This is a genomic window from Lacrimispora sp. (assembly GCF_031982545.1).
Classification (GTDB): Bacteria; Bacillota; Clostridia; order Lachnospirales; family Lachnospiraceae; genus Lacrimispora.
In genome coordinates this window covers 173014-230684 of sequence record NZ_DALYXB010000008.1, presented here as the reverse complement: position 1 = coordinate 230684, position 57671 = coordinate 173014, and the positions used below count along the sequence as shown (strand labels likewise).

Genomic DNA, 57671 nt, shown 5'->3' with positions numbered 1-57671 from the left:
GCTCCCTGCCATTCTCCCGTACCACCTTTACATATCCCCCGAATTTAACTTCCGTGGCATATTCTGCCCTGCGGATCTCAAAGGGATATCCGTTTTTCAGCCAGTCATCCGGAATTTCCACCTGGTAACCGTTCTCGATTTTCTGTTTGAACATGCCGTAACGATATCGGATTCCACAGCCGTAAGCCGGATATCCCAGTGTTGCCAGTGAATCAAGAAAGCATGCCGCAAGGCGGCCAAGCCCTCCGTTTCCAAGAGCCGGATCCGGCTCCTGGTCTTCAATTGCATTTAAGTCAAACCCAAGTTCCTCTAACACTTCCTTCACATCCGGCTGTGCCATGAAACTTATGATGCTGTTGCCAAGAGCACGACCCATTAAAAACTCCATGGATAAGTAATACAGGGTTTTTACATCCTGCTTTTCGTACTCTTTGTGGGTTGCGATCCATTCATCTATGATCACATCTTTTACTGCATAGGCGACTGCCTGGTACATCTGCTCTTTGGTTGCCTCATCTACTGTTTTACGAAACACATTCTTCATATTAAACAAGACACTTTTTTTAAAGGTTTCCTTATCAAATCCCATGCTCATTCCACAAGACCTCCTGACTGTTTACTGGATCTTCTCCACGCCTAAGGTTACATTCTCGCCGTTAATATTCCAATCCTTCACATAACCGGCAGCTTCATTTAATATGATATCGTCTGCAAGGACCTCGTTCTTAACATCGTTTTCATGAGCCTTTAAAATACTCTCGATTTTTTCATTGTCTTTGCTGTATACCCGGATGTGATCTACCACCTCAAAACCAGCTTCTTTCCGCATCGTCTGGATTTTGCTGATCAACTCACGTACAAATCCTTCTGCTAAAAGCTCCGGAGTTAAATTGGTATCCAGTACAACCGTAATACCGTTGTCTCCCTCTGATACATATCCTTCCATCTGGGCGGTATCAATGAGTAAATCTTCTTTTGTAAGCACTACTTCCGTTCCATCAAAATCAAAGGTTAGAGCACCTTTTTCATTGAGGGTATCCATAGCCTCATTGCCGTTTATCTCCGTAAGCGCATTTTTAATGCCGCCTAACTGCTTGCCGTACTTTGGACCAACGGTCTTTAACTGTGGTTTAAAGCTGTAAGAAGTAAAGTCTCTCACATCCTCTTTAAATACAACTGTTTTCACATTCAGCTCTTCTTCGATGATCTCCTGATAGAAGACAGGAAGTGTATGAGGAGCCTTTACAAACATCTGGCCGATTGGCTGGCGGTTTTTGATATTGGCTGTATTTCTGGCTGCACGGCCTAATACTACAATTTTTAAAACCTCATCCATATTATCTTCCAGCTGTTTGTCGATGAAGTTTTCACTGGCTGCCGGATAATCGCATAAGTGAATGCTTTCCGGAGCAGAACTGTCCACACTGCAAACCAGATTCTGATAAATCTGTTCTGTCATAAATGGAATAAGGGGAGCAGCAATCTTGCTCACATCAACCAGGGCGGTATAAAGGGTCATATAGGCATTGATCTTATCCTGCTCCATCCCCTTTGCCCAGAAACGTTCTCTGCTTCTGCGTACATACCAGTTACTCATATCATCCACAAATTCCTGCAGTGCTCTTGCTGATTCCGGAATCTGGTAATTACCAAGGTAAGAATCTACCTGTCTGATTAAAGTATTTAACTTGGATAACAGCCATTTATCCATAACCGGCAGCTTCTCATAATCCAGTTTGTATTTGGTAGGGTCAAATTCATCAATATTCCCGTAGAGCACAAAGAATGCATAGGTGTTCCACAAAGTTCCCATGAATTTACGCTGTCCTTCCATAACTGCTTTTCCATGGAACCGGTTTGGAAGCCACGGTGCACTGTTTACATAGAAATACCAGCGGATTGCATCGGCACCATAGGTCTCCAGTGCTTCAAAGGGATCTACCGCATTGCCCTTGGATTTACTCATCTTCTGGCCGTTTTCATCCTGAACATGGCCAAGTACGATTACATTCTTATAGGGTGCCTGATTGAAAATCAGGGTTGAGATGGCAAGAAGAGAGTAAAACCATCCTCTTGTCTGATCCACTGCTTCTGAAATGAAGTCTGCAGGAAATTGTTTCTCAAATAAATCCTGATTCTCAAATGGATAATGATGCTGTGCAAATGGCATGGAGCCGGAATCAAACCAGCAGTCAATTACCTCTGGCACACGCTTCATCTGTTTGCCGCACTCAGGACAGGTAATGGTAACCCCATCGATATAAGGACGGTGAAGCTCGATCTCATCCGGGCAGTTGTCAGACATGCTCTTTAATTCTTCGATGCTGCCGATGGAATGCTGATGTCCGCACTCACATTCCCATATATTTAAAGGAGTTCCCCAATAACGGTTTCTGCTGACACCCCAGTCCTGAACATTCTCCAGCCAGTCACCGAAACGGCCTTTACCAATGCTCTCAGGGATCCAGTTAATAGTATTGTTATTGCGGATTAAGTCGTCTTTTACCGCTGTCATCTTAATAAACCAGGATTCTCTTGCATAGTAGATGAGAGGAGTGTCACATCTCCAGCAGTGTGGGTAGCTATGCTCAAATACCGGAGCGGCAAACAAGAGACCTCTCTCTTCTAAGTCTGTTAAAATAAGCGGATCTGCTTTCTTACAGAACGTGCCAGCCCATTTGGTTTCTTCTGTCATCTCTCCAGCACCATTTACCAGCTGCACAAAAGGAAGATCGTATTTTCTTCCAACCTTGGAATCGTCCTCACCGAAAGCAGGTGCAATATGAACCACACCGGTACCATCTGTTAAAGTAACGTAATTATCACAGGTAACATAAAACGCCTTTTTGTTTGGTTTTACAAAATCAAAGAGAGGCTCATATTCTTTAAATTCCAGATCTTTCCCAGCAAATTTCTCTAATACCTGAAACTCTTCTCCCAATACCTTTTCACAGAGTGCCTCTGCCATATAATAGGTATAGTCGCCGCTTTGTACCTTTACATAGGTCTCAGACGGATTCACACAAAGTCCCACGTTGGAAGGCAGGGTCCATGGAGTCGTGGTCCATGCAAGGATAAATGCATCCTCATTTTTCACCTTAAATCTTACAATCGCAGAGCGCTCTTTTACATCTTTATAGCCCTGGGCAACCTCATGGCTGGACAAAGGAGTTCCGCAGCGGGGGCAATAGGGAACGATTTTAAAGCCCTTGTATAAAAGCCCTTTTTCCCAGATCTGCTTTAAAGCCCACCATTCGGATTCAATAAAATTATTGTCATAGGTAACATAGGGATCGTCCATATCTGCCCAGAAACCCACAGTCTTTGAAAAATCTTCCCACATTCCTTTGTACTGCCATACACTTTCCTTGCAGTATTTGATAAATGGTTCCAGACCGTATTCTTCAATCTGTTCCTTACCGTCAAGTCCCAGCTTCTTCTCAACCTCAAGCTCTACCGGCAGTCCGTGAGTATCCCAGCCAGCCTTACGGGGAACATCATATCCTTTCATGGTCCGGTATCTGGGAATCATATCCTTAATAACCCGGGTTAAAACGTGACCGATGTGGGGTTTTCCATTGGCAGTCGGCGGTCCGTCATAGAAGGTATAAGTTTCCGCATCCTTCCGGTTATCCATACTCTTCTGGAACACGTCATGTTCTTCCCAAAATTTTTCAATTTCCTTTTCTCTCTCCACAAAGTTTAAATCTGTAGGGACTTTTCTGTACATCTTTATAACCTCCATTAAAATTTTTAATCAAAAAAGCCCCCATCCTGTAATCAGGACGAAGGCTGCATTCATTCTTCGTTATACCACCTAATACCGCATACTGACATATGCTATTCTTTAACGCAGAAACTACGTCCTGACCTACTATATTCAGCCGGCAACTCCGGAGTGATGTTCGAATCCATAATACTCTCACCAGGTTTCCACCCTCCCCGGCTCTCTGTAGATTTCACACGGTTCTACTGTCTCCATCAAAGTCTTTCTTCTTATTATAAAGATGTTCACACCTTATATGTCTACTAATTATAGGGATCAAAAAAAGAAATGTCAAGGTTATTTTTGTATTCAGCTGCTGCAGCCTGACAAAAAGGAGGGTATCCCCTCCCTTTTGCATCCTGCATTATGAAAGTACCAGTAAAAATGCCGCTGCAGTGATACCGCAGATGAAAAGATTTCCTATGTAGCAAAAATGAAACAAAGTCAGTACCAGGCAGCCTGCATTGGCCAGGATCAGAATAAATCTTGCTTTTCTTCTGTAGTGTACCACTTCTCTCTCATCCAGCCTTTTATTCTCATTATCTGCCGGACTCTTAAAAAACAGAACCGCATCAGACAAGGCCAGTGCGCCCCACCAGAGATCCTGGTGGATTTGAGCGTTTGACAGGAAAAGAATGATGGCTATATAGCAACAGGAAAATATGTAACACCCCATTTTAGTCTTCGCATGATAACCGCCTGCATTTCTTCTAAGCGGTATAAGGACACAGCCAATGACAATTAATTGCGGCACCATCTGAAAACAGGCAGCAATGCATAAATAGGAAATACAGTGGATCAGTTTTAAAACCAGACACTCTATTCCAAACTGATATAGATCTGCCTCTTTTTCGTTGATAATTTCATAGGATACCAGTTTTTCTACAAATGTTTCTTCCCATCTTATCATCTGGATTTTCACCCTAGAATTTTCTTAATTTTTTCGCGTTATCCGGTAATTTAGGCTGGTAGCCGATAAAAAAGCAGGAACTGTTAACCTCTGTTTTTGCTGAATTTAAAATGGCTTTTGATGCAATTTTAAATGATAGTTTTTTCAATTGAGATTTCATAGGAATGCCTTCTTTCTATTTTTAATTTTTATTACTATATGACTTATTTTCCTGTATTATACGGTTAACTGAACCATTACAGGATTTTATACATGAATCACCTTTAAATCCGGTGATACGTTAAGGTGGGCTTCTGTTGCATTCTGGACATCTTCTACAGTCAGACCAGGAGCAATTTCCTTTAACACAAGCCCCTTGTCCGGAACCACATCAATCACAGCCATATCCGTGACAATGGTCTTTACCACATTTACTGCCGTCAGCGGAAGCTTGCATTTTTTCAGTATTTTCGGAGCTCCCTCTTTGCTAACATGTTCCATGGCTAAAATCACCTTTTTCGCTCCAACCACCAGGTCCATAGCGCCTCCCATTCCAGGTACTTTTTTGCCTGGAATCATCCAATTCGCCACATTACCTTCTTCATCAACCTCCAGTGCCCCCAGGACTGTAACATCTACGTGACCTCCCCGGATAATGCAAAATGAAAACGAACTGTCAAAATAGCTGGCGCCCTTTACGGTTGTTACGTAGTTTCCTCCTGCGTCGATGCAGTCCAGAGTTTCCTCCTTCTGATCTGCATTGGGTCCCACACCCAATATTCCATTTTCGGCCTGCAGCATAATATGTATATTGTCTGGTATGTAGTTTGCGACCATTGTAGGCATTCCCACTCCAAGATTAACAACATCTCCGTCTTTTAGTTCCTTTGCAATTCTTCTTACAATCGATTCTCTTTTATTCATCATTTACTGGCCCACCTTTACAATATTATCTATAAAAATTCCGGGAACCGTTACATCATTGGGATCAATTTCCCCTGCTTTTACGTATTCATCCACCTCTGCGACCACATAATCCGCGGCGGTAGCCATAACAACATTAAAGTTGCGGGAGGAGCCGTTGATAATCAGATTTCCTGTCTCATCTGCCTTTTGGGCTTTAATAAATGCCACATTTGCCTTGAGCGGCATTTCAAGCAGATAATTTTTCTCTCCGATCTCTATTTTCCTCTTTCCTTCTTCTACAACTGTACCCAGTCCGACTGGTGTCAAAACTCCACCCAGACCTGCGCCGCCTGCACGTATTTTTTCAGCAAGGGTCCCCTGGGGAAACAGCTGAACTTTGGCTTCTCCAGTCATAAGAAGTCTTCCGGTTTCTGGATTTGATCCAATGTAGGAGGCAAAGATCCGCTTCACTCTTCCACTTTTTATCAGTTGATAGATGGAAAGCTCCGTTGTACCGGTATCATTGGATATAATGGCCAGATCACTGGCTGTGCTGGTATTTAAAAGTGCATTTACCAGATTTTCAGGATGACCTCCTGCCAGAAATCCACCGATCATAATAGCATCTCCATCTTTGACTTTTTTCACCGCTTCCCCGGCTGATATTAATTTGTTCATATAGAATGGCCTCCTTTTTATTCACTTAGGTAATCATGAATCACGCGTCCATAAGGTAAGGTTAAATCCGAGATGATATGTGTACCGCCCATGCAGGCTTTTACAGGCAGATCTGCCACAGGCGCATTCACATGGGGAACTAAATGAAGTCTTGCAGGCCCGGACCATGCCTCCTTTACCTGAATATCTTCCAGATTGTAAGCCACCAGCTGGGCAATCTTCGGACTTCCATCTGCATCCGGAATCAGTTTTAAATTAACCTGCATTTTCCCCAGGTTCGCTGCAACTGTTTTTTTATCAGGAGTATGATATTTAAAAGGCATGGTTCCCATTGCCACAAGAATATTATTGTAAATCAAGGTACCGGTTAATGTCTCGGTATCTTCAACTCTAAGGTGGGGCTGTCCCCACTTCTTTGGAAATCCCCATATTTCACGTCCTGCAAGAATGGCAGGACCGTTATTTAAATACATTTGTGCAGTAAAATTACAGGCTTCTCCATGGAATGTACATGGAATTACAATCCCGCTTTCTTCGTAGGTTCCAAGACCTGAGGAATCGGGCATTTTGATCCATTCATACAAAACAAGATTGCTTCCATCCGGTTCCAGTGGTTCCGGAACCGCCTCTTTAATCAGATCCGGATCTGATTCATAGCTGACTGTAAAATATTCCCTGTTTATAAAACGGCACGGAGGGCGCCCATAGCTGGCGCTTGCTGCAGGCATGGACTGCAGGGAGATAATCGTTTCTGATTTCATAAACATGTTCCTTTCTATGTAAAAGTTGTTTATAAGTTAGCATTTTCAACCAGCATGGCAATTCCCATCCCTCCGCCGATGCATAATGATGCCACACCGTAACGGGCGGATCTGCGCACCATCTCATGCACCAGAGTAACCAGTATCCGGGCACCGCTTGCACCAAGAGGGTGTCCGATTGCAACTGCCCCGCCGTTAACATTCACCTTTGACTTGTCAACACCAAGTTCCTTTGTTACTGCCACTGACTGTGCCGCAAATGCCTCATTTAACTCCAGTAAATCGATATCATGAATGGTTAATCCCTGTTTTTTCAAAAGTGTAGATACTGCCTTTACCGGACCGATGCCCATATATGCAGGATCAACGCCTACCAGCGAATAACCTTTGATATAAGCCATTGGTTTTAAATCGTACTCTCTGCATTTATCTTCCGATGCCACAAGCATGGCTGCTGCACCATCACTGATTGGGGAAGCATTTCCGGCTGTGACTGTTCCGTCTGTTTTAAATACAGTTCTTAATCCGGAGAGCTTTTCTAATGTGGTATCTGCTTTGATATGTTCATCTTCTGAGAAGCAGATTTCTTCTTTCTTCTTTTTAACCGTTATTGGGACAATCTGATTATCAAAGATCTTTGCTCTTCTTGCTTCTGCTGCCTTCATATGGCTGCCATAAGAAAACTCATCCTGCTCTTTCCTGGTTACCTTATATTTTTCTGCTACATTTTCTGCCGTAATTCCCATATGATAATGATTTATGGCACAGGTAAGAGCATCAGTAACCAGGCTGTCTACCAGTTCTCCATTCCCCATTCGATAACCGTTTCTTGCTTTTTTCAAAAGATAAGGTGCATTTGACATACTTTCCATTCCACCGGCTAAAATAATGCTGTTTTGTTCCGCCAGTATTGAATCATAAGCCAGCGCAACCGTATGCAGCCCGGAGCCGCAGACCGTATTTACGGTGGATGCAGGAATCTCAACCGGAATACCTGCATTTACAGCAGCCTGCCTGGCTGGGCTTTGACCAATTCCCGCCTGAAGCACGTTTCCAAGATATACTGCATCAATAAGTGAACTCTCTAATTTACTTTGTTCCAGGCAGGACTGAATGACCGCGGTTCCCAGTTCTGATGCAGTTAAGGTTGAAAGAGTACCGTTAAAAGAACCAACAGCAGTTCTTACGGGACTTATTAAAGCTATTTTTTTCATTTTATTTGCTCCTTTCTATTCTCATTTCTTGTTTACAGCCACATTCTCCTACTTCTTATTGTGGTTTTCAACAAAAGTCGTACAACTTACAGTTTTTACGTATAACCTACAATTTTTTGAATGTTTCAATCATGAAACATCTGGTATAAATAAAGATCAGAAAACAAAAAGAAAGCACTTCGAACTTTTTTATACCAGTCCGTGTGCTCTCTTTTCAGCAAATGATATATCTTAATTAAATATTATTTTACAGGAAAATACCCTGTTTTCTTCTTCCAGAACCATACTTCCATTGTACTTTTTAATTATATTTTCCACATTCAAAAGACCAATTCCATGATTTTTTCCTTTCTTTGAAACTGGCTTGCCACGATGCCATCTTTCTATGGGAGCTGTGCTGTTGATAATATTTATAACCGTGAAATCATTATATTTATCAAGCTTAACTTTGACAAATCTGTCCTGTGGCACCTGGTCGCATGCATCGATGGCATTGTCCAGCAGATTTCCAAAAATTGTTGTTACTTCAATTGGCTCCATAAAGGAAAGATCAACAATGCCTATTTCCAGATTGAACTTTATTTTATGATAGATGGCAATTCGCTTCTTATCATTTAATATTACATTCAAAATAGGATTATTGGTATAATCCTCCAAAGACAGTGGAATCAGTAATCTTCCTATTTCTTTGGCATAAGTAAGCGCTGCTTTATGATCATTTGTCTGATACATCTCCTCGATCAAATTTAGTCGCTTATATACATCATGTAGTATGATAATGGACTCATTATACTTTTCTTTCTGATCTTCATAAAATTCATACTGAAGCAAAGACTGCTGCTCCAACAATTTTAATTTTACTTTTAGCTGGTTGTTTTCTTCTACAAATCTTGCCAGATATAAAAAATACAGATCTGCAAATAAGATGCACCCCATATTAATGAGTATCAGTATATATTCAGTTATATTTGTAATTTTCGGGATTACCACGATGATTACGGCTATATTGGTCATACTGAACAATATAATGATTACTTGTATCAGACATTGGGTAATTGTATACTTTACAGCATACTCTTCCCGCCAGAGTCTGGTGATAATCAGATAATAAACAATGAGGACAACTAACTTGGAAAAAGTAAGTTCCATACTTTTGATCATTACAGGCTGTATCCCGTGGATCTGAAGTTTCAGAAGTATGTATTCCAGCATTACCACGCCAACCGTTTCGCAGACAGTTAATATCAAAATTAAAACTGGCACTTCAAAGATCCGGTATATTAATTTCTTATTGTCATTGTGATAAAAAATATTATTTATAAAACTAAACAGCACAATCCAGATTACTATATTAAGGACTGGCTTCCCCAATTCATTTGTCATTACAACTATAAAAAAAGCGGCTGTTTTTAATAATATGTTAAAAAACCGGTTATTTATTTTCCGTTCATTTCTTTCTTCTATAAATTGAAATAGAATAATAATATTAATCATACATGAAATGAAGGTTCCGAATGTAAGAATCATATAATTTTCCATCTTTTCTCCTATACATTACTCTGTATGAAATTATTTAGTTTTTTCCTGAAATCCGCTGATTTTTTTTGGGAAACAGGAAGTTTATCATTATTATTTAACAGAACCTCGTAACCTTTTATATTTTTTATATGTCTTAGATTTACCAGAATGCTTTGATGACAGGCTTCGAAATTGTACTTTTGCATTCTTTCTGTTAAATTCTTCATTTTATCTACAAAAAAATATTCTTCATTTTCAAGTTTTATTTTTATTTTTCTATTTATATATTCAAAGTAAAAAATATCTTTGACTTCAAAACTTTTTATTCTGCTTTCTAATTCATCAGCCTCATTCACTTCTAAAACTTCAAAATTTACAATTTCTAATTTACCGGATTCTTCCTGAATGTATTGTATAATCTCCTGAAGCTGACGTTCCACATTGTTCTTTGTAACGGGTTTTTCCAAAAAGGCAAACGCATGGACATAATTGACAGCCTGTCTGCAAAATTGTTTATAACTAGTGGTATAGATGACTTTAACATTCCGGTTCATTTCCCATATTGTTTTACCAATCTGAATCCCATTCATTCCAGTTAAGGCAATATCAAGAAATATCAGATCAAACTTTCCACGAAAATCAAGCAGCTCTTCTCCTGACTTAAAAGTTATAATCTGAAATGGAACTGATACGGATTTCATATAACCTTTCACATATTTTGCTATTCTGACTGAATCACTTTTATTATCATCACAAATGGCAATAAGAAGCATTAATACCCTCCTCTTCTGATATTTTATATGGTAGTAATAAAACGCTTACATTCTATATCCTTTTTATGTACATTTCAACCTAACCGCCAAAATTGTACATTTTGAGTGCTAATATTTACATATTTGCTTCTAAATTGTGATGACGTCTTTGAAATAAAATCAGAGCGGGTACCGAATTCTTTCCTCAATTCGATACCCGCTCTACACGTTTTCATCCATCAGTTAATTAATGCCTCTCTTTAGATTTTTGATAATGCTTTTCTGGATGATTCTCTATATGAACTTGTTTTCGCTTCCCTTACTGATCCCTTATGCAATCTCAATTATTCTGCTTCTTATTTTCATTCTTCTATCTTGTCAGGGAACCATTGGGTTTGGATCGCTGGAAATAACCAGCGAAATTACTTAAATATAGTTCTGACCAATCATAGGCACGTCAATGAATTGCCGGACCCTTCTGCCATCTTCCATGTCAGCTTAACTGCTGGAATCCACTGGCTTTTATAAAGTGGGGAAACGTCTTGTCTTTTGCCTGAGCTCTTTGTCAGTCAACAGGCGTTACAACTGTTTTTGGTGGAATCGACCTCCTTTGGCTCTGTCTTATGAATTATTTTTAAAAAAAGGGTGTAACTGTTAATCTTTTGTAGATGATATTATTATAATGCATAGCGCATTATTTTGCAAGTTATTTTGCAATATTTTAATCATTTATTTTTCTATTTACTAATTGTATGTGTTTATTCTGATAATTTATTCTATTTAGACACTTTAATTGTTTATTTGCAATTCCGTGAGATTGTTATGTTTTTATCAATGTAATTGTTTTTTTGTAAACATATGGTATAATGTGCGAAAAGGATTTGTAAAAAGGAGAAAAACTATGAGCCAGCGCAATTTAACTTTATTAACAGATCTCTATGAGTTAACCATGATGCAGGGTTACTTCAAAGAGAAAGATGCCAACGAGACCGTAATATTCGATGCCTTTTACCGCAGCAACCCAGGCGGAAACGGGTACGCGATCTGCGCTGGTCTGGAACAGGTGATTGAATACATGAAAGAACTGGAATTTAACAGTGAGGATGTGGACTATTTAAGATCCACCGGACTGTTTGAGGAAGACTTTTTAGAATACCTGCTTCATTTTAGATTTTCCGGAGATATTTACGCCATACCGGAAGGAACCGTCATTTTTCCCAGAGAACCTCTGGTAAAAGTAATCGCTCCCATTATGGAAGCCCAGCTGGTGGAGACGGCGCTGCTCACCATTATTAATCATCAAAGTCTGATTGCTACAAAGACCGCCCGAGTCGTATTTGCAGCGGAAGGTGACGGAGTAATGGAATTTGGTCTGCGCCGTGCCCAGGGACCTGATGCCGGTATCTACGGTGCCCGCGCTGCCATGATTGGAGGCTGTGTAGGAACCTCCAATGTCCTGGCGGGAAAGATGTTTAACGTCCCGGTCAAGGGGACTCATGCACACAGCTGGATCATGAGCTTTCCTGACGAGTTTTCTGCATTTCGCAGTTATGCAAAGCTTTATCCAAAAGCATGCATTCTGCTGGTAGACACATACGATACGCTGAAATCCGGTATTCCCAATGCAATTAAAGTTTTCAAGGAGATGAAAGAAGCGAATATTCCACTGACCAGTTATGGAATCCGGTTAGACAGCGGAGACCTTGCCTATCTTTCCAAAAAAGCCAAGAAAATGCTAACGGAAGCAGGATTTCCTGATGCCATTATTTCTGCCTCCAATGACCTTGATGAGACTCTGATCAACAGCTTAAAGATCCAGGGCGCAACCATAAACTCCTGGGGAGTGGGTACTAATTTAATTACCTCCAAGGATTGTCCTTCATTTGGAGGCGTGTATAAACTGGCAGCTGTTATGGACCGGAAGACTGGAGAATTTAGTCCCAAGATTAAGCTTTCAGAAAATGCAGAAAAGATCACCAATCCTGGCAATAAAGAAATCAAACGAATTTACAGCAGGGAAACCGGCAAAATTATTGCTGATTTAATATGTCTGGAAGGCGAAGTATATGACGAAAACCATTCACTCCTTCTCTTTGATCCGATTGAGACATGGAAAAAGACACACCTCGCCCCAAATACTTATACCATGAGGGATTTACTGATTCCTGTGTTCCAGAAAGGCAGATGCGTCTATGAGTCTCCTGCCGTGATGGATATCCAGGCTTATTGTAAAAAAGAGCTTGATACCCTATGGGATGAGTCAAGGCGTCTTGTAAATCCTCATGAGGTTCACGTTGATCTGTCTAAGCCGCTTTGGAACATGAAAAACCAGCTGCTGGACAACTATCATTTTCAGGAATCCTGATTCTATTAAGACACAAAAAACGGCAGTCCTTTTGCAGGCTGCCGTTTTCCTGTTATTGTTCACATTCTGGTCACAATATTGTTACATGCCGGACAAACTCTCTTCATATTTTACTCATATACTTAAATCATCAGAAAAAGATGTTGCCAACATACTTTGAGATAAGAATTTTTTTCATAATTGCCGGTATTCCTCGTAGGGGATACCGGCTCCTCCCTTTTTAGGGGTTTTTTTTACATCTGCTTCTTTACGATAGAATAATCATCACCATATTTAAAGTGAGGGCAGCTTTGATGGGATTCACTTAAAAAACGCATCATCTCATCCTCATCTAAATTAATCCCACACTCATAATATTCATAGTCTTCGTTGTAATGATAATACATACAATATTCACAACTGCTTTTCTTTGCCATTATTATTCTCCTTTATCTGTCATTTCCCCGTTTCCATATCAGTTTCGGAATCCGTTTTAACAGTTTTAATACCGTTTCATCCAATAACCAGGCTATTACCAGAGAAATGAAAAATGTCAGTGCCGTCAGGCAGATAATTTTAGGAACATAAAAATGTCTGATCCATGTTTTCTCTATGATTGCAGCGGAGAACTGTCCCAACACCAGATAATGGATTAAATACATACCGTAGCTGTGTCTGCTGATCAATCCGCATGGGTTTGTAAATACAGGAATTGATACCGTTCCGTATCGTTCAAAAAACAAAAAGACAGCTGATGCCATGGCTATCATAGTGGGTGCCAGATCATGAATACCAGGCGTAAATGCTGGTGTAAAAAACTTCTGAATCATGGTCAGCGCAAATCCTGCAAGACCTGCTGCCAGGAAAGGGAAATAGCTGGTGTTTTGATATAAACGCCTTAATGCATAGCCAAGCACAAAGTAAATCAGCCAGCCTTTAAAGATCATATATTGAAAAAACTCTCCTGGTAAAAAACCAAGCGGCTGCAGATAAACAAACAAAGTCTGAATAATAAGAATCATGACCAGAAAAATCCTCAGCTCTTGATCTGTCATAGCCTTTAGCATTCGTGATAAAAAGGGCGCACACAAATACAACCCCAGAATCACATACATAAACCACATATGGGGGGCCATAGGCGTGGTTTCTGTCAGCCACCCAAAAAGCCATGCTTTGATATGTGGGAAGAACCCAAGCTTCTCCTGCCCCAGATATACATTGTAATAATAGTAATAAATTCCGGTATAGATACCAAATGGGATCACAATGGTACAAAACCGGTTTTTATAAAATGCCAAGATGTTCTCTGTACCATGATCAAGAATAAACAAACCACTGAGCATAAAATAGATTCCTACAAAAGACAAAAGCACAGGCATAAGCACTGCACTAAAAAGCTGCTGCGTATCATTGGCTGCCTGGGCAGGAATGGAATGCACCATAATAATTGCGATAACTGCAATTACCCGCAGATAATCATACTGAATTTCCCGATTTTTCCGTTCCATATGTCATCTTAAGCCTCCTTTTTTTCTATTGCAAAGTATAACATAAGAAATCCGCTTTTGACAAATTTTTTATTTTTTCAAAAAAACAGTAGACAAATGGAAATACCTGTGATAATATAATGGAGCTGTCAGAGATGACAGAGAAACGGCCTATTGGTCAAGCGGTTAAGACACCGCCCTCTCACGGCGGAAACCCGGGTTCGATTCCCGGATAGGTCATAATTTGGATACTGTATAATCCTTATATTTACTGGGATTGTGCAGTATTTTTTATTTTAATTAGTAATACAGCTTCTTCTTTTATTTCTCTATTGACTTATACTAGTAAATGTGTTATGTTAAAACAGTATTTTAATAAAGTCTTGATTTCGCATGTATACGTAAGTCATAATTCTATTGATGATTTACTTATATATGCGATTTTTAGTTTTAGCTAATATAATTATAATTTAAGGAGGTATCTTTAATGAATAAAGGTACAGTAAAATGGTTTAATGCACAAAAGGGATTTGGCTTTATCAGCGACGGACGTGGCACAGAATACTTCGTTCATTTCTCAGGTCTTGCTATGGACGGATATAAATCGTTAGATGAAGGGCAGTCTGTAACATTTGATATAACAGAAGGAACTCGTGGCCCACAGGCTGTTAATGTTCGTCTTGCTTAAACTAAGCGATAAAAAAGACTGCTTATAAGGTGATGTGACCCCAACAAGTTAGACTTTATAGCGAAGTAGTTTTAGACTGCTTCGCTATTTTTTATGCAGCCAGGAGGCTGAGTCTGTATTCTACAGGACTCATCCATCCCAGTTTTTCTTTAATTCGTTTCTCATTGTAGTATTTTATGTATTTCTCAATAGCTGACTTAAGCTCTTCATAACTATAATAAACTACACCATAATACATTTCTTGCTTTATAAATCCAAAAAAGTTTTCCATTACCGAATTATCGTGACAATTTCCTTTTCTGGACATGCTTTGAAATATCTTGTTTTCCTTAAGCGTACGAACATACGATTTCATTTGATAAGCCCAGCCTTGATCTGAGTGGAATGTACGTCTATATTTACAATCCTCTGTTTTTTCTATTGTTTTGTTTAAGGCATCCATTATACTTTCTGCAGATGGTTTCTGTGATATGCCATAACTGATTATTTCTCTATTACACATATCCATAAATGGATCCAGGTAAAGCTTCCTGATATTCATTCTTCCTTTTTCATCTATTTCATAATACTTAAATTCAGAGGTGTCGGTCGTAATCTTCTGGTGTGGAATGTGAGTTTCAAATCGTCTGTGAATTCTATTCGGAGCAACCTTTCCTACTTTTCCTTTATAAGAACTGTATTTGCGGCTTTTCCGCGTGAACGATATCACCTGAAGACCAAGCTTTTGAATAATCAGTTGCACACGTTTCTTGTTTACAATTAGTCCTTGTTTTCTTAACTCTCCATAAATGCGACGATAGCCAAAATCTTTGTTATTCTTTCGTATTTCAAGGATCTTTTGCTCGAATTCTTTATTTTGGTTTTTTCTATCAAAACGTTTCTGCCAATACATATATGTTGCTTTAGGAAAACCTGTGATTGCGAGAATGTCTTTTAGTTTGAATGATCCTCGGAGGCTGTGGATGATTCTCGCTTTTTGTTCTGAGGTGTTCCCTCTAAACGCAGCCTCCTCAGTTCTTTTAAATACGCATTCTCTATTTTTAGTTTTAGTAATTCATCCTCGAGTTGCTTGATATACTCATTATTATCTTTTAATGAATCTGGCACATCCCAGGCTATCTCTTTAGGTTTATCCATTTTTCTTCGCCGTCCTTTACGCTTTGGTCTCAAAGCATCAGGACCAGCAATTCTGAAATCATTAACCCACTTGGTAATTAACGGTGGATTATTCATTCCAACTGTAAGAGCGAGCTCCTGATAAGAAACCTCTGTTAATAGATATAACTCTACCACATGAAGCTTAAATTCGAAAGAGTACGTTTCATTTTGACGAGAACGTCTCAGTCCTTCGTCACCGAATTCTTTATATGCAGCAACCCATTTTCGTATCATTATCCGCGAAACACTATATTTCTTGGACAAAAAAGCATAACCACCTTCACCAGACTCATAAGCCAATACCATTCTTTTCTTTAAATCAAAACTGTGTTTTGCCATGAAAAAACTGACCTCCCATAAATTAGATTTTTCGGTCTAACTTATGGGGGTCAGTTCAGAATGTGTCATACCCATGTCTTTTTTATTATGCAAGTGCCTTTCCAAGCTCAACACACTGGGCAGCTCCAGTTTCATCAGGCTCATTGTTACAGATCACGCTGTCATGAACTATTACGGCGCCCAGCGATTTTACGGAATCTTCCCAGCTACGCATCCACTCGCCATCTCCCCAGCCATAGGAACCGAACAAAGCGATCTTCTTTCCACTCAGTTTCGATTCACAGCTTTTAAACATCGGTTCAAACTCGCCATCTTCCAGTTCTTCGCTTCCCATGGAAGGACAGCCAAAGGAAACGGCATCGTAATCATCCATCTGATCTGCTCCGAAATCAGACGCTGTGAACAAAGAAGCGTCCGCACCAGCTGCTTTTGCTCCTTCCAGTACTTTATTTGCCATAGCTTCCGTATTACCGGTTCCGCTCCAATATACAACCGCGACTTTACTCATCTTATCCTACCTCTTTCTTTCCTTTTTATATGCTTAAGCAGCTACTGTAAGCTGCCAGACTGATCTTCCATTTCTCCAGAGCCGGGAATAAATAGTTCTGCATTTTTGATATCTGGCAAAGATTTTCACCGCTTCACATTCATTGCAATATACTTTCCAACATCCTAAGCACTTACAGTTCTTTCCTGAATTTTTAATAAAACCAATTACGTCTCCCAGGGGATATCCAAGAAATAATCCAATCTCATGAGGAAAGCCCCCCTCTTCTTTCAGTCGGATTTTTAATCTGTCCAGGGCTTGATCCACATCCATCGCATCGTAACCGTAATTTTTTAAAAATCTGCTTACTCCCGGCCTGTTTAAATCCTTCATTAAATGAGACTTGCGATATACATAAATCAGAGCCTTATTCCCGCGTCTGTATAATTCAATCAATGATATCCCTTTTTCTCCCAGCTGCAGGTTCAAATATTCCAGCTGGCAGCACAGTTCTTCTTCTGAAGTAAAAGAATGATTAAACAGATTTGCGGTTTTCAAAGAAGCCAGGGTTGGGGAACAATATTCAATTAAGTGCCTTTCCAGTAACATATTTATACCTCCATCATGAAATTTGTTTCCCACTTATCATTCAAAAACTGTAACAGCCTGTTCGTATGGGTTGTTGTTTGGTTAGCTTTAACTAACACTATATAAATACCATATTTTTCACTGCCAGGCAATACTGTTTTTGCTTAATGGGAATTTTTCTACTATATGATAGTATCTGCAGAGAGGTTTCTGTTACTGTACCAAATTCTGTCATAATTTCTTCATTGTTTTCATACTATTTTTAGATCCTGGTCAAAATTCCTTCACATTTTCCATGTATGATAATATCATAAACATGAAAGATCCCACAAAGTGGTCAGAGTGCTTTCATACATATGTTTTCTAAGTCGGCAGAGTCGCTCTGAAAAGCTTCTTTGCCGGCTCAACCTAAAAAATGTTAATAAATTTGTCAATATTGCATTCCTGAATCCAGGGATTTCATATATATATAAATGAAGAGGAAGCTGCAGCCATTATCGGTTTGCAGCTTCCTCTTTCTTATGAAATCACAGAATGGGACGGCAATTTCACCGTTTTATAATTAGTACATACTATATATAAGAAATACGTATTTCTAATACTAAAATAGGGGGTCATTATTATGGCTGCTAATAAAAGTTATAAGCCTGTCGCCAATACTCTTGCGGCAAGTGCTGCTATTGGGGGATTAGCTCATTCTGTAAGAGTCCTTACTACAAGCTGGGGACTGATACTATTAAATGGTGTTGCATTTTATAGCAATCAGACGTTAAAAAGCGGTGCTGTCGCTGTATGGGTAAGCAATGCTCCAACAACTGGACAGCCTACTAATTTAACATTTACCGATGCAAACGGAAATTACGGTGTTACGACAAAAGCTGGTGTAAGCCTTGTAGTTAAATTCTACAATAACTAATATTGCAGAGGGTGTTCTTCTTGGACACCCTCTTTAAAGGAAGCGATCACATGTTATCTGAATTAAGTTTCACAGGCTGCCAATTAATTTGTGAAGGAATTGTAACTGCTGATATAACCCTGTCCTGTAATTCCTTTTTCTTTATCACAGGAACTGTATACAGTCCCAGCGGAGAACCTTTACCCCACGCTGCCATAGAAGTCCGCCTCCTGGATATATCTGATCCCAATCAGTTTATCCGAGTTGGCGTCACCTTTTCCCTTACAGATGGAACCTTTGGGGTCTCGCTTCCCCAGATCCATGGCAAACAATATCAGCTATTGGCATATTCGGCTGTGTAAATAAAACTATCGGACCAACTTTCTTATGGAGGCAACTATGAAAAAAATCAAAACTTCTGATGGATATGAGGTATACCGCATAAAACACAATAAAACCTACGAATATCTTGCAGACTGTACTCATTACAAGGAAGAGATCCTTAAGCTCTTAGATATTATAGAGGAATTAAAATTTGACTCTTTAGTATTTCTGTTTGGCTTTGATACAGGAGCTTATTTAGATCAATTAAAAAAATGCGTTTGCAGCCATAATAAAGTTTTTATTTTTGAGCCAAACCGGTCTGTTTTTAATCATTCTTCAAAAGAATTAGGCAGTAACATACAGATTCTCTATTATGATGATGAGCTGGTAAAGAAAATATTTGAAAATACAATTAATTTTAAAAATATAAATAATATCTATTTTCATGCATTTGGTAATTATAAAAGAATCTATCAAAGAGAATACGATCGGCTAATTAAACACCTGGACTGGACTATTATGAATACTGCTTCACAGGTATATCTTGCGAAACGTTTTAAAAAGGTATTTATCCAAAATATGATTGCTAACATGAAAATCACATCAAATTCTACCATTATTAACCATTATGAATTATCCAACCAGGATGTTCCCGCAATCGTAGTCTCTGGTGGAGCATCGTTGGATGAAAATATAAAGGATATGGTTAAGCAGAAAGAGAAACTTAAAAATTACTTTATTATCACTGGGAGCAGAACTGTAAAGGCACTGGTAGACAATGGAATTATCCCTGATATGATTGTGACGGTTGATCCGATAAATGCAAATTATGAGATGATGAAAGAATATATGGATTTAGATGTTCCACTGGTTTTTTATGAATACAGCAATCGATATTTATTAAATCATTACAAAGGGGAAAAGGTAATGACTTCCACCCTGTTTTCTCGTACCATAAAAGGATTTGGGCACATAAAATCAGTCTACTGCGGCGGGTCTGTATCACATGCATGCATTGATGTTGCAAATATGCTGGGTTGCTCTCCAATTTTATTTGTGGGGCAGGATTTTGCTTATACAAATAAAAAACATCACGCTGACAGCGCACTATTCCCCTACGACAGCAGTGCCAATTATGAATCTCATTTATTTATAAAAGACATTTACGGTAACCTGACGGGTACCTCTGTTACCTTAAATTCCTTCAGAAAAAATTTGGAGTATTATATCAGCTGTTTTAATAATCAACCTCGCATTAAATTTATTAACTGCTCCTATGGGGCTGAGATCAATGGTGCTCCACATAAGGAGCTTAGTGAAATACTTGCAAATGAATCCTTTGCGGGTAAGAAAAAAGACTGCCTTCCACACTATGAACTGAATCTTAATATAAAGGAAACTATTGATTCCATAATGAAATACCTGAATGAGTTTCTTACGAAGACTAATCAGGGACTGGAGTTATGCCAGATTATAAAAACTGAAAATAAGGTGAAATCTCTGGTAGATGTTCAAGATGACGACATCGATCTCCAAAGAATACTATATATCATACAAATCGTTAATAGTTTTGAAAATCACCCCTATAGCATGTATATAGAGGGATATATTACGGACTTTCTCTATGAAATGAAAGAAAGTAACAGTCACATGCTGGCGAAAGATTATGAGAGACTGACTTCTGACCTTCAATATCAGGCTCAATTTTTCCAGGAATACTTTCAACAACTAAAGAAAATACTGGAGGAATCAATCGATATCATTCGCTGTACGGTATCAGAATTCTATGAATGGCATATAGTTTAGTAAATCCTATAATATTAAGAGGGCGATAAGATGGAGAGCGAAACTAATTTTGATACAATCAAAGATAAGTACAAGGAGCTCAAAGTATCTAAAATTATTGTAAATGGAGAAGAGCACCAGGGAAATGTCATTAATGCTGAGGCCACCAAAGACACTCAGCAGTTAAACGTAAACGTTTATACACAAAACGAGTAAAGAAGAACAGAAAGGGGGCGAAACGAAACCATGGACTGTCATAAAAATTTCTCTTTCACCATAAGAGGTTCCAGGCTTCTGCCCTGCAGAGAAAATCATTTTAATTTTCATCTCGGCCGAATCAACTTTCAAATCATCAAAGGAACCGTATACTCCCTCAATCAGACCCCTAGTGCCGGAGCTGCCGTACAGATCACCCAGGTCAATATGGTGAATCACACTTCAACAGTGCTTGGTTATGCTATTACAGATGAAGCAGGGCGTTATGTCTTTTCCCTTGAAGCCTGGCCTGATATGAAATATGAAATTTCGGTCTTCGCCCCGTTAGTCACTTTCAAGAAGGGAGATATTAATGAGCTGTTATACGGAACTCTTAATAATACCGAAGAATTTTAGCAACAGATATGTTGCTTCAGCAGTCATTACCATGGAATACTCACCTGAAGTACTGCTGACCGGAACCATTTTTAATGACCACTGCGAAGCTCTTGAGGGCGCTGTGGTACGGATTACTGCTGCAGCGCCGACGAAAAAAAAGGATCTTGGTTATGTAATGACCAATCAATTCGGAGAGTTTGCCATTGTAGTAGAAAAGAATCCGCAAATCAACTACCAGTTCGATATCTATGAACCGGTCCTTACCAGTTAATTAAGGGGGAATGCCATGGCACGTGGATTAATCAGGGGGATGGTCCGCTACAAAAATCGTGTACCAGTGAGAGGGGCCATCATTATTTTGGAACGAATGGTAAGTGTATTTAATGAACAACTGAAAGAAGAAGACTGGGAAGGCGTCTATCTGGGTTATACTCAGACTAACATGCATGGGGAGTTTTGCTTTTCTGTCCCGGACAATACTGTTACATACCGGGTAAAAGTATTTGACAATCATCATGAGTGAGGAGGAACATCATGAAAAAGGTGCTGGTCACGGGAGCAGACGGCTTTATTGGCAGTCATCTGACAGAGGAGCTTGTCAATCGGGGATATCAGGTAAAAGCATTTGTCTACTATAACTCCTTTGGTACCTACGGCTGGCTTGATACTCTTCCCACACATATAAAGGATGAAATTGAAATACATAGCGGAGACATCCGGGATCCCAATGGAGTAAGGACTGCTGTGACCGGTGTGGATTCCATCTTTCACCTGGCAGCGTTGATTGCCATTCCATACAGCTATGAGTCTCCTGATTCTTATGTGGACACCAATGTAAAAGGAACCTTAAATATCCTTCAGGCTGCAAGAGCCCTGGAAACTGGCAAAGTATTAATTACATCCACTTCAGAAGTCTACGGCAGTGCCGACTATGTTCCCATTGATGAATCTCATCCGTTTAAAGCCCAGTCCCCTTATTCTGCTACGAAGATTGGCGGGGACCGGCTGGCGGAATCATTTTACAGGAGTTTTTCTCTTCCTGTTGCAATTGTGCGGCCGTTTAATACGTATGGCCCAAGACAGTCAGCAAGGGCAGTCATTCCCACAATCATCAGTCAGCTTCTGGCCGGAAAGGAAGACATTCATCTGGGAAGTCTTACCCCTACCAGAGATTTTAATTATGTGAAAGATACCGTCAGCGGCTTTATTGAAATCGAATCATCGGAACATACCGTAGGAGAAGAAATCAATATAGCCAGCGGAATAGAAATTTCTATTGGGGAACTTGCCATGGAACTGATCCGTCAGATTAATCCAAAGGCAGAGATCATTTGTGAAAATGAAAGACTGCGCCCGGAAAAAAGCGAAGTGACCAGACTTCTTGGATCAAATAAAAAGCTGAAAGCCCTGACGAACTGGAAACAGCAATATTCCTTATCTCAGGGTCTGGAAGAAACCATACACTGGATGGAAAACAATTTAAACCATTACCGGACAGACCGGTATAACATTTAATAGAAACTACAGGAGGCATCCCATGATTCCCCTATCTGTGCCAGTAATCAAAGGCAATGAAAAAAAATATGTAGACGAGGCGATTTCAAATGGCTGGGTCTCTGCTTCGGGCAGCTACGTAACCAGATTTGAACATGAAATGGCTGATTATTTAAAGGTGAAACAAACAGCTGCGGTCCAAAGCGGCACAGCTGCTCTCCATCTGTCTTACCTTCTCTCCGGGGTAAAACCAGGTCAGGAAGTGATCGTGCCTGCACTGACTTTTATTGCCGCGGTGAATCCTGTAAAATATCTGGGTGCAGAACCAGTCTTTATGGATTGTGATGATACACTGAATATGGATTGCCAGAAACTGGAAGATTTTTTAAAAAAGGAATGCACAAAAACCACTTTGGGTCTTAGAAATAACAAATCCAAACGGATTATCACTGCACTCACAGTGGTTCATATCTTTGGAAATATGGCAGATATGGAAACCCTCGTCCGTCTGGCTGATGAGTATGGCTTAAAGTTGATTGAAGATGCCACGGAAGCACTTGGAACCAGATATACAGACGGGATATATGAGGGGAAATTTGCAGGCACCATGGGTGATTTCGGTGCCTATTCCTTTAACGGCAATAAAATCATCACAACCGGCGGCGGTGGAATGGTGACTGCAAAAAAAGCGGCTGACATAGAACGATGTACTTATCTGGCGGCTCAGGCAAAGGATGATTCTCTCTTTTATGTCCACAATCACATTGGATACAATTACCGAATGTCCAATTTGCAGGCAGCCCTTGGAGTTGGGCAGTTAGAATGTCTGGAAGATTATATCCACATTAAGGTAGAAAATTATAATTATTACAGGGATGGGCTGAAGAATTTTGAGGATTTCCTGCTGATGCCATTTAACGAAAAAGCCAGAAATAATCACTGGTTTTACTCTCTTCTATTAAAAAACAGGGTCTTAAAAAGAGATCCTCTTATGAGACAGCTGAAAGAAGCAGGAATTGAAACCAGACCCATCTGGAAACTGAATCACACCCAGACCATGTATCAGAGCTGCCAGGCCTATTATATTGAAAAAGCGCCTTTCTATCAAAGCAGAATCATAAATCTGCCCTGCAGTGTGAATGTAACCGAAGCAGACATGGACTTTGTTATAGAAGCTTTAAAGAAAAGCTGACAAGAAGGAGGGATTGGTATGGACGTGGAAAAATTCTTTGTTACACCGGACATTCCAATCAGAGATGCGATCCGGCAGCTGGATGAAACTGCAATGAAAATGCTGCTGGTTGTAAACGATAATAAACTGACAGGAGTTATAACAGACGGAGATATCCGGCGGTGGATTCTGCAAAATAAGGATTTGTCTATGCCGGTGCATCATATTATGAACCCCTCCCCCATTGTTATAAAAGAAGAGGAACTTTCTGAAGCACTAAATATCATGAAGGAAAAACGAATCGAAGGACTCCCTGTGGTAAATGACAGAGGCCAGGTTCTTGATCTTGTCTTCTGGAATGAACTGAAATCTGAAAAAAAGCAGCCGGTACGGAAAAAGAAAACTCCGGTTGTAATCATGGCAGGAGGGAAAGGTTCCAGGCTTTACCCCTATACTAAGATCATCCCCAAACCATTAATTCCCATTGGAGATACCCCCATCGTGGAACGAATCATGAATCAGATGATCGCCTATGGTTTCACAGAGTTTTATTTAACAGTCAATTATAGAAAAGAGCTGATTAAGGCATATTTTAACGGAGACCGGCGCTATCATCTTCACTTTGTGGAGGAAAAGGAAGCTCTGGGAACAGCAGGCTCCCTGACTCTTGTAAAAGATCAGATTGCAGGAAGTTTTTTTGTCAGCAACTGCGATATCCTGGTTGATGTCAATTATGCAAAGCTACTTCTTTATCATAAAAAGAGCCGGAATCAGATTACGGTTGTGACAGCCATGAAAAATTATGAGATCCCTTATGGGGTGATTTCCTTAGATGAAAACGGCTGTATTCAATCCATGAGCGAAAAGCCAAAGTATGAATTTCTTGTCAGCACAGGGCTTTATGTACTGGAAAAGCATATTTTAAAATATATTCCCGGGGATACGCCATTTGACATGCCGGATTTAATCCGCCTGTGCATGAAGAATCACGAAAAAGTGGGCGCCTACCCGGTTATGGACAGCACATGGCTTGACATGGGGGAATTCAGTGAAATGAAAAAGATGGCTGAGAGAATGAAACTATGAAAAAAAAGCTTATCCTCCTTGGCGGAGGCGGTCACGGGGAAAGTGTGATTGATACCATTCGTTCAAAAAAAGAATTCCAGATCGAAGGAATTTTAGACAGCAGTAAAAGCCGTGGAATAACAGTTTCCGGCATTATGGTTCTTGGTTCTGATGAACTGCTTGCAGATATTTACCGCAGAGGAATCCGCTATGCGGCTATTGCAATTGGAAGTATTGGAAAACCCCAGGTTAGAATCCGGCTTTTTGAAGAGTGTAAAGCCATTGGCTATCAGCTGCCATGTATCATTGATAAAAGCGCAATATTACCCCAAGATTTTCATATGGGGGAAGGGGTCTTTATCGGAAAGGGAGCAATCATAGGTGCAGGTGTCAGACTGGGAAATGGATGTATTATTAACAGCGGCGCAATTCTGGAACATGGCTGTGCGGTTGGCAGTTTTGCTCATGCGGCACCTGGCTGTACGCTTTGCGGGAAGGTAAAAATAGGGGATAACAGCCATATTGGCGCGGGAAGTACTGTGATCCAGAATATATCCATTGGTAGTAATTCCATGATTGGGGCGGGAAGCCTGGTTTTGTCTGACATTTCTTCAAACAAGCTGGCTTACGGCAGTCCTGCAAGGGAGGTTGATCGTTTTGAGTAAGATTATGATAATAGCTGAAGCTGGAGTCAATCATAATGGGGATTTAGGCATCGCCAGGCAGTTAATTGATGCCGCATGGGCGGCAGGTGCAGACGCGGTCAAATTCCAGACCTTTCGTGCAGAGCTTTTGGTTACTCCCAAAGCGAAGAAAGCAGAATATCAGTTTCATAATACAGGAACGGATGACTCTCAATTTGAAATGTTAAAGGATCTGGAATTATCCTGGGAGGATTTTAAGATTCTCTCTGACTACTGCGCCTTCCGTGGAATCCGTTTTCTTTCCTCTCCTTTTGATGAGGATAGTATGGAATATTTGGACAGCATGGGAATGGATATTATTAAAATTCCATCCGGGGAAATCACCAACTACTGCTATTTAAAAAAAGCAGCAGCATTAAAAAAACCAGTGATCCTTTCTACAGGAATGTCCACACCCGCAGAAATACAGGATGCTTTAAACCTTCTTGACCAGGGCAGACAGGATATCACACTGCTCCACTGTTCCAGCATTTACCCAACGCCCATGGAGGATGTAAATTTAAATGCAATGATTACCATGAGAGATACTTTTCATAAAAAAACAGGATATTCTGATCACACTGCCGGCATTGAAGTAGCGGTGGCTGCAGCTGCTCTTGGAGCCTGTGTCATTGAAAAGCATATGACTCTTGATAAAACCATGCCGGGACCGGATCACAGGATGAGTCTGGAGCCGGATGAGTTCAAGCACATGGTTGACAGTGTTCGGAATATTGAAAAAGCAATGGGGAACGGAGTAAAAGCACCCGCAGGAGAAGAACTTCAGAACCGGGATCACGTAAGAAAGTTTCTGGTGGCTGCAAAGGATATTCAGAAGGGAGAACCGTTTACCATAGAAAATCTCTGTGCAAAACGCTGCTCTGCCGGAATATCTCCCATGAAGTTTCCCCAGATGCTTGGCACCTTTGCAGACAGAGACTATGGAAAGGATGATAAAATAGGGGAATGATCAGACTATGTGTGGTAACAGGCAGCCGGGCGGAATACGGTCTGCTGATTCCATTAATCCGGAGCATTATGGAAGACCCTGACTTTAAACTACAGCTGCTGGTTACAGGGACCCATCTGGATACCCGATTTGGGCTTGATTATCAGGAAATAAAACAGGATGGAATTGTAATTGATGAAATGGTGGAAATGAACCTGGCAAGCGATTCTTCCTATGGTGTCTGTAAATCCATGGGCCTGGAGCTGATTGGTATCTCCGGTGCCTATGAACGGCTAAAACCCGATATGATACTGCTACTTGGAGACCGGTATGAGATTTTTACAGCAGCAAGTGCCGCCGTCATCTGCAAAATTCCAATCGCCCATATACATGGAGGAGAACTGACACAGGGAGCCTACGACGACTGTATGCGTCACGGAATCACAAAGATGGGTTATCTTCATTTTACCAGCACGGAAGAATACAGAAAACGGGTGATCCAGCTGGGCGAATCTCCTGACCGAGTTTTTTATGTGGGTGCACTGGGCATAGAACGTCTTAAAGGACTTACTCTTCTGTCAAAAGAGGAGCTGGAAAAATCATTCCATATCGCTTTGCCTTCTCCTCTTTCCCTGGTCACATACCATCCCGCCACTCTGGATTCTCTCAGTGTGGAAAATCAGTTTCAGCCGCTTTTAGATGCTCTGGATTCCTTTCCAGGGCTATTTACGGTGTTTACAGGCAGCAACTCTGATACCGGAGGAAATCAGATTAATCAGATGGCAATTTCCTATACCAGACAGCATCCGGAGCGGGCGGTGTACATTTCTTCGTTGGGTTCCCTTCGTTATTTAAGCCTGATGAGAGTATGCAGACTTGTAATCGGCAACTCGTCCAGCGGAATCCTGGAAACTCCCGCTTTCAAAGTTCCCACAGTGGATATCGGACTCCGGCAGAAAGGCAGAATAAAGCCAGATTCTGTCATCAGCTGCGGTACATCTGCCGACAGCATTCGTAATGCAATCTCTCAGGCAATGGATCTGGATTTAAAACACCTTACTTTTGAAAATCTCTATGATTGTCCGGGTACCAGTAAAAAAATTCTCATGAGTATCAAAGAGGCGTTTCGCACCGGGATTCATTTGGAAAAAGAATTTTATGATATTGATTGGAGACTGTAATGATTCAGAATAAAAGAGTTCTTGCAATGATACCGGCCAGAAGCGGCTCAAAGGGCATCAGGGATAAAAATATCAGAGAAATGAATGGGAAGCCATTAATGGGATATACCATTGATGCCTGCATAAAAGCAGGATTTTTTGACGATATCCTTGTATCTACCGATTCAAAGCTTTATCAACAGACAGCGGTAGAACTTGGTGCATCAGCTCCATTTTTACGACCGTCTCACCTCTCTGGTGATGAAGCAGCCTCTGGTGATGTGATCCTCCACGCAATAAATGAAATGAAAAAGCTTGGGAAGGAGTATGACTATTTTATGCTGCTTCAACCTACCTCTCCCCTCAGAAACGAAGAACATATTCTGGAAAGTATGAATTTGCTGTTTGAAAAGCAGGCCGATTCCGTAATCGGTGTCTGTCCTTATGATTGTAAATGCTATCTGTCAGTGGGAATTACTGAAACTGGTGAAATAAAAACGCCAGACTCCTTAAAACAACAAATAAGGAGACAGGATGTAAAATCCGGCTTCCGGATCAACGGCGCCATCTATCTTACATCTGTCCCCAATTTTCTTAACTATGGTAATTTCTACAGTGGAAAAACCTATCCCTATTTTATGAATCCTTTGGAGTCTGTCGACATCGATGACAATGATCAGTTCTATCTGGCAAAGCTCATACTGCGTGACAGGGCTGGTACGTCATGAGGGCTGGTACGTCATAAGGCCCAGAGCCAGAAGAGCGCTTTTCTCCAACTGATCTGCTGTCGTGTATTCGCTTGTGGTATGCACCTCATTCATACCGCAGGCGACCACAATACCCTTGATTCCGTTGCGTACAAAATGGTTGTTATCACTGCCGCCCAGTGTCTTGTGGGTGACTGCCTCTACGCCGATGTCATCACAAACCCTTTTAAAACGCCTTACCACTTCATCATCCTCATGGATTTCATAGGCCTCGATCTGCTTTTCAAAGGAAAATTCTATGCTTCCCCCGCGGCAGCCCGCAGCTTCTTCAAAGACTTTTTTCAGCTTTTCCCATTCTTCCATAGCACGGCCATCCTTCAGGCTGCGGATCTCACCAATCAAACTACATTCATCAGCAACAATATTTCCCTGCTTTCCTCCGCTTATCTTTCCGATGTTAACCGTAGTCTCTTCGTCAGCCCACCCCTGCCTGATACGGGATATGGCGGTTGCTGCAATCTCTATCGCATTGATTCCAAGCTGTGGGCAGAAACCGGCGTGGGCATTTTTTCCCTTTACTTTGATTTCAAAAGACAAAAGGGTGGGCGCTGCCAACGCTGCATTGCCAATTTCACCGCTTAAGTCAAACACATATGCCTGTTTGGAATGGATGGTCGAATAGTCCGCAAGCTGGCTGCCTTTTCCGTAATTTTCTTCTGCTACAGGGAACAAAACTTCAATATCCGGATGGGGAATATCTTGTTCCTTCATGCTGCGGACTGCCTCCAGGATTGCTGCAATACCGGACAGATCATCTGCTCCCAGCACAGTCTCACCTACAGAAGTGATCACTCCGTTCCCATCTTCTGTCGCATGCTTTCCAACTCCCGGTCTCACCGTATCCATATGAGCGGATAAAAGGACTGGCTCTCCAGCCGTATTTCCTTTTAAAAAGCCGTACAGATTACCGGTGGGAATTGCATCTCCATAATCTGCAATCCGCTCCTTCAGGCGAAAACCAGCATCGTCTTCTGTTACGGCAAAACCCAGCTGCTGCATCTCCTCTTTTAAGTAATCCGCAATTTCTCTCTCATGATACGTCTCTGAATCAAATTCCACCATTCGTTTAAACTGGCTGACCAGCCTGCTTCTGTTAATCATTCAATCACCTGCCTGGAGTTATTTAGTCACTGATTCCTGTCTTTTAAACTTTTCTTCTGGAGTTTTACTTAACTGTTTTCTGTTTTGCGGGGCTGACCAGATGCCTTCGTAATCAATCTGATCCACAAAGCGGGAATTAAAATCCTGGAAAAGGGATTTGTTATCTGATCTCGATGCTGCAATATCGCGGAAATAGGTATTATTCCCAAATGCAGGGATCACATATAAATCTCTTAAGTATCCCCATATGTTTTCATAGTCCACCACTCTGCGTTTGATGGGACCAAGGTTTCTGTAATAATGGGTATCAAACCTTGCCAGCGTTACAAAAAGCCTGATGTCACTGTCCGTTACATAATCTCCGAATAAAAACCGGCTGGCAGACAGCCGTTCCTCAATCTGATCCAGGGCACGGTAAAAATCGTCAAAAGCCTCTTCATAAGCTGTGATCGACTGTGCAAACATCATGCGGTAAGTGGCATTATTGACATTTGGAAACAGCCAGTCATTATAGGCATCGATCTCACTTCTTAATTCAACTGGATAAAGATCCGGTGCGTCAACCGCCTGAAACGGACGGAATGCTGTTTCGAAATAATTCGTCAGCCTGTGATAATCATTATTTACTACCTTTTTTGTAGTAATATCTACCAGCGCTGGAACGGTACAGCGCCCTTTGTAATCAGGATCTGCATTGTAATAAAACTCGCTTAAAAACTGTGCTTTTAAAACAGGATCTTTTCTGTCCTCATTATACACGAATTCCCATCCATATGCACTATTTTCTTTGCTGTGTCCCACAAGATTAATTCCAATCGCTTCTTCCAGTCCCAGCAGTTCTCTTACGATAGATGCCCGGTTAGACCAGTGGCAGCCTTTTGCCCAAAACAGCCGGTACCGTCCCTTCTCTGCCTTTAATTCTCCTTCTGCCTCTCCAAATGGTGTTGTAAAGTGATTGGGCTGGCGTATAAATGCTCCTCTTTCATCAATTTCATTCTCAATCTCTTTTGGCCGTGGCCTTGGTGCTGTGCTGCTCCCTGCATGAAACTGGATTTTGTCTATGCCATGAGGGGTATTCCATGAAGTAAGATCCGGCCCCTTTGGTACAATCTTATATGGATTGCCAGCCACCGCACATAAATGATAATGTTTTTTAATTGCTTCAAAATCAGTAGTCTCCTTAAATTCAGGCAGTGAATACAGATCTCTGACATAACCCCAAAGATTTTTAAAATCAGTAATTCGGCTGCGGTTTAATTGAAAGCCATTATAGTAAGCACTATCAAAGCGGGCCAGCGTTACGTAAAGGCGCACATCGGATTCTGTAATGGTGTCTCCAAAAAGATAACGGCTTTTACCAAGTCTCTCTTCCAGCCAGTCCAGGCGGGAAAATACCAGATTATAAGCCTCGTTATAAGCTTCCTGACTTCTTGCAAAACCTGCTTTATAGACTCCGTTATTTATCTCATGATATAAAATTTCATTCAATTCATCGATTTCCCTGCGCAGATTTTCCGGATATAAATCAGGTGCACCTGGCTTATGATACTTCTTCCATTCCACTTCCCAGTATTTTGTCAGATTATAGTAGTCGTTATTTACCACCTGTCCGGTTGTTAAATCAACGACTGCAGGTACGGTAAATCTTCCGCTGTAATTTTCGTCTGCTTTTAAATATGCCTCGCTTAAATACTGGATCCCCAGCACCGGATCTTTACCGCCCTCGTCTAACGTAAACGCCCAGTCCGTTCTCCCCACATCCGGCCTGACCGGATCAAGAGTTCCAAGGCTTATCACATCTTCCAGTCCAAGAAGCTTTCTTACGATGACAGACCGATGTGCCCACGGGCAGGCAGGAGACCAGATCAGACGGTAGCGTCCCGCTTCTACCGGAAGATTTCCCTCCTCTGTACCAAAAGGAGTTGTAAAACGGTTTTTCTGGCGTTTAAATGTTCCATCCTGCTGGACTTCTTCTTTAATAAACTTTTCTGACATTCCGATTCCCTCTTTCTTTATGATCTACTTATGTTTCATATCTTCTCTGCCATACTCATCTGCAAACCGGAATGTCTGAGGCAGCATAAATCCCTGATTTTCCATCCAGTTTAAAGAATCTTCTGTTCCGCTGAAGATGCACATTGCAGTCTTATTTCTTCTGAATCCCATTTTTTCATAAAGAGCCACTGTTCTTGGATGGGTATAGAGAATAATATTCTGACCCCTGACCTGATCAAGCAGCTTTGCAATCAGGGTTCTTCCTATTCCCTGTCCCTGGAACTCATCATCAAGTGCGATATTATAAACAGCTGCCTGACAGACACCGTCAGACAGCGCTCTTCCCACGCCTATTATCTTTTCTTCGTGATAGACGAAGACAACTGCATAGCTGTTTGTGAAAATAGTCTCCTGTTCCTTTGCGGTATGATCCGATAAACCAGAACGGCGCAAAACATCGGCTACCTCCTGCCAGTTAATATTTTCTTTTGTTGTTTTAAATGTAATCTCAGACATACTGCCCGCCTCCTTAAATTGCATATTCCGTGTTTTCAAGCATATGGATTTTCACCAGAAACTCTTTTAACCGCTCATTGTCCGGATTGTCAAAAATCTGCCTTGGTGTGCCGTCTGCAACAATCTTACCGTTTTCTAAAAAGATAATCCGGTTAGCCACATTCTTTACAAAATTCATTTCATGAGTTACTAAAAGTATGGTATTGCCTTCGGTAGCAGCCTTTTTAATTGTCACCAGAACTTCACTGACCAGTTCCGGATCTAATGCCGATGTAGGTTCATCCATCAAAAGCAGTTTAGGCTCCATGGCGAGAGCTCTTGCAATTGCTACCCGTTGCTGCTGACCGCCTGATAAATGCCTGGGGTAATGGGAAAGCCGGTCACCCATTCCTACCTTTTCAAGCTGTTTCTCAGCAATGCTCTTTGCCTCGCTCTTCTTTATCTTTTTCACCACAGTTAAGCCTTCCATCACATTTTCCAGTGCAGTCCGGTTTTTAAAAAGGTTGAACTGCTGGAACACCATTTCTGTATAACGCCTTAACTCCAGCTTTTCTTTTGCAGACCGGGTAGTTAAATTAATTTCTTTATTATTGATCCGTATCGTTCCCTCCTCCGGCTTCTCCAGCAGATTAATGGAGCGCAGAAGCGTGGATTTTCCAGTTCCGGAAGGCCCGATAATTGCCACAACGTCACCTTCTTCAATATCCAGGTCCACATGATCTAAGACAACATTGCTGCCATACTTTTTGCACAGTCCGCGAATTTCAACCACACTCATCTCCTATGCCTCCTTTTTCTCTGCAATCTGTTCCGGAACACTCATCTTCTTTTCTATGTAAGTAAAGAGGCGTTCAATAAAAATGGTAATAACCCAGTAAATGATAGCGAGGGAACAGTATACTTCAAAATAACGATAGCTGTTTCCTGCCAGAATTTTGCCTTGTGCCGTGATTTCCACCACCGAACAGGTAAAGGCCAGCGAAGTGCCCTTTACAAGTCCGATAAGGGAGTTTCCAAGAGAAGGGATTGCCACCGTCACAGCCTGGGGAAGCAGAACCCGGCAGAAAATCTGCAGCCCATTCATTCCTAATGATTTGGCTGCCTCCACCTGACCTTTTTCTACAGACTGTATGGCGGCCCGAATGGTCTCTGAATCAAATGCTGACTGGTTTAACCCAAGTGCTACAATTGCAAAAATAATTGGCGGGATCCCATTCACGTTATAGGAAGTTCCATTATAGAAATTGTAGTATTTTAAGAAAATGGGAATTCCAAAGTACGTTAAGTACAGCTGAACGATAATAGGAGTTCCCCTGACCACTGAAACAAACAGGGTACAAAGCTGCTGTAATACCGGGATACGATGTATCTTTACAATTGCAAGGAAGAGTCCTGCCACCCAGCCAATGATTAACGCAATCAGCGTCAGCTGTATGGTTACCGGTAAATATTTTAATAATAAAGGGATCTCTGTAAATACCAGCTGCCAATCAAATATTTTGCTCATCTTGTGCCTCCAGCCATTGGTTTTTATTTATAAGAAGGAGAATAATCGGAACCAAACCATTTTAAGTTGATTTCCTTAGAGGTTCCGTCTTCAATCACTTCTTTTAATGCCTGATTAAGATCCTCAACCAGCTTTTCATTTCCCTTGCTTACAATTAAGTAGCTGTAAGGCTCTTCCATTAAATCCTTTGCTACATCACTGCTGATGGATACTCCTGCCACATTAAAATTAAATTCTTTCTCGTAATATTCAAACATTGGTTTATCCATTAATACGAAATCATATTTTCCGGCTTCCACATCCTGAATCTGAAGGACCAGATCCTCTTCGCTATACTCGATGTTAATCGCTTTCTGAGGGTTTGCTGCATTGTAGTTCTCCAAAGCAGTTGTAATGTTAATTCCGGATTGTGATATGGTTTTTAATCCGGAAAGATCTTCCCAGGTGTTAATACTCTCCGCCTTTTTATTATCTTTTGCAAAAACTGCAACGTACTCGTTGGCAAAAATGGGATCTGTAAATAAATATTTTTCCTTTCTCTTTTCATTTTTTGCAAAATTATTCACTCCGATCTGATAACGGTCTGAATCAAGTCCTGCAAAAATCGATGGAAAATCCGTTACTTCTATTTCCAGTTTATACTGGGGAAGACGTTCAAAAACAGCTTTAATCAATTCAATGTTATGACCAGTCAGCTGATTACTACTGTCTACAAAGGTGAATGGTTTAGGGGATCCGCCTGTTGCTGCATAAATTGTGACAGGTTCTGACGTTGCAGTGGTTTCACTGCCTGACTGAGCTGCTGCAGAGCTGGTTTCCTCTTTCTTTGTTTCTTCTGACACTTTTGCCGTAGTGGTTTCAGCTGGTTTTTGCGGATTACTGCTGCATCCGGACAACGCTCCTAATATGGTGACTGCTCCCAATACTCCAACTATTGCCTTTTTTAATCGATCTCTTTTCATAATTTTTTCTCCTCTTTTTTAATTCGATTATTTACTTTCCTTCAAATTTTTCTTTCCTGTTATGAGGTTCATCCCAGATCGACAGATCCGGACCTAAGGGAAGAATACCATATGGGTTATGTGCATGATTTCCAAGCAAGTATCCTTTTTTAATGGAATCAAAATCTGTGGCTTCCTTAAATGCAGGTATGGAATATAAATCCTTTGCATAATTCCACAGATTTTCAAATTCTGATAACCGGTTTCTGTTGGTCTTAAATGCAAAATAGTATGCTGTGTCAAATCTGGCAAGTGTTACAAAAAGGCGGATATCGGAATCGGTAATCTGATTTCCAAATAAATATCTGCTTTTTGAGAGCCGCTCTTCCAGCCAGTCAAGTCTCTGGAACAAAACATCGTACGCCTTTTCGTACTCTGCCTGGGACTTAGCGAACCCGGCTTTGTATACTCCGTTATTAATTTCGTGGAATAGAATTACATTCAGTTCATCTATTTCTTTTCTTAAATGTTCAGGATAAAGATCTGGCGCGTTCTGCTTATGAAGCGGTTTCCACTCAGTCTCCCAGTAATTAGTCAGATGGTGATAATCGTTGTTTACAACCTTCCGTGTTTTTAAATCTACAACCGCAGGAACAGTTGCTCTTCCTTCGTAGCCCGGATCGGTTGCTGCATAGATCTCAGGCAGATAACGAATTTTAAGGACTGGATCCACATTTCCCTCATCTAACGAAAATTCCCAGCCGTTCTCTGTCCTGACCGGACTGACCGTTCCAACACTGATTACATCTTCCAGACCCAAAAGTTTCAGTGCAATGATCTGTCTTGTAGCCCAGGGACAAAGGGGTGTCCAGATCAGCCGGTATCTACCGGCCTCAACCGGAAGTTCACCCTCACCACTGCCAAAAGGTGTGATAAAATAATTATCCTGTCTTACAAAAGCGCCTGTTTCCGATACTTCATGTGCATCCTCACTGGTTGCTACCTTACCGAATTTATCTTCTATCGCCATACTTTTTTCCCTGCTTTCCATTTTATTCTTGCTTTCGTGTTATTATCATACCACATACGTATGTTAATAGGTAATATGTATAAAAAACAACTGGCAATAAGATTATCTTATAACCAGCCGTTTTTTTAACATAGTAAATTATTATATTTTATGCGAATAATGGTGTTGATAAATACCGGTCACCAGAATCAGGAAGTAATACAACAATAGTCTTTCCCTTGTTTTCAGGTCTTTCCGCAACAAGCTTTGCTGCCTTTAATGCTGCTCCGGAGGAAATACCAACCAGAATTCCTTCTGTGACTGCAAATGATTTGCCTTCTTTAAATGCATCTTCATTTTCAACAGTAATTACTTCATCATAGATAGCGGTATTTAATACCTCTGGTACAAATCCGGCACCAATTCCCTGAATCTTATGAGGTCCTGGTTTGCCTCCGCTAAGCACAGGGCTGCTTGCCGGTTCCACTGCCACGATCTGCACATTTGGATTCTTTTCCTTTAAATATGCACCAACACCGGTTACCGTTCCGCCTGTACCTACACCTGCAATAAAGATATCAACGGTTCCGTCAGTCTGTTCCCAGATCTCCGGTCCAGTTGTCTCTTTATGCACTTTTGGGTTGGCAGGATTTACGAACTGTCCTAATATAACGGAACCTTCAATGGTATCCTTTAATTCATCTGCTTTTTCTATGGCACCTCTCATACCCTTTGCACCTTCCGTGAGAACCAGCTCTGCGCCATAGGCCTTTAAGAGATTTCTTCGTTCCACGCTCATGGTATCAGGAAGAGTCAGGACTGTTTTGTATCCCTTTGCCGCTGCTACAGCTGCAAGACCAATTCCTGTATTACCGGAAGTTGGTTCAATAATAGTAGCCCCCGGCTTTAAAATTCCTTTTTCCTCTGCATCTTCAATCATGGCTAAAGCGATACGATCCTTTACGGATCCGGCCGGATTTAGATATTCCAGCTTTGCCAGAAGCGTAACACCTTCTACACCCTCTGCTGTACCGTAACGGCTGATTTTCAGTATCGGTGTTCCTCCAATAAGTTCTACTGCGCTTTCTTTAATTGATCCCATATCCTTATCCTCCATATTATCATTTTATTGTTTCATTATTATTGTTTTTAAATTATAAAGAAGCAGCTGCTCCTAAGGCACCTGCTTTCATCTTTTATGGGGTAAATGAATATCCCCATATCTGATGCTGCCAGGCATTAGGAAGAGCAATCCAATGAAACTGTTTTTTTTCTATAACAAACAGCCTGGCAACAACATATATACTGATTCCACTTACGGTTTTTCTGATCTCTGTTATTTTTCATATGGAACTGCCGCCTTTCTACCTACAACATTAATATGTTTATATGTTATAATTATATTAATGCAGAAAGCGAAATGTGTCAATACCTTTTTTCAAAGATTCTATAAATTTTTAACCGCCGTTTTTAATTTATCCAATGCTTCCGTGATTATAGCTCGGGGACATGCTATGTTGATCCGTTCAAAGCCTTCTCCTATGGAACCAAACATGGCGCCGCTGTCCAGCCACAAACCTGCCTTTTTTACAATCAGCTCTTCCCGTTCCTGTTCAATTAACCCTAATGCCCTGAAATCCAGCCATATGAGATAAGTTCCATCCGGTTCAATCAGCTTAATATCCGGTAAATTGTCTTCTAAATAAGTACGTACAAGGCGGATATTTTCTTTTAAATACTCCATCAGCTGGTCATGCCAGTCTTCTCCATACCGGTATGCGGCCTCACAGGCGGTTAACCCTAATGCATTTAACTGGCTGTAACCGGCAGCTGCAATTTCTTTTTTGAATTTATGCTTTAGATCCGGATTGGAAATAAAAATATTGGAAATCTGCAGTCCTGCCACATTAAACGTCTTACTAGGGGCAGTGCAGGTAATGGTTCGGTTCTTAAGCTTCTCATTTATCGCCGCAAACACCTGATGCTCACCCTTAAACACAAAGTCCTGATGAATCTCATCGCTGACAACAATGATATCAAGTCGCTCACAGATCTCACCAAGCTGAGTCAGTTCTTCTCTTGTCCATACTCTTCCCACCGGATTATGGGGACTGCAAAGGAAATACAGTTTTACCTGATTTTCAACCGCCTTTTTTTCAAAATCTTCAAGATCCATATGATAGATTCCATCTTCACCCAGATATAAGGTATTATCAACGATCTTTCTGCCGTTGTCTTCTATCACTTCACTAAAGGGATAATAAACAGGCTGCTGAATCATGACACCGTCTCCCGGCTTTGTGTATGCTTTTACTGCCATTGCAAGCGCGAAAACCACACCTGGAGTTTTCACCAGCCAGTTTCTCTCAACGTTCCAGCCATGACGGCGCTTCATCCAGTCCTGCACTGCCTCGAAGTACTCCTCTTTCCCCTCACTGTAACCGAAAATCCCATGCTCCACACGTGCTTTTAATGCATCAAGCACAGGCTGGGGTGCTTTAAAATCCATATCTGCCACCCAGAGCGGCAGGATTCCTTCCGGTTTTCCTCTCTGTACTGCAAAATCATATTTGATGCAGCTTGTATTTTTTCTGTCTATCTGTTCATCAAAATCAATTCGTTCTTTACTCATGAAATACCCGCTCCAATTCATTTATTAAATCCTGTACATCCTCAATTCCCACCGAAAGTCTTAAGATCCGGTCTGTGATTCCATTGGCAGCCAGTACATCTGCCGGCACATCTGCATGTGTCTGAGTGATGGGATAAGTGATCAGAGTTTCCACACCTCCAAGACTCTCTGCAAACCGGATCAGACGCACGCTCTTTAGTATACTATGGGCAAGCTCCTTTGATTCCACCTCAAAGGTCACCATACAGCCAAAACCTCTCGCCTGTTTTTTACAGACTTCGTGTCCGGGATGATCTGTAAGTCCAGGATAATAGATCTTCTTTACTTTTTTCTCATTTTTAAGCCAGTCCACCAGATTTTTGGCATTCTTCTCTGCCTGGTTCATACGAATGGCCAGTGTCTTGATCCCCCGCAGTATAAGCCAGCTGTCAAAGGGAGCCAGACCGGAGCCCACTGTCTTTATGATGAAACGAAGTCTTTCTGCAATTTCAGCAGATGAAGTGACAAGAAATCCGGCTATGGTATCGTTATGACCTCCCAGGTACTTGGTTCCGCTGTGCACCACCAGGTCTGCACCCAGTTTTAACGGGTTCTGGAAGTAGGGAGACATAAATGTATTATCCACAATCAGAAGAATTCCATGCTTTTTGGTGATTTTAGCAAGCTCTTCAATATCGGTTACATTCATCATGGGGTTGGTAGGGGTTTCAATAAAAACAGCCTTTGTGTTTACACCAATCAGTTCTTCCACTTTCCCGTAAGAGGAACCGGAGCAGTCTACGGAATCAATTAAGATACCGTTTTTCTTGCTGATGTTGTCAAACAGCCGGATACTGCCTCCGTACAAATCGCAGTCTGTAATAATGTGGTCACCCGGTGCAAACAGTTCCATAAGTGCTGTAATAGCCGCCATTCCGCTGGAAAAAGCCAGAGCATCCACGCCGCCTTCTAAAGAGGCTACTATATTTTCCAAATGCTCTCTGGTGGGGTTTTGCAGACGGCTGTAATCGTATCCGGTCCCTTCTCCTACTCCTTTATGGGCAAATGTTGCAGTCTGATAAATGGGGAAGCTGATAGCTCCTGATTGATCCACCGTAATTTCCGCTCCGTCACCATATAAACATTTTGTTGAAATTCCATATTCCATGTTGTGTCACCGCTTTCTATTCATTATCGTGATTCTTATATAACAGTATATCAGCCCAACGGACAATAGCGGTATGATTGAAAAACAATAGCCTGCTATTTATTATTTCTATAACAACAGGAAACTGATTTTTAATTCTTACAGAACCTGTTTCTCAAATTTTTTCAATTCCGCTATATATTTTTCTCCCAGAATACTGAGGGGCATTTTTTTCTTTTTAATGTAACCAATCCGCATCCGGTCGCTGGTATTAAGAGGAATGGCACGGTATTCATCTCCATTTAAATCCTCGCATATAATACCGGAACAAAGGGTATAGCCGTTTAATCCCACCATTAAATTGAGCAGTGTGGCTCTGTCATCTGCCTTAATGATCTGCTTATATTCATAGGTACTGAATACTTCTTCTGCAAGATAAAACGCATTGTTCGTTCCCTGTTCAAAAGAAAGACAGGGATAATTTTTTAAATCCTCAAATTCAATCAGTTCCTTTCTGGCCAGAGGGTTTCCTTTCCAGAGATATACATAGATCTTGCACTGGAACAGCTCTGTAAATTCAAGATCACTGTCATGAATCAGCTTTTCCATTGACTTCTGATTAAATTCATTGAGATAAAGAATGCCCAGTTCACTCTTCTGATTCTTTACATACTCAATTACATCGTATGTTCTGGTTTCGTGAACCGCAAATTCATAATCATCCATACCAAATTCTTTCGCCATATGAATAAATGCCTGCACTGCAAAGGTATAATGCTGCATGGACACACTGAATTTTTTCTTGAATTTTTCTTTTTTCACAAACCGTTCTTCCATCTGACGGTACTGCTCCAGCATCTGCCTTGCGTATCCTAAAAATTCCTCTCCCTCCGGTGTGATTACAATGCCCCGGTTGGACCGCAAAAACAGCTGAAGACCAATTTCTTCTTCTAAATCCCTTATTGTACTGGATAAGCTGGGCTGGGTAATAAATAACTCGGCCGCCGCTTTATTCATAGATTTCTGGTTTGCGATGCAAATGGCATAACGAAGCTGCTGTAATGTCATAAGTCCTCCTTTTATTCTGCCTGCACAAAAGCTGCCATAGAAGCTATGGCAGCCTGCATATAATCTGATTCAGTTATTTAACCGCCTGAAATGCTTCTTCCAGATCTTCAATAATATCAGATGCATGTTCTGTTCCAATAGAAAGACGGATGGTGTTGGGCTTAATTCCGGAATTTTCAAGTTCCTCTTCTGTCATCTGTGAATGAGTGGTTGATGCAGGATGAATCACCAGAGACTTCACATCTGCAACATTGGCAAGAAGAGAGAATAATTCCAGCTGGTCAATAAAATCCTTTGCTTTTCTTGCATCTCCCTTAATTTCGAAGGTGAAGATAGAACCACCTCCATTGGGGAAATATTTGGCATATAATTCCTTCTGACTCTCATCATCGGAAATAGATGGATGATGAACTTTTTCAACCAGGGGGTGATTTTTCAAATATTCCACAACTTTCAGCGCATTCTCCACATGGCGCTCGACTCTTAAGGATAAGGTCTCAAGTCCCTGTAAAAAGATGAATGCATGAATTGGGGATAAGCAGGCTCCTGTATCACGGAGTAAAATCGCCCGGATCTTTGTCACATAAGCAGCAGGACCAGCTGCCTTTGTAAAGCTGACTCCATGGTAACTTGGGTTTGGATCTGTGAGTGAAGGGAATTTTCCAGATGCCTCCCAGTCAAATTTACCACCGTCAACAATTACACCTCCGATGCTGGTTCCATGTCCGCCAATGAATTTCGTAGCAGAATGTACCACGATATCAGCACCGAATTCGATGGGTCTTACCAGATAAGGGGTTGCAAATGTATTGTCTACAACAAGCGGAATTTTATGTGCGTGTGCAATCTTTGCAAACTGTTCAATATCAACCACATCAGAATTAGGATTTCCCAGGGTTTCAATAAAAATCAGCTTGGTATTTTCCTGAATGGCATTCTCCACTTCTTCATAATTAAATGGATCCACAAAGGTAGTGGTAATACCATAATCAGGAAGTGTGTGCTCCAGCAGGTTGTAAGTGCCACCATAGATATTCTTTGCTGCGACTACGTGATCTCCGTTCTTTGCAAGGTTCTCGATGGAATAAGTTACTGCTGCCGCTCCGGAAGCCGTAGCCAGCGCTGCCACACCGCCCTCTAATGCCGCAATTCTCCGTTCAAACACATCCTGAGTCGGATTGGTCAGTCTGCCATAAATATTCCCTGCATCTGTTAAATTAAACCTTGCAGCAGCATGATCGCTGTTATGGAACACATAGGAAGAACTCTGATAAATGGGTACTGCTCTGGCATCTGTCACGGAATCTGCCTGTTCCTGACCAACGTGTAACTGCAATGTCTCAAATTTAAGATTTCTTTCTCCTCTGGTCTTCTTGCTCATATTCGTATCCTCCTGTGGGGTAAAATGCTGTTTCGCATGTTCTTGTTAAGTGGTATTATACTGGATTTTTTTATCCTGTGTTAATATTTATAACTATTATCTGGTTATAGGTAAAATCTATAACCAGATTCTCAATGATAAGATTAGTCCTGCTGAGCCAGAAGTTTCTCCAGTTCCTCATTCAGTTTTTCCTTCATAAGGAAGAGGATTTCATCTCCCGGCAGATACTTATCATTATAAAGTTCCTCCACCGGCAGCTTCCAGACAGGCCCAGGGGACGGTGTATCACCAATGGTTCTGGGATAAAAATGCCAGTGCATATGTGTGAAATTACCGCTTCCCAATAATTCATAATTCAGTTTATCCGGTCCAAAAGCCCGATAAACTGCCTCTGCAGTCAAAGCCATCTCCTGCAAAAACCGGTTTCTAAATTCCTTTTCCAGAAAATGAAGCTCCGACGCATGTTCCTTACATAAAAAAACAGTATAACCCTGGAATCTCTGGTGATCCCCCAGCACCACATATCCTGTCTCCAATTCCTTTACAATATACGGATTTCTGCCTTCTTTAATAAGCTGTATCCGGTCACACACTCCGCACATAGCTGCACCTCTCCTTTTTCCACTTTTTCTGCTTCTCATCTTTTGTTATTATACAACAGATTTTCCACCAGCACACTATTTTTTTATTCCTTGCTTATCCATCATATCTCATTGGCTTTGGAATATATATATACAAAAATGCAAAAGGAAAAATCTGCCCATGAACGAACATTATCCATTTGTGAATCCACCGCTTCCCTATGCATACGACTCACTTGAACCTTATATCGACACTCAGACCATGTATATTCACCACGACAGGCAGCTTCAGAGATATGTAGTGGAACTAAACACCATCCTGCGGGATTACCCGGAATTGCAGAATCTTTCTTTGGAAGAGCTTCTTACAAATACGGAGAGCCTTCCGGAAGAAATCCGTCAGTCTATTATCAACTACGGCGGCGGCGTTTACAATCATATTATCTACTTTAATGGCATGATTAATTCCCAGGAGCGTTCACAGGCCGAAACACTATATCCCATTATATTAAGAGATTTCGGAACAATAGAGAATTTTTTTAATGAATATAAAAGAAATGCACTGTCTGTTTTCGGTTCGGGGTATGCATGGCTGGTTGTTGACCAGAATGGAACACTATCAATTGTAACGACTCCTAACCAGAATACTCCAATCTCATTTGGATTTTGTGTGATCTCCGGCATGGATGTCTGGGAGCATGCTTATTTTCTGCAGCGTTTTAATGACCGGGCCGCATACATCGAAGACTGGTTCCATGTGGTTAACTGGCAAGAGGCTGATGCACGGTATAAACGGTGTATGGGGATTGACGAGGAGCAATAAGTACAAAAGGGAGAACCAGGTATTAACTTGATTACTCCCTTTTAATGCGCCACTTGCAAAATCGTGTTTCCAGATTTATAATCATGCTATTACTTATTGTACAAGCGTGTGTATTATCCACACATGATAGAAAGGATGTATTTATGAAAAACTCTTTTAAAATTCTGTTTCACCCTCTAAGTCCATTTACCGCTTTCTTGCTTGGTATAATTATTGGGTTTATGATATCTCCAATAAAAAAAGGTATATACTTTGGTAATCGAGACATTACTTATTAAACAAGTAGAAAAGAAATAATACGTAATTTCGCGCTTAATCTATTATTAGGTCTAGTACTCGGTCTGTTAAACGGACACAGTACCATACCAGACTTACACTCATTGGTGTGCGGGCTGCCGGATACGCAAAAAAAACGCCCTCTATTTATTAGAGAGCGTTCTAATCCTATGTTTATATAATTCTATTTTTCTGCTTTTTCATCTTTTACGAAATACATTTTAGTGCCTTCCAACTCGAAAAGCAGTTTTGAATCTGTGATTGGACATTCAATGGTCTCTCCATCAGACTTTATAGTAATAACATTGTCCTTTTCTGACCAGGTACCCTCTCCATTTTCAGTTCCAAAATTAAGTGTCACTTTTTTTGCGTCAAATTTAATGGTGGCAGCATCCATAGCACTGGCTAAGAGTTCCCCTTCAAGTACGATCCCCTCAGCTTCCACTGAATTTAAAGTCCAGGTAGTTCCTACGTAGACAGAATCATTTTTTGCTCCGCAGCCTACCAGCATAGCCCCAAGCATCATTAAAATTGCAAGTAAAATTGATAACCTCTTCTTCATAAACTTCCACTCCCTCTTTTGTAATTTAATTGATTCACTCAGTACTACTTTTATATTTATACCGAGTTCTGGTAAAGTTTATTATAATATATAATTTCAGTCAATAGTTTTGTCGCAAAATGCATGCTTATGGTGTAAAAATCAAAAAAACATTTGCAATTCAACATAATTATGGTATATTTGTTACATCAGAATTAGAAAAATTGAGGAATATCATGAAACTTGTAATTTTAGATTCAATTACCACTGACAGAAATCATTTGATCGTTTTTTTAGAAAGATATTTCCAGAAGCGACTAATTGATTTCTCATTACATGAGTATTCATTACATAAAAATATGTTTGAACATGAAAATTTCCAATGCGAAAAACTTCCATGTTGTTTCATAAACTTATCAGAAACTGAACAAAATGGTTTGGAGATAGGTCTTAAAATTCGTGAAATGAATCGGGATAGTATTATATTCTTTACTTCCAACAGTCCCCAGTATGCAGCAGAAGCTTATCGAATGCAAGCGGATGGATATTTTCTTAAGCCTATTCAAACTAGTGAATTGGAAGCATCTCTTGATAAAAGTTTAAAGAATATAGATTTTATTTACAAGAAAATACAAATACGTTCAGAATATATGACAATGAATATACCTCTTAAGGATATCATTTATATTGAGGTGTTTAATAAAACCTGTATTATTTATACAAAGCAAAAAACAATTACCAGCTCAATATCATTAAGTGAATTGGAAGATAGATTAAAAAAAGAAGGATTCCTCCGGTGTCATAAAAGCTATCTGGTTAATATGAATTTTATCGAAGAATATAACAATCTGGGTTTCTTTCTTACAAATAAACAATTCATTCCGATATCAAAACGGGAACGTTTAAAACATCGTGAAACCCATCTAAATTGGTTAATGAAATCGATAGCTGATTAATGACTGTAGCTCCTTTATGTTATTGTAAAAATTTCCCATGTACTTTATACTATATATAGGTTCAATCAGAGCCAAATACATTCAAAGGGGAAATGTTAGTATGTCAGAGACTAAATGTAGCAATTACAATTTATGCAAACAATATGGTACTTATGGTGAGAGTTGTGAAGAGGATCTTTATTCAGCCATCTACACCGATTGCGATAATAGTGAGAAGCAGATAATAAAAATTCTGGCAAGTATTGATCAGAAACTTTCAAAACTTCTGGATAGATAGATGTAAAAAGAGGAGCCGCACAATGCGAACTCCTCTTTTCTATATCAAATGGTATTTTCCCTTGAAAAATCAAGGTTTTATCATTAGAATTTACCTGCGTTAGCACTTTCCTCAATACCAACAGCTACTGCCACGGTGGCTCCAACCATAGGGTTGTTACCCAAATGTGACTTGGTAATGAGCATTTCACTTCTACGCACTTGCACGCATCTGTAAGCCTGATAAAATAAGGAAATACTTTATGATAACTCATTTGATTACACTTAGTAACATCACTTTGTCTACCTGAAAATCTGTTTAGGGTAGACAAATAGTAGACATATAAGAATTATTATGGTTGACACAACGCAACAACTTGCATTAAAGTTAGCAATAGCTTGGAACTTATAATATATTTATACTTATTTGATTATATATTATTTCTAATTTCTATGTTAACTTTTTTTCTATTGGTAACAACTTCCAATTTATTTAGATTTTTTTCAGCTAAATTGGCTACTTGAGCATCTAATTCTTTTGTTGTATATTGATCGGCATACACCATTTCACCGGTCTCATTAATAAGAACATTTCTAATAACTTCATGCGTACTTTGAGGCATATCAAGCATATTATCCTCAATATCAGCGTTATTAACTTTATGGTCTCTGTATGCTAAATAGCTAATAAAACCTAACATAACACCTGTCACAAGTAAAACCAATAATACCGGGCTGTTTTTAGATATATTTTTAAGTTGAATTCTGCTTTCCGATTCTTCACCATTCTTATACATTTGGTCTGAGTTGATAATTTCAAATGTATGATTTTTTTCAATATATATACCAAGTATTGGCCTATCAAATCGATTGAATGATAGTGCAAACCTTTTTATAGAATCATCTGCTAATTTTTGAAAATTTAAATAATTCTTATTTAACCCTTTGGTTTTTTCTGAGTCAATCTTTTCTAATAACTTATTCATCTTTTTATTATCTGGACTTAAAAATCTTTCATATATATCCATTACCTGCTGTTTTGCACTTCTTGCCAAACAATCAAATGCTTTTTCAATTCCTCCTTTAAATAATTCGTTATAGCTTTTCAATAAGTATGTTCCTCTAAGCCTACAATTAAGATCTTTATTTAACAATGAATTGATCTTTTTATAATATGAGAACAAACAGTTTATTTTTATAATTTCATCATTATATTCCATTGTAATAAAACGTCCAATATTCGCTACTTTTGTAATTGCGCTTGGAGTGTTTTCCAGAACATTACCTTTTTCAAAGTAAGTTTTATAGTTAGTGGTTATTAAAAATGACTTATCTGTAATAAAAATATTCTTTTTTTCAACTCCATCATTAATTAAATCGTTTATCTTTTTTAATATATCAAATTTATTATTAACCATTGTTAAAGTATCTATTGTATGAGTTATCTGCCAGTTTGACATATTATTTGTTTCCACACTTCGTATTCTGAGCTCAGATATATTCCTATTACACATAAATTTTATCCCCCTCTACCTCTGCTTATGATTATTCTCAATATCTTTTAACTTAATTTCAGTAGCCCATTGACCTGCCATTGTAAAAAATAAAGCTAATAGTAATAAAACATTAGTATCGAATTGATTCATGATTAACTTTACCAGATTAGTATCTTTTAAATTAGGAATCAATACAACAACAGATATAGCAAATGTATCAAGAACAAACCTTATTAATTTTTCTAACTTATTTTCCTTTGCAAAGGTATCTACAGCTGAGGAAATACTAAATATTAGTGCTGAAGATGTAAAAGCAAAATTAGACACCTCTGAGATCTCAACGATACCAAGCATATATAATAAAACCATAATGATTAAAACTATCATGATTGATAAACGGTATTTATTCATTTCAATCTCCTTTCCTTAATCTGCAACAACAAACTCTATGTATAAATTTATACTAAATATTATCTATTAATCTCTTTATTTTATTATATCACTATACTTTTATTCCGCCTAGTATAAATTAAATCTATTCTTCTTCAAAATAATGTAATGCTCCAGAAGAATCTGGATTAAACTTTAGCCTAACCGTTTCAGTAACCATAGCACCTTTTTTATTGAAATAGTATGGAAGTCCATTTATTATATGGAATCCAGTAACCATTGCACATGTATTATCAAAATAGTACCATTCCCCGCCTGTATTTTGCAACCACTGACCTTTATATGCATACCCATCAAGGTTAAACCAATACCATTTACTACCAATATTCTGCCAGCAGGATTTATAATAAGTATTCTTCGTATCAGCATACCACCAGCCATTTTTATCATGGTTCCAGCCCAGAGTATATTCCGGCTGTGTCACAATGCTCCAATCCGGTCTACCATATCCCAAAATCCTCTCATAAGACAAGCTATATGACTTCTGGCAGACTCCACCACCGTTCTCAATCACGCTACCGCCTCCCGAAGTATTACCCTCAATTGTTTTTACCTTGGTAGAAGTAACCTCTGTGACAATGCCGGTATGATACGCCTTGGTACCGTTTGTGAAGAAGATCACGTCTCCCGGCTCTGGCTTTGTATACCATCGGCCAGCTGCTTTAAACTGATTTACGCCCGTAGGGCAGTAATGATACAGTTTACCGGCCAGAAGCTTCAAGGCTGTTTCCAATCCAAACATCTGTACAAATATCTCCGATACGAACATGGCGCACCATGCCTGTCCCTGCAGGTTATAACCGGTATGTATCTTGTAATCCCTGGCAAAGCAGGTAAAGTTGTTACTTCCTGCATTGGCTGTAAAGTCATCCAAATTGGCGTTGCTTTTCTTTTCCAGATATCCGTTCCAGGCTTTTGCCTTGTTAATCAAATCATATACTGCATTACTCATATTGTTTTCCTCCAATCGAAAAAGGACCCGGGATTATCCCAGGTCCATAAAGTTGTGACATTACAACCGTTGCGACGGTCGCAACAGCTTAAGTATTATCCGGCAGCTCGTCCGTGTACTGTGTAAGGAATTTCTTCACTGTCTCCCATAAACGCTTCACCGGCAGACCACACAGAGTCATGTTTTTAAGAATGCTCACCAACTCATAAGCTATGTACAGCAGCCCAAAGAACTCCGCCACTCCAATGGCATTAACCGGCAGATATGACCGGATCGCTTCAGGAATAAAGCCGATCAGATTAAGATGTACAATCCGATCAAGTATTAATAGGAACGCAAGAGAGGCTACCATGGAGATCTTCCGGATCGCACCATCAATGCCAAAACAGCTGTTAAAATCATGCTCCTTAATTGCTCTTATGCAGCCGAAGCAGGTGTCCATCACTACTGCTAAAATAACCAGTTTAATAATCGGGCTTCCCCATGCCAGGGCAAGCAGTTCTGTAATTCTATCCATTTCCATTATCCTCACTCTTTCTCATATTCTTTTCCGGTGATCTCCTTGTACTCAGCTGCCGTGATCCACCGGTCTACGGCATTACGTGTCATACCTAAAGTCCATAAACCTGCATCATAAAACAACTTTACCTTTCCATAATTTTTACTCATAATCACGCCTCCTCCGCTATACCGGACATCATCTGTAGGTAAGCTACCTGAGCATTGAGCGCCTGTACCTGTTGCTGTGAATCTTCATACTGTTTTTGGATAAGCATAAGAGTACTGTAATCTACAAAAGGATAACAGGAATATCCATTGACTATTTTATTTCCCTCTTCATCGAGTTTATAAAGCAACTCACCTGTTTCTTTGTCTCTTTCATTGTTTCCATCTTCTGAAAATAGCAATTCGTATTGCAGTTCATACTTGTATCCCTGAATACATACATCGCAAAGATTACCAAATAACTCTTTGCGAGTCTTTTCTGTTTCTACACAATGTTCCCAATAATCTGGGGCATCATCTAACGCCAATATTGAGCTATTAATGTCAGTATAAATTTTCATAAATTTAAAATCCTTTCTTTTATCTATGATAACCAAATACGATAAATATAGCATGTTCTGTAAAGAGGTATACCCAAACCAAATGTTCTGATTGCAGATATTGCTGATACATTAAGTGATATTATTTTGTTTGTGGCATCAGCGGTGGTGCCAGATGTGCGTACTAGTGCGTTTGAATATAAATCTCCTTCGTACACTACAAGGCTAAAAGTATCTCCGAAATTTGACCAAACTTCGGCATTTATATAGTTATACCCTGTTAAGTTTACAGGTGCTCCAATGGTTGGAGAACCTCCTGTACCATAAGCATATATCATTCCAGTCTCAAAATGAAACTTATCTGATTGTATATATACCCAGTTTGATATACGACTTGTACCCCTTACATATAAATCATTTGCAGTTGGCACATAACCCTCAAACGTACCGGTAGTACCTCCGACATTAACACCTTTCTTTATATTTGCTGCAGATAGATTTGAAACTGCATTTACCACAACATTTCCAGTCATATACTTTCCACTTGACGAAACAGTTTGTTGCGATGCACTAGGATTTATTGTTTGGCCTCCCATGGTTGCAATGCTCTGCGTTACCTTACCAGATCCATTATGATATCCTTCTGGTATAGTGTATGTACCATTGACCCCTAATGCCTGACTCACCGCGCCTCGATTTACCATTGTTCCGTTTAATGGTTCACCGTCTTTATCAACGATTACTTTTCCGGCCAGTACGTCGGGCTTCCCCGCAGTCACCACATCGAGATCTGCACCTCCACCACCTCCAGGCATCCATATCTTTCCCATGTGCTACACTCCTTTCAAGCCAATTTTTATATCTGATACCGGCTTTTTGTAAACCTTAAAAGTAGCCGTCCCATCACCCAGGGAAGCTGTCCCACTTGTCACAATACCAAAAGCTTTGCTGTAGGACTTCTGGGCAACCTCCGTAGCTTCGTCCTCCAAAGCGCTCACAACCATAGCCTCCATGTCTTCTGTTACCCCTGGAACCGGAATTGTCTGTGTGTAAGGAGCTGAACTACCGTTCCAACCCGCAGCAGTTAAGGTAACCTCTGCCACATGATTGATTTGATTAATTGCCTTATTCGTGGCGTTTATATCATTGGCTCCAAACTTATCGCCTTTCTGGGTGTACGTTGTCTCGTCCGGAAGACTGTAAGTTCCGTCTTCATTGGGAATCAAACGGTACCGGCGCTGGCCATCAAACATGGCATCCTTATAATCTGTTTTTAAACTCATGAAAATGCACCTCCATTCAATGTAAATGATAATGTCTTTCTGCCGTTGTAGCGGCTCTGTATATTACTGTAAATCAGCCGGCAGGCTTCCTCAATTCGGTTCAATTCCTTCCAATCAATAAAAGGCTGGTTATCATAGAAAATCTGTCGGTTACCCACTTTAAAGGGATAAGTTCCTGCACAGATATGGTCCACATTAGCCTCAAACCGGTTAATCTCATCCGCATAGAATCCATAGTCCTGATAGGTCTTATTAGCCCCCATTTCCTCAAACTCAAAATCCGGCCAGAGCAAAAGTGCCTGTGACCGGATCTCGTTTATGTTTCCCTTTATGCGGTTATAGTCCTCAACGTTAAAGAAGTCATTTTCCTTCCAGTTAGTCTTTGGCGACTGCCACATTGCTCATGTCCCTCCTTGCCTTTATGGTGCCGCTTAAGGCTCCATTGAATTTTAAAGTGTGTTCATATACCCGCAGGAGAAGATCAGGAACATACTTATTTTCCAGGAATGCGATGTCGTTCGCCTCAACCTTAGGCTCTCCACGATACTGAAGATCGTAATGTCGATCTGATTTTAGATAATCACCGATCCAGTCCGCAATATTGGCGGCATGAACCGCATCAGACACCAGAGGATTTTCCCATGTTTCCATACCGCCAGTTGGGTTTAACTGCCGGCTTACTTTAGTTTTAGCAGTTGTATACTCTCTACCAAATACGGAAACCTCAACAGTCCCCGTAACCCCTGTAAGTTCCACTGTGGCAAAATAATTACTGCTATCTATAATAGTTGCCAACTGCCCCTCTCCTGGTGTCGTAAGCGCGCAGGACAGGTCATACGCCGGATTGGTAAAGTAAAAGGTATACTGATTATCTGCAGCCGTTACTACAATGGTTTCTTTCGCCAGTTCCTTTTTCTCTCCTGCCTGAGTAAAAAGCGTTCTGATTACCTGCAGCTCCCTGACCTTGGCAAGCTGTGTCCCCTTTGGCGTTTTGGTCAATTCATGACCATACTCAAAAACATAATCGGTTCTGTCTCCAAAAGTAATATTATTTAAAACAATCCGGTTATTCGGATATCCTTTAGTAAACTCCAAGAACAGTCTGTCAAACTCCTCAAATTCGTGGCTAATGACAGTTGTTGCAGTCAGATCTGTTACGGTGTAATCTTCCACCAGTTCCCCATCATGGTAGACATGAAAGACCATTTCCATAGGATTATTACTGCCAAACTCCAAAGTCAGCCCAAAGCATTTGAATGAGGCTTCCAGGTTAATTTCTACAGTTGGATTGACTGCAAAGGATCCATCACTTCCCGCCACTTCCTCTGAGACATAACCGGCATTTAGATAAATCGCACCTTCTTCCTTCCTTGGCATAAAATACTGTGTCGAGGTCACGCTTGTATAGTTTTGTGTTGTCATTGCATATGGCTTCTTAGGCGATTTGTCCAAAACCGATCCTGCATGACTGAAATATGTCTCATTATCTGAACTTGCCTCCATAGCCGGAATGAAACTGGATTTCAGAAAGATATTACCCTCCCGGTCTTGGTAGAGAATACACCGGCCAGCATTGGCAATCAGTTGCAGGGCTTCCTTGTGTGCAACAACTGGCATCGGATTTACCACTTTCACAGACTTTAAATAACTGTCAATCCAGTACGTACGGCTATCAATTCCAGCGTCAGAAAGCACATCAAGTGCCAGATCATACAGACTGATACCTTCCGGGCGATACAGACCTCTATGATAAGTTCCGTCCATATAGTCGAACCGATCTGAGCCAGAAAAAGACATTTCCTCATCATCTGCAGACCATTCCTTTAATTGCACCTTTGCTCCCGGTAGCCACTCCACGGATCCATCGTCAAGCTCCTGTCCATATAGAACTGTTATACCCTGACCAATCTCCAGGAAGTTCACGGAGCTTTCCTCATTCTCAATATCGAAGGCTCTGTCCTTATTATTCACGGACAGATTAAAGTCAATGGTCGGCAGCTCCTCCATTATCGGGCTGATATGTTCCTTTTTCGTAGCAGACAGTATCCGCTGATTATCAAAATAGATCCCGATTCCCATAGTAATCTTGTGGATCCGGAAGCGGCTCTGACCGTTTACCATGCGGGATGGCATAAAGCGCAGGAATGTTGCTCCATTAAATATTTCCTCTGATACAAAGTGACCACCAGTATTCCCGGTGATCTCCACCGTGTTGTTATCGGATTCTATGGTAAAATCCACCGGATAAGCCTTGCCAAACTCCACCGTCAGGCCCTTAATATCGTGCTGGATCGGAAACCGGATTTCCACCGGTCCCATAAGTTCCTTTGACACAATCCCCTGATTTAACACCACATCCGCCCTGGCTCTTGGAAGAAAGTACACGCTGCCATCTACCGATGTATAGTCCTGATCACAAGTGGCATAAAGCTCCTGGACTTCATAATTATCTAAAGGTCGCTTAAAGCTGGAATAATAAGTATAGCTTTCATGATCGGGTATATATGCACTGGCTTGCGCCTCCTGGTTGATCAGACCAATGGTAACCCGGATATAGGTCTGGTTGCGCAGGCGATCTTTTGACTTCATGTGATCCTTGTATTGGGTGCTCACTGCCTGCATTACTCGATCACCCCACAGTCGATAATATTTACTTTGCAATCCTGATACATGGTGGGAAGCCCTTCCTTATCAAACTCAATGGGCGTGGCTGTCCGGTTTCCTGGGTACATTCGGATTGTCATCATGCGGTTATGTACCATGTCCGGGATTCTGGCTGTGACCACAAACTTATCAAACTCCTGCAGCATAGCCGACCAGGTGGCAGCATCTAAAAACTTCCACTGTAATCCCTCAAATTTATGCTGATCCCTTCCTACTCTCTGGCCAATAAACTCGCCTTTTGCATTTTTACCATCACTTACATTCGTAGCAACAATTAAATTCCCACCAATGTCGGGAGACGGAAACTCCCGGCCATTGATTGTAAGTACTGCCATATAGTACCGCCTCCTTTACGTTGTTCTCATTGTAAAACCGCTTCTCTTATCCAGATCGGCAAGTTTGCTTTTAATCTCTCTGATATCAATATTTACAGTCAGATCCATTGCTTCGATCAGCTCTATGATATTGCGCAGTAATTCCACCATAATGGACAGATAATGATCGGACATGGATTCTGTTGGCATAGCCATAACCTGATTTGCCATGTTCTGAACCTGATCAGTTGTGCCAGTACTTCGCCCTGCAGTTCCGATCAGAGACAGCTGAGGGGTGGCGTTGTTAACCATGGCGCTTATGCTGGAGGTTAACGGGGCAATGGCAGATCTCATGCCATACTGGACCGCCCTTGTAATACCTTCTGTGATCTGCATGTTATTGGCAACGGCTGCCTTACCTCCCCAGTTACCAACCATTTCAGGATTGCCGTTTTCATTGGCAACAAATAAACTACCGGAAGTCGGGAAACCGCCGGTTGCGTGACCTTTTACTCCGGGACCACTGTTTACATGGCCTTTCGTACTGCCTGGGCCAGAAGAATCTTTTTCCTCTTTTTCTTCGGCATCATCTTTCGCCTTGCTGAACAGATTTTTTGCTCCGCTAACTACCTTATCCCATGCTTCGCCTACAGCATCTACAACTCCATCTAACCAACTGGTAATACTCTTCCAAACCTCCTGCATGCCATCCCATAGCTTATTCATGACACCTTTGCCAATTTCCAGCATTTCATCAAGCTTAAACACATCTTTAATTTTCTGCCAGATCTGATCAAACCACTCTTTGATTGCACTCCATTTTTCCTCTATTGTCCGCTTTACACTGTCCCAGATCTCTGATAATTTATCTCTTATGGCTTCGGAAACTTTTGTGACAATTTCCTGTATAGAGGCCCAAATATTTGACACAAAGGTTTTTATGCCATTCCAAATAAGTTCCCAGACAGATTTTATAACACCGAGGACAGTCTGTATTACAGAGTCAATAACATCCAGTACTGTAGATACGATATCCTTCATAGCATCCCAGATACCACCGAAGAATGTTTTTATTCCTTCCCAGGCAAGTTCCCAATCTCCTGTAAAAACTCCCACAATGAAATCCATAAGGCCGCCTAAAGCTGTTAATATGTCTCCTACAACTTTACTTACACCTTCAAAGAACCGAAAGAATCCATCTATCACATTCTGGACAAATTCTGCAATAATAGGAGCTGCCGCCTCCATAAACCAAATAATAAAGGGCTTTAACACGTTTTCCCAAAGCACCGATATTGCATCTGCCACTTTTCCCGCAAACTCCACGAACTTATCAATCAGAGGGGACAAATATTCCTCTCGAAACGCCTGGAACTGTACGGATAGATTTGTAATGATAGGGAGGAAATATGTATTGTAAAGCTCCAGGAACTTTGTCGCTATTTCTGTAAAACCCTGCTTAAACGAATCAAGCATTGGCTTGATATGAGTATCATAGGTTTCATTGATTTTTGTAAATGCTTCATCAACAATTGATTTTATTTCGGAGAAAATAGGCTCTACTGCAGAAAATGTATCTTCAAGAGTCTGTTTAATAAGATCCCTGTTTTGGATAAATGGGGCCGTTAAAGCATCTAAAACATCTCTTCCTATTTTTGTGGTCAGCTCCGTCACACCCATAAAGGCACTTGAAAAAATGCCTATAACATCCGCTGTGATCTGCTTTGCATTATCACTACGAAAAGCGGAAAAAATCGTTGCAAATGCGACACTGAAATTACCCACAATGTCGGCAATCTCTGTGCTGATATCAAACATGGATACTAGATAATCTTTAATCCTCTGACCGTTTTGCTCTAAGAACTTATTAATTCCACCAAGCAAATTATCTGCAAGTGTCGCCCCTATAGAAGCCATGCTGCCTGCAGCTTTTCCCAGATTTACGGCTATCCGGTTTCCTAATTCCTCGGCCGAAGCTAAAACCGCCGGATCCGTAAAGATCCCTTTGAGGTTCTGTCCGATACCTTGTATGGAATTCTGAATGCTGTCAATGACTGATGTGTCTCCAAAGCCAATGCTGAAACCGGTCTTAAATAAATCTTTTAACTCCCGTGCTCTATCAATTAATACCTGGTATTTATTACCGGCTTCCTCAACTCCAGAAGTATCCACTGCCCCCATATCAAACTCATCCGGAGCGTAACCGCCAGCCCCTCCATCACTGCTATCGCTATTGGAGTTTGGATTTATGATATTTAATTCATCAATTCCGGAAGACATCCCTTTAATGTCTTTGGCGGCTTTCTTGGCTGCCGTCCCTGTTCCCTCCACTGCACCAGAAGCGTTGTCTGCCGCATCCGCAACAGCTTGTACGCTGGAGGTCGTGTCACTCTTCTTTCCCGTAACCAGTTCAGTAAAGGATTTAAAAGCATTGGCAAGGCTCATCAGCTTACCGATTATGGTATTGATCACTTGAATAACCGGAGTTAATACATTAATAAGACCTTGACCTATGGTAGCTTTTAGGGAGTCAAATTGTAGTGTTAGAATACGCACCTGATTGGCCCATTGGTCACTGGTTCGGCTAAAGTCACCCGTGGCAAGTGCCAGCTGATCCTGTACGAACTGATACCGCAGGGCTACCTTTTCCGCTTCAGACATTTTAGCCGTTACTTTTCCGTACCCGTTCGCCATGGCATAGGCATCAAGGGCATTCTGGGTCATTACAATACCCAGATCTTTTAATGTCTCAGTCTCGCCAGTGAACACGGATTTCAGCTTTGTATATGCCTCGTCCTGTGACAGATTGTAAAAGGAGGCAACATCTCCGGCCAGACCGGTCAGAGTGGTTGACATATCATAAGCAGCGCTCTCTGAGAAGCCAAAAGCTTTCGCCATGGCTCCAAATGTACCCGTGAATTTCTTGGCCATTGTTTCGGAAAGCCCAAACGAAAGCGCTGCATTTTTGGCAAAAGCATCAATTTGTTTTGACATCTTAGGAAATGTCACATCAACAACGTTCTGGACCTCTGTAAGATCGGATCCCAATTCGATTGCACTCTTACCAAAATCAATAATCTTCTTTATAGCAAAAGCCGCAGCCAGAGCCGCTCCTGCCTTTTTGGCCAGCCCCTGGATACCGGCCATCTGCCTATTGAAATTATTTTGATTAACGACAAGATCGAGCCCGATCTGCCCTACACTATCAGCCAACTATACCACCTACCTTTATCTGCTTCAGACAGACATCGGCACAGTGGCACTACTTGTCTTTGTTAATTATCAGTTCAAAATCTCTCTTACAGTGCCTTGCTTTGCACCGTATAAAAACACCTTTGCAGGATGCGTTCTTTTTATCGTATAAGATATTTTGCTCGTATCCACAATGGGGGCATTTTACTTTTGTCTTTTCAATTTTAATCACCTCCCGCACAGCTGCGCAAACATCTGCTCCAGTGCTTTCATTTCCTGATCATAGGTTTCCGGCGGCATTGTTTCTGCTTTCCGGTTTCTCCATGCATCATGTATGCGTTTTTGGTCTTTATTAAAGTTCTTGATAACATTCTTATCTGTCTCCGCCCGGATTCCCACAATGCGACCTAAGGGAGTTTCAGGATCAATTCCAGCTATAAGGGATTTAAACTCATCCCAGCTAACCGATTCAAATTCTTTTGTCCGTATTCTCAACCCGTACTGCGTTAGGAAGCTGGAAATAATTAAATCCCAGTCCTCAAATAAATCGTAGTACGGGTCACTGCTCTCCCTGGCTGTCATCCTCCCCCGTAATTAAACCTACTGCTTCCTGAACCACCACGATCAGATCATTGAAATTAAGCCCCAGCTTTTCGATCTCTTTCTTAGATTTATCTGGAAACATCATGTCATAGGTTTTTAAAATCTCACTCACTCCTGGATCATCAGAGCCCATAAGTCCCATAACCTTTAACATGGTGGGAGCATCTGCATTAACCTCCAGTTTCTTTCCTTTAATCATTAAAGAGGGATTTCCCTCGAATGTAAGTTTCTCTGTAATATCAATCATTTTTGCCATAATCTTATCTCCTTTCAAAAAGAGCCAGGTCTTATTCTCCTGGCTCTACATCTGGTTCTTTATTTTCTTCTGGTTCTTCTGGATCTGCGGGCGGCGCAGAATCTACGCTCCCGCCTGGGTAAAATTTGGCTTGCCCTTACACTTTACTTCAAATTCCAGAGCATCAACCGCCGTGCTGTCACCGCCTGCAGGAGTGGTTACATTGATGATTGCATCAAAAGACACTTTGGCACCGGAAGGCATTT

The 57671-nt window shown here is 40.8% G+C and carries 63 protein-coding genes and 1 tRNA gene (2 of these 64 only partly in view); 20 read left to right on the top strand and 44 right to left on the bottom strand.

Annotated elements, in window-relative coordinates; all coding sequences use genetic code 11:
* The 10 genes from ABS301_RS15280 to ABS301_RS15235 form a co-directional block, all read right to left on the bottom strand.
* Positions 1-595: the start of a glycogen/starch/alpha-glucan phosphorylase gene (locus ABS301_RS15280; protein ID WP_349673042.1), read on the bottom strand. Its footprint begins 1859 nt before the window's first position; the window shows 595 of its 2454 coding nt (coding positions 1-595); it begins with the start codon at positions 593-595; the stop codon falls past the left edge of the window.
* Between the two features lie 21 nt (positions 596-616).
* Entirely contained in the window at positions 617-3730 is a 3114-nt protein-coding gene (gene ileS, locus ABS301_RS15275; protein ID WP_349673041.1) for an isoleucine--tRNA ligase, read from the bottom strand.
* Positions 3731-4130: 400 nt separating this feature from the next.
* Positions 4131-4676, bottom strand: coding sequence for an accessory gene regulator ArgB-like protein (locus ABS301_RS15270; RefSeq protein WP_349673040.1), 546 nt, complete (start codon positions 4674-4676; stop codon positions 4131-4133).
* A 13-nt stretch (positions 4677-4689) separates the two neighbouring features.
* The gene (locus tag ABS301_RS15265; RefSeq protein ID WP_277408607.1) at positions 4690-4836 is read right to left on the bottom strand and encodes a cyclic lactone autoinducer peptide; all 147 of its coding nucleotides are present in this window, start codon (positions 4834-4836) and stop codon (positions 4690-4692) included.
* A gap of 86 nt (positions 4837-4922) precedes the next feature.
* Complete coding sequence (locus ABS301_RS15260) at positions 4923-5579, bottom strand: 3-oxoacid CoA-transferase subunit B (RefSeq protein ID WP_349673098.1); 657 nt, start codon at positions 5577-5579, stop codon at positions 4923-4925.
* A 3-nt stretch (positions 5580-5582) separates the two neighbouring features.
* On the bottom strand, positions 5583-6239 hold the full coding sequence (locus ABS301_RS15255) for a CoA transferase subunit A (protein ID WP_277408609.1): 657 nt from the start codon (positions 6237-6239) through the stop codon (positions 5583-5585).
* Positions 6240-6256: 17 nt separating this feature from the next.
* Positions 6257-7000, bottom strand: coding sequence for an acetoacetate decarboxylase (locus tag ABS301_RS15250; protein WP_349673039.1), 744 nt, complete (start codon positions 6998-7000; stop codon positions 6257-6259).
* Positions 7001-7029: 29 nt separating this feature from the next.
* The gene (locus ABS301_RS15245; protein WP_349673038.1) at positions 7030-8214 is read right to left on the bottom strand and encodes an acetyl-CoA C-acetyltransferase; all 1185 of its coding nucleotides are present in this window, start codon (positions 8212-8214) and stop codon (positions 7030-7032) included.
* A 231-nt stretch (positions 8215-8445) separates the two neighbouring features.
* Positions 8446-9753, bottom strand: coding sequence for a GHKL domain-containing protein (locus ABS301_RS15240; RefSeq protein ID WP_349673037.1), 1308 nt, complete (start codon positions 9751-9753; stop codon positions 8446-8448).
* Between the two features lie 8 nt (positions 9754-9761).
* Positions 9762-10505, bottom strand: coding sequence for a LytR/AlgR family response regulator transcription factor (locus tag ABS301_RS15235; protein WP_349673036.1), 744 nt, complete (start codon positions 10503-10505; stop codon positions 9762-9764).
* An 880-nt stretch (positions 10506-11385) separates the two neighbouring features.
* Here ABS301_RS15235 and ABS301_RS15230 point away from each other — a divergent pair.
* Complete coding sequence (locus ABS301_RS15230; RefSeq protein WP_349673035.1) at positions 11386-12849, top strand: nicotinate phosphoribosyltransferase; 1464 nt, start codon at positions 11386-11388, stop codon at positions 12847-12849.
* 233 nt (positions 12850-13082) lie between these two features.
* On the opposite strand, the gene ABS301_RS15225 is transcribed toward ABS301_RS15230, so the two are convergent.
* A complete protein-coding gene (locus ABS301_RS15225; RefSeq protein WP_349673034.1) occupies positions 13083-13265 on the bottom strand; it encodes a DUF6472 family protein in 183 nt (60 codons plus the stop codon).
* A 12-nt stretch (positions 13266-13277) separates the two neighbouring features.
* On the bottom strand, positions 13278-14336 hold the full coding sequence (locus tag ABS301_RS15220) for an acyltransferase (protein ID WP_349673033.1): 1059 nt from the start codon (positions 14334-14336) through the stop codon (positions 13278-13280).
* A gap of 147 nt (positions 14337-14483) precedes the next feature.
* Here ABS301_RS15220 and ABS301_RS15215 point away from each other — a divergent pair.
* Positions 14484-14555, top strand: a tRNA-Glu gene (locus tag ABS301_RS15215).
* A 247-nt stretch (positions 14556-14802) separates the two neighbouring features.
* Complete coding sequence (locus ABS301_RS15210) at positions 14803-15003, top strand: cold-shock protein (protein ID WP_349673032.1); 201 nt, start codon at positions 14803-14805, stop codon at positions 15001-15003.
* A gap of 91 nt (positions 15004-15094) precedes the next feature.
* Here ABS301_RS15210 and ABS301_RS15205 read toward each other — a convergent pair.
* The 3 genes from ABS301_RS15205 to ABS301_RS15195 all read right to left on the bottom strand — a co-directional run bounded on the left by ABS301_RS15205 (position 15095) and on the right by ABS301_RS15195 (position 17596).
* A protein-coding gene (locus ABS301_RS15205) for an IS3 family transposase (protein WP_349673031.1) occupies positions 15095-16500 on the bottom strand; the annotation gives its coding sequence in 2 pieces (ribosomal slippage) (positions 15095-16026 and positions 16026-16500; 1407 coding nt in all).
* An 85-nt stretch (positions 16501-16585) separates the two neighbouring features.
* The gene (locus ABS301_RS15200) at positions 16586-17008 is read right to left on the bottom strand and encodes a flavodoxin (RefSeq protein ID WP_349673030.1); all 423 of its coding nucleotides are present in this window, start codon (positions 17006-17008) and stop codon (positions 16586-16588) included.
* Between the two features lie 33 nt (positions 17009-17041).
* Positions 17042-17596: a DUF3793 family protein gene (locus tag ABS301_RS15195; RefSeq protein WP_349673029.1), complete on the bottom strand. Its 555-nt coding sequence runs from the start codon at positions 17594-17596 to the stop codon at positions 17042-17044.
* Positions 17597-18197: 601 nt separating this feature from the next.
* Between ABS301_RS15195 and ABS301_RS15190 the strand changes: the two genes are divergently transcribed.
* Genes ABS301_RS15190 through ABS301_RS15125 form a run of 14 tightly spaced genes read left to right on the top strand, consistent with a single transcriptional unit; the run spans position 18198 to position 28423 of the window.
* Positions 18198-18491, top strand: coding sequence for a hypothetical protein (locus tag ABS301_RS15190; protein WP_349673028.1), 294 nt, complete (start codon positions 18198-18200; stop codon positions 18489-18491).
* 50 nt (positions 18492-18541) lie between these two features.
* On the top strand, positions 18542-18832 hold the full coding sequence (locus tag ABS301_RS15185; RefSeq protein WP_349673027.1) for a hypothetical protein: 291 nt from the start codon (positions 18542-18544) through the stop codon (positions 18830-18832).
* Between the two features lie 37 nt (positions 18833-18869).
* Positions 18870-20600 carry a motility associated factor glycosyltransferase family protein gene (locus ABS301_RS15180; protein WP_349673026.1) on the top strand — a complete coding sequence of 577 codons (1731 nt, stop codon included), beginning with the start codon at positions 18870-18872 and terminating at the stop codon, positions 20598-20600.
* Between the two features lie 30 nt (positions 20601-20630).
* On the top strand, positions 20631-20795 hold the full coding sequence (locus ABS301_RS15175) for a hypothetical protein (protein ID WP_349673025.1): 165 nt from the start codon (positions 20631-20633) through the stop codon (positions 20793-20795).
* A 30-nt stretch (positions 20796-20825) separates the two neighbouring features.
* Positions 20826-21191, top strand: a complete 366-nt coding sequence (locus tag ABS301_RS15170; RefSeq protein ID WP_349673024.1) for a peptidase associated/transthyretin-like domain-containing protein — start codon at positions 20826-20828, stop codon at positions 21189-21191.
* Positions 21192-21222: 31 nt separating this feature from the next.
* Positions 21223-21444, top strand: a complete 222-nt coding sequence (locus ABS301_RS15165) for a hypothetical protein (protein WP_349673023.1) — start codon at positions 21223-21225, stop codon at positions 21442-21444.
* Positions 21445-21459: 15 nt separating this feature from the next.
* Positions 21460-21696 (top strand): hypothetical protein, encoded by a 237-nt coding sequence (locus ABS301_RS15160; RefSeq protein ID WP_349673022.1) that lies wholly within the window; start codon positions 21460-21462, stop codon positions 21694-21696.
* 11 nt (positions 21697-21707) lie between these two features.
* The gene (locus ABS301_RS15155; RefSeq protein WP_349673021.1) at positions 21708-22688 is read left to right on the top strand and encodes an NAD-dependent 4,6-dehydratase LegB; all 981 of its coding nucleotides are present in this window, start codon (positions 21708-21710) and stop codon (positions 22686-22688) included.
* Between the two features lie 22 nt (positions 22689-22710).
* Entirely contained in the window at positions 22711-23859 is a 1149-nt protein-coding gene (locus ABS301_RS15150) for a LegC family aminotransferase (RefSeq protein ID WP_349673020.1), read from the top strand.
* Positions 23860-23877: 18 nt separating this feature from the next.
* Positions 23878-24924, top strand: coding sequence for a nucleotidyltransferase family protein (locus ABS301_RS15145; RefSeq protein WP_349673019.1), 1047 nt, complete (start codon positions 23878-23880; stop codon positions 24922-24924).
* Complete coding sequence (locus tag ABS301_RS15140) at positions 24921-25568, top strand: acetyltransferase (protein ID WP_349673018.1); 648 nt, start codon at positions 24921-24923, stop codon at positions 25566-25568. The genes ABS301_RS15145 and ABS301_RS15140 overlap by 4 nt, the downstream gene beginning before the upstream one ends.
* The gene (gene neuB, locus ABS301_RS15135; protein WP_349673017.1) at positions 25561-26556 is read left to right on the top strand and encodes an N-acetylneuraminate synthase; all 996 of its coding nucleotides are present in this window, start codon (positions 25561-25563) and stop codon (positions 26554-26556) included. Before ABS301_RS15140 ends, neuB begins: the two co-directional genes overlap by 8 nt.
* Positions 26553-27716 (top strand): UDP-N-acetylglucosamine 2-epimerase, encoded by a 1164-nt coding sequence (neuC, locus tag ABS301_RS15130; protein WP_349673016.1) that lies wholly within the window; start codon positions 26553-26555, stop codon positions 27714-27716. The genes neuB and neuC overlap by 4 nt, the downstream gene beginning before the upstream one ends.
* Complete coding sequence (locus ABS301_RS15125) at positions 27716-28423, top strand: acylneuraminate cytidylyltransferase family protein (protein WP_349673015.1); 708 nt, start codon at positions 27716-27718, stop codon at positions 28421-28423. Before neuC ends, ABS301_RS15125 begins: the two co-directional genes overlap by 1 nt.
* Here ABS301_RS15125 and ABS301_RS15120 read toward each other — a convergent pair.
* From ABS301_RS15120 to ABS301_RS15060, 13 genes are all read right to left on the bottom strand, one after another.
* Positions 28418-29563, bottom strand: a complete 1146-nt coding sequence (locus tag ABS301_RS15120; RefSeq protein ID WP_349673014.1) for a M20/M25/M40 family metallo-hydrolase — start codon at positions 29561-29563, stop codon at positions 28418-28420. The two genes, ABS301_RS15125 and ABS301_RS15120, sit on opposite strands and share 6 nt — an antisense overlap.
* A gap of 18 nt (positions 29564-29581) precedes the next feature.
* On the bottom strand, positions 29582-31558 hold the full coding sequence (locus tag ABS301_RS15115) for a glutathione S-transferase C-terminal domain-containing protein (protein WP_349673013.1): 1977 nt from the start codon (positions 31556-31558) through the stop codon (positions 29582-29584).
* 24 nt (positions 31559-31582) lie between these two features.
* Complete coding sequence (locus tag ABS301_RS15110; RefSeq protein WP_349673012.1) at positions 31583-32074, bottom strand: GNAT family N-acetyltransferase; 492 nt, start codon at positions 32072-32074, stop codon at positions 31583-31585.
* A 13-nt stretch (positions 32075-32087) separates the two neighbouring features.
* Positions 32088-32846 carry an amino acid ABC transporter ATP-binding protein gene (locus tag ABS301_RS15105; RefSeq protein WP_349673097.1) on the bottom strand — a complete coding sequence of 253 codons (759 nt, stop codon included), beginning with the start codon at positions 32844-32846 and terminating at the stop codon, positions 32088-32090.
* Between the two features lie 9 nt (positions 32847-32855).
* On the bottom strand, positions 32856-33581 hold the full coding sequence (locus tag ABS301_RS15100) for an amino acid ABC transporter permease (protein WP_349673011.1): 726 nt from the start codon (positions 33579-33581) through the stop codon (positions 32856-32858).
* 23 nt (positions 33582-33604) lie between these two features.
* On the bottom strand, positions 33605-34543 hold the full coding sequence (locus ABS301_RS15095) for a transporter substrate-binding domain-containing protein (RefSeq protein WP_349673010.1): 939 nt from the start codon (positions 34541-34543) through the stop codon (positions 33605-33607).
* 31 nt (positions 34544-34574) lie between these two features.
* Positions 34575-35552 (bottom strand): glutathione S-transferase family protein, encoded by a 978-nt coding sequence (locus ABS301_RS15090; protein WP_349673009.1) that lies wholly within the window; start codon positions 35550-35552, stop codon positions 34575-34577.
* A gap of 148 nt (positions 35553-35700) precedes the next feature.
* A complete protein-coding gene (gene cysK, locus ABS301_RS15085; protein ID WP_349673008.1) occupies positions 35701-36633 on the bottom strand; it encodes a cysteine synthase A in 933 nt (310 codons plus the stop codon).
* 345 nt (positions 36634-36978) lie between these two features.
* Positions 36979-38163, bottom strand: a complete 1185-nt coding sequence (locus tag ABS301_RS15080) for a MalY/PatB family protein (RefSeq protein ID WP_349673007.1) — start codon at positions 38161-38163, stop codon at positions 36979-36981.
* A complete protein-coding gene (locus ABS301_RS15075; protein WP_349673006.1) occupies positions 38156-39310 on the bottom strand; it encodes a trans-sulfuration enzyme family protein in 1155 nt (384 codons plus the stop codon). The genes ABS301_RS15080 and ABS301_RS15075 overlap by 8 nt, the downstream gene beginning before the upstream one ends.
* A 138-nt stretch (positions 39311-39448) precedes the next feature.
* Positions 39449-40357: a LysR family transcriptional regulator gene (locus tag ABS301_RS15070; protein ID WP_349673005.1), complete on the bottom strand. Its 909-nt coding sequence runs from the start codon at positions 40355-40357 to the stop codon at positions 39449-39451.
* Between the two features lie 73 nt (positions 40358-40430).
* On the bottom strand, positions 40431-41738 hold the full coding sequence (locus ABS301_RS15065) for an O-acetylhomoserine aminocarboxypropyltransferase/cysteine synthase family protein (RefSeq protein WP_349673004.1): 1308 nt from the start codon (positions 41736-41738) through the stop codon (positions 40431-40433).
* 143 nt (positions 41739-41881) lie between these two features.
* On the bottom strand, positions 41882-42340 hold the full coding sequence (locus ABS301_RS15060; protein WP_349673003.1) for an HIT family protein: 459 nt from the start codon (positions 42338-42340) through the stop codon (positions 41882-41884).
* Positions 42341-42500: 160 nt separating this feature from the next.
* Between ABS301_RS15060 and ABS301_RS15055 the strand changes: the two genes are divergently transcribed.
* On the top strand, positions 42501-43142 hold the full coding sequence (locus ABS301_RS15055) for a superoxide dismutase (RefSeq protein ID WP_349673002.1): 642 nt from the start codon (positions 42501-42503) through the stop codon (positions 43140-43142).
* Between the two features lie 460 nt (positions 43143-43602).
* Here ABS301_RS15055 and ABS301_RS15050 read toward each other — a convergent pair whose 3' ends face one another.
* A complete protein-coding gene (locus tag ABS301_RS15050) occupies positions 43603-43980 on the bottom strand; it encodes a hypothetical protein (RefSeq protein ID WP_349673001.1) in 378 nt (125 codons plus the stop codon).
* 215 nt (positions 43981-44195) lie between these two features.
* On the opposite strand from ABS301_RS15050, the gene ABS301_RS15045 reads away from it, so the two are divergent.
* Together ABS301_RS15045 and ABS301_RS15040 are read left to right on the top strand one after the other, a co-directional pair.
* Positions 44196-44915: a response regulator transcription factor gene (locus ABS301_RS15045; protein ID WP_349673000.1), complete on the top strand. Its 720-nt coding sequence runs from the start codon at positions 44196-44198 to the stop codon at positions 44913-44915.
* A gap of 100 nt (positions 44916-45015) precedes the next feature.
* Complete coding sequence (locus tag ABS301_RS15040; protein ID WP_349672999.1) at positions 45016-45192, top strand: hypothetical protein; 177 nt, start codon at positions 45016-45018, stop codon at positions 45190-45192.
* Positions 45193-45601: 409 nt separating this feature from the next.
* On the opposite strand, the gene ABS301_RS15035 is transcribed toward ABS301_RS15040, so the two are convergent.
* From ABS301_RS15035 to ABS301_RS14965, 15 genes are all read right to left on the bottom strand, one after another.
* Positions 45602-46684, bottom strand: coding sequence for a hypothetical protein (locus ABS301_RS15035; protein WP_349672998.1), 1083 nt, complete (start codon positions 46682-46684; stop codon positions 45602-45604).
* A gap of 15 nt (positions 46685-46699) precedes the next feature.
* Positions 46700-47077: a hypothetical protein gene (locus ABS301_RS15030; RefSeq protein WP_349672997.1), complete on the bottom strand. Its 378-nt coding sequence runs from the start codon at positions 47075-47077 to the stop codon at positions 46700-46702.
* Between the two features lie 124 nt (positions 47078-47201).
* Complete coding sequence (locus ABS301_RS15025) at positions 47202-48068, bottom strand: CHAP domain-containing protein (RefSeq protein WP_349672996.1); 867 nt, start codon at positions 48066-48068, stop codon at positions 47202-47204.
* An 88-nt stretch (positions 48069-48156) separates the two neighbouring features.
* A complete protein-coding gene (locus ABS301_RS15020; protein ID WP_502877969.1) occupies positions 48157-48585 on the bottom strand; it encodes a phage holin family protein in 429 nt (142 codons plus the stop codon).
* An 11-nt stretch (positions 48586-48596) separates the two neighbouring features.
* The gene (locus ABS301_RS15015) at positions 48597-48737 is read right to left on the bottom strand and encodes an XkdX family protein (RefSeq protein WP_349672994.1); all 141 of its coding nucleotides are present in this window, start codon (positions 48735-48737) and stop codon (positions 48597-48599) included.
* A 2-nt stretch (positions 48738-48739) separates the two neighbouring features.
* The gene (locus tag ABS301_RS15010; RefSeq protein ID WP_349672993.1) at positions 48740-49135 is read right to left on the bottom strand and encodes a hypothetical protein; all 396 of its coding nucleotides are present in this window, start codon (positions 49133-49135) and stop codon (positions 48740-48742) included.
* A 23-nt stretch (positions 49136-49158) separates the two neighbouring features.
* Positions 49159-49944 (bottom strand): hypothetical protein, encoded by a 786-nt coding sequence (locus ABS301_RS15005; RefSeq protein WP_349672992.1) that lies wholly within the window; start codon positions 49942-49944, stop codon positions 49159-49161.
* 3 nt (positions 49945-49947) lie between these two features.
* Positions 49948-50397: a hypothetical protein gene (locus ABS301_RS15000; protein ID WP_349672991.1), complete on the bottom strand. Its 450-nt coding sequence runs from the start codon at positions 50395-50397 to the stop codon at positions 49948-49950.
* Positions 50394-50795 (bottom strand): hypothetical protein, encoded by a 402-nt coding sequence (locus ABS301_RS14995; protein ID WP_349672990.1) that lies wholly within the window; start codon positions 50793-50795, stop codon positions 50394-50396. Before ABS301_RS14995 ends, ABS301_RS15000 begins: the two co-directional genes overlap by 4 nt.
* Positions 50773-53019: a hypothetical protein gene (locus ABS301_RS14990; protein WP_349672989.1), complete on the bottom strand. Its 2247-nt coding sequence runs from the start codon at positions 53017-53019 to the stop codon at positions 50773-50775. Before ABS301_RS14990 ends, ABS301_RS14995 begins: the two co-directional genes overlap by 23 nt.
* A complete protein-coding gene (locus ABS301_RS14985) occupies positions 53019-53396 on the bottom strand; it encodes a hypothetical protein (RefSeq protein WP_349672988.1) in 378 nt (125 codons plus the stop codon). The genes ABS301_RS14990 and ABS301_RS14985 overlap by 1 nt, the downstream gene beginning before the upstream one ends.
* A 15-nt stretch (positions 53397-53411) precedes the next feature.
* Positions 53412-56588, bottom strand: coding sequence for a phage tail protein (locus tag ABS301_RS14980; RefSeq protein ID WP_349672987.1), 3177 nt, complete (start codon positions 56586-56588; stop codon positions 53412-53414).
* A 207-nt stretch (positions 56589-56795) separates the two neighbouring features.
* A complete protein-coding gene (locus ABS301_RS14975; RefSeq protein WP_349672986.1) occupies positions 56796-57149 on the bottom strand; it encodes a Gp15 family bacteriophage protein in 354 nt (117 codons plus the stop codon).
* Positions 57127-57426 (bottom strand): hypothetical protein, encoded by a 300-nt coding sequence (locus ABS301_RS14970; protein WP_349672985.1) that lies wholly within the window; start codon positions 57424-57426, stop codon positions 57127-57129. The genes ABS301_RS14975 and ABS301_RS14970 overlap by 23 nt, the downstream gene beginning before the upstream one ends.
* 102 nt (positions 57427-57528) lie before the next feature.
* Positions 57529-57671: the 3' portion of a phage tail tube protein gene (locus ABS301_RS14965; protein ID WP_349672984.1), read on the bottom strand. 295 nt of this gene lie beyond the right edge of the window; the window shows 143 of its 438 coding nt (coding positions 296-438); its start codon lies off the right edge, out of view — the gene reads right to left on this strand; its stop codon occupies positions 57529-57531.

Coding starts and splice junctions, on each gene's coding strand:
- ileS (WP_349673041.1), bottom strand. CDS start 3,730: ATGTACAGAAAAGTCCCTACAGATTTAAACTTTGTGGAGAGAGAAAAG.
- ABS301_RS15270 (WP_349673040.1), bottom strand. CDS start 4,676: ATGATAAGATGGGAAGAAACATTTGTAGAAAAACTGGTATCCTATGAA.
- ABS301_RS15265 (WP_277408607.1), bottom strand. CDS start 4,836: ATGAAATCTCAATTGAAAAAACTATCATTTAAAATTGCATCAAAAGCC.
- ABS301_RS15260 (WP_349673098.1), bottom strand. CDS start 5,579: ATGAATAAAAGAGAATCGATTGTAAGAAGAATTGCAAAGGAACTAAAA.
- ABS301_RS15255 (WP_277408609.1), bottom strand. CDS start 6,239: ATGAACAAATTAATATCAGCCGGGGAAGCGGTGAAAAAAGTCAAAGAT.
- ABS301_RS15250 (WP_349673039.1), bottom strand. CDS start 7,000: ATGAAATCAGAAACGATTATCTCCCTGCAGTCCATGCCTGCAGCAAGC.
- ABS301_RS15245 (WP_349673038.1), bottom strand. CDS start 8,214: ATGAAAAAAATAGCTTTAATAAGTCCCGTAAGAACTGCTGTTGGTTCT.
- ABS301_RS15240 (WP_349673037.1), bottom strand. CDS start 9,753: ATGGAAAATTATATGATTCTTACATTCGGAACCTTCATTTCATGTATG.
- ABS301_RS15235 (WP_349673036.1), bottom strand. CDS start 10,505: ATGCTTCTTATTGCCATTTGTGATGATAATAAAAGTGATTCAGTCAGA.
- ABS301_RS15230 (WP_349673035.1), top strand. CDS start 11,386: ATGAGCCAGCGCAATTTAACTTTATTAACAGATCTCTATGAGTTAACC.
- ABS301_RS15225 (WP_349673034.1), bottom strand. CDS start 13,265: ATGGCAAAGAAAAGCAGTTGTGAATATTGTATGTATTATCATTACAAC.
- ABS301_RS15220 (WP_349673033.1), bottom strand. CDS start 14,336: ATGGAACGGAAAAATCGGGAAATTCAGTATGATTATCTGCGGGTAATT.
- ABS301_RS15210 (WP_349673032.1), top strand. CDS start 14,803: ATGAATAAAGGTACAGTAAAATGGTTTAATGCACAAAAGGGATTTGGC.
- ABS301_RS15200 (WP_349673030.1), bottom strand. CDS start 17,008: ATGAGTAAAGTCGCGGTTGTATATTGGAGCGGAACCGGTAATACGGAA.
- ABS301_RS15195 (WP_349673029.1), bottom strand. CDS start 17,596: ATGTTACTGGAAAGGCACTTAATTGAATATTGTTCCCCAACCCTGGCT.
- ABS301_RS15190 (WP_349673028.1), top strand. CDS start 18,198: ATGGCTGCTAATAAAAGTTATAAGCCTGTCGCCAATACTCTTGCGGCA.
- ABS301_RS15185 (WP_349673027.1), top strand. CDS start 18,542: ATGTTATCTGAATTAAGTTTCACAGGCTGCCAATTAATTTGTGAAGGA.
- ABS301_RS15180 (WP_349673026.1), top strand. CDS start 18,870: ATGAAAAAAATCAAAACTTCTGATGGATATGAGGTATACCGCATAAAA.
- ABS301_RS15175 (WP_349673025.1), top strand. CDS start 20,631: ATGGAGAGCGAAACTAATTTTGATACAATCAAAGATAAGTACAAGGAG.
- ABS301_RS15170 (WP_349673024.1), top strand. CDS start 20,826: ATGGACTGTCATAAAAATTTCTCTTTCACCATAAGAGGTTCCAGGCTT.
- ABS301_RS15165 (WP_349673023.1), top strand. CDS start 21,223: ATGGAATACTCACCTGAAGTACTGCTGACCGGAACCATTTTTAATGAC.
- ABS301_RS15160 (WP_349673022.1), top strand. CDS start 21,460: ATGGCACGTGGATTAATCAGGGGGATGGTCCGCTACAAAAATCGTGTA.
- ABS301_RS15155 (WP_349673021.1), top strand. CDS start 21,708: ATGAAAAAGGTGCTGGTCACGGGAGCAGACGGCTTTATTGGCAGTCAT.
- ABS301_RS15150 (WP_349673020.1), top strand. CDS start 22,711: ATGATTCCCCTATCTGTGCCAGTAATCAAAGGCAATGAAAAAAAATAT.
- ABS301_RS15145 (WP_349673019.1), top strand. CDS start 23,878: ATGGACGTGGAAAAATTCTTTGTTACACCGGACATTCCAATCAGAGAT.
- ABS301_RS15140 (WP_349673018.1), top strand. CDS start 24,921: ATGAAAAAAAAGCTTATCCTCCTTGGCGGAGGCGGTCACGGGGAAAGT.
- neuC (WP_349673016.1), top strand. CDS start 26,553: ATGATCAGACTATGTGTGGTAACAGGCAGCCGGGCGGAATACGGTCTG.
- ABS301_RS15125 (WP_349673015.1), top strand. CDS start 27,716: ATGATTCAGAATAAAAGAGTTCTTGCAATGATACCGGCCAGAAGCGGC.
- ABS301_RS15120 (WP_349673014.1), bottom strand. CDS start 29,563: ATGATTAACAGAAGCAGGCTGGTCAGCCAGTTTAAACGAATGGTGGAA.
- ABS301_RS15115 (WP_349673013.1), bottom strand. CDS start 31,558: ATGTCAGAAAAGTTTATTAAAGAAGAAGTCCAGCAGGATGGAACATTT.
- ABS301_RS15110 (WP_349673012.1), bottom strand. CDS start 32,074: ATGTCTGAGATTACATTTAAAACAACAAAAGAAAATATTAACTGGCAG.
- ABS301_RS15100 (WP_349673011.1), bottom strand. CDS start 33,581: ATGAGCAAAATATTTGATTGGCAGCTGGTATTTACAGAGATCCCTTTA.
- ABS301_RS15095 (WP_349673010.1), bottom strand. CDS start 34,543: ATGAAAAGAGATCGATTAAAAAAGGCAATAGTTGGAGTATTGGGAGCA.
- ABS301_RS15090 (WP_349673009.1), bottom strand. CDS start 35,552: ATGGCGATAGAAGATAAATTCGGTAAGGTAGCAACCAGTGAGGATGCA.
- cysK (WP_349673008.1), bottom strand. CDS start 36,633: ATGGGATCAATTAAAGAAAGCGCAGTAGAACTTATTGGAGGAACACCG.
- ABS301_RS15080 (WP_349673007.1), bottom strand. CDS start 38,163: ATGAGTAAAGAACGAATTGATTTTGATGAACAGATAGACAGAAAAAAT.
- ABS301_RS15075 (WP_349673006.1), bottom strand. CDS start 39,310: ATGGAATATGGAATTTCAACAAAATGTTTATATGGTGACGGAGCGGAA.
- ABS301_RS15070 (WP_349673005.1), bottom strand. CDS start 40,357: ATGACATTACAGCAGCTTCGTTATGCCATTTGCATCGCAAACCAGAAA.
- ABS301_RS15065 (WP_349673004.1), bottom strand. CDS start 41,738: ATGAGCAAGAAGACCAGAGGAGAAAGAAATCTTAAATTTGAGACATTG.
- ABS301_RS15060 (WP_349673003.1), bottom strand. CDS start 42,340: ATGTGCGGAGTGTGTGACCGGATACAGCTTATTAAAGAAGGCAGAAAT.
- ABS301_RS15055 (WP_349673002.1), top strand. CDS start 42,501: ATGAACGAACATTATCCATTTGTGAATCCACCGCTTCCCTATGCATAC.
- ABS301_RS15050 (WP_349673001.1), bottom strand. CDS start 43,980: ATGAAGAAGAGGTTATCAATTTTACTTGCAATTTTAATGATGCTTGGG.
- ABS301_RS15045 (WP_349673000.1), top strand. CDS start 44,196: ATGAAACTTGTAATTTTAGATTCAATTACCACTGACAGAAATCATTTG.
- ABS301_RS15040 (WP_349672999.1), top strand. CDS start 45,016: ATGTCAGAGACTAAATGTAGCAATTACAATTTATGCAAACAATATGGT.
- ABS301_RS15035 (WP_349672998.1), bottom strand. CDS start 46,684: ATGTGTAATAGGAATATATCTGAGCTCAGAATACGAAGTGTGGAAACA.
- ABS301_RS15030 (WP_349672997.1), bottom strand. CDS start 47,077: ATGAATAAATACCGTTTATCAATCATGATAGTTTTAATCATTATGGTT.
- ABS301_RS15025 (WP_349672996.1), bottom strand. CDS start 48,068: ATGAGTAATGCAGTATATGATTTGATTAACAAGGCAAAAGCCTGGAAC.
- ABS301_RS15020 (WP_502877969.1), bottom strand. CDS start 48,585: ATGGATAGAATTACAGAACTGCTTGCCCTGGCATGGGGAAGCCCGATT.
- ABS301_RS15015 (WP_349672994.1), bottom strand. CDS start 48,737: ATGAGTAAAAATTATGGAAAGGTAAAGTTGTTTTATGATGCAGGTTTA.
- ABS301_RS15010 (WP_349672993.1), bottom strand. CDS start 49,135: ATGAAAATTTATACTGACATTAATAGCTCAATATTGGCGTTAGATGAT.
- ABS301_RS15005 (WP_349672992.1), bottom strand. CDS start 49,944: ATGGGAAAGATATGGATGCCTGGAGGTGGTGGAGGTGCAGATCTCGAT.
- ABS301_RS15000 (WP_349672991.1), bottom strand. CDS start 50,397: ATGAGTTTAAAAACAGATTATAAGGATGCCATGTTTGATGGCCAGCGC.
- ABS301_RS14995 (WP_349672990.1), bottom strand. CDS start 50,795: ATGTGGCAGTCGCCAAAGACTAACTGGAAGGAAAATGACTTCTTTAAC.
- ABS301_RS14990 (WP_349672989.1), bottom strand. CDS start 53,019: ATGCAGGCAGTGAGCACCCAATACAAGGATCACATGAAGTCAAAAGAT.
- ABS301_RS14985 (WP_349672988.1), bottom strand. CDS start 53,396: ATGGCAGTACTTACAATCAATGGCCGGGAGTTTCCGTCTCCCGACATT.
- ABS301_RS14975 (WP_349672986.1), bottom strand. CDS start 57,149: ATGACAGCCAGGGAGAGCAGTGACCCGTACTACGATTTATTTGAGGAC.
- ABS301_RS14970 (WP_349672985.1), bottom strand. CDS start 57,426: ATGGCAAAAATGATTGATATTACAGAGAAACTTACATTCGAGGGAAAT.